We start from the raw sequence: 43,557 nt of genomic DNA, 5'->3' as shown, positions 1-43,557 counted from the left end.
GACTTTACCTGCCGGCGGTTACCTCCCTGACTTACAATTCAGCGATCCGGGCAATGGCCGAGCGACTGCGAGCAAAAGGCAAGACCGGCAAACAGATCGTCTGCGCGGCCATGCGCAAGCTGCTATGCATCGCTTACGGGGTGCTCAAATCCGGCCAACCCTTTAACCCGCAACTCGCTATTGCGAGGTGAAGGTTAAGACGGTATCTACGTCATGAAGCCCACCAAATCGAATGTCCGCCCCTTGCTGCGGTCGCTCATGGAATCCTTCTGGCGAGGCGCAGCAGATCATCGACAAGCGCCAAGCCGCAACCTTGGATGCTATGCTGATTTCGTCATCGCGCCAGTGCAAATCCTTCAAGCCGGGCGGCCCGGCGTCGCGGCACTCTGTAGCCATCCAAACGGCATATAGGCGCAGCCCCATGAAACGCATCGAGGTTATCGACTCCCACACTGGCGGTGAGCCGACCCGACTGGTCGTCAGTGGTTTTCCTGAGCTGGGCAACGGCAGTATGGCCGAGCGCCGACAGCGTCTGGCAAGCGAGCATGATGACTGGCGCAGTGCCTGCATCCTCGAACCGCGTGGCAGCGACGTACTGGTCGGTGCCCTGCTCTGCGAGCCTGTCGACCCCGGCGCCTGTGCCGGTGTGATCTTCTTCAACAACACCGGTTACCTCGGCATGTGCGGGCACGGCACCATCGGCCTGGTGGTGTCATTGGCACACATGGGTCGCATCGGCGCTGGCGTACACAAGATCGAAACGCCGGTGGGCACGGTCGAGGCGACCCTGCACGAGGATCGCTCGGTCAGCGTGCGCAACGTGCCGTCCTACCGTTACCGCCAGGCCGTCGAACTGCAGGTGCCGGGACATGGCTCGGTAGTAGGCGACATCGCCTGGGGCGGTAACTGGTTCTTTCTGATCGCCGAGCACGGCCAGCGCATCGCAGGCAACAATGTCGAAACCCTTACCGCCTATACCTACGCCGTGCAGAAGGCGCTGGAAGATCAGGGCATTCGTGGCGAGGACGGCGGCCTGATCGATCATATCGAGCTGTTTGCAGACGACGATGAAGCGGACAGTCGAAACTTCGTGCTGTGCCCCGGCAAGGCCTACGACCGCTCCCCGTGCGGTACCGGCACCAGCGCCAAGCTGGCCTGCCTGGCTGCCGACGGCAAGCTGCAGCCCGGCGAGATCTGGCGACAGGCCAGCGTGATCGGCAGCGTTTTCGACGGCTCGTTCGAATGGCAGGGTGACAAGGTGATTCCGACCATCCGCGGGCGCGCCAATATCAGCGCCGAAGCCACCTTGCTGCTGGAGCAGGACGACCCGTTCGCCTGGGGCATCCGCCCGTGACCCCAACGCGGGTGGCGGATGTGATCGTTATCGGCGCCGGCATCATCGGCGCCGCCTGCGCCCGCGAACTGGCCGGGCGCGGCCAGCAGGTGCTGGTGATCGACGCCGGCCTGCACGGTGCCACTGCAGCCGGCATGGGTCACCTGCTGGTACTCGACGACAACCAGGCCGAGCTCGATATCAGCCGCTACTCGGTACGCCGCTGGCGTGAGCTTGGCCCACAGTTGCCGGACGACTGCGCCTACCGCAACAACGGCACGCTGTGGCTGGCCGCCAACGAACAGGAGCTGGCAGCGGCGGAAGCCAAGAGCGTCAACCTGCGTGCCGAAGGTATCCGCTGCGAGATGGTGCCCGGCCACGGGCTGCAGCGGATGGAACCGATTCTGCGTGATGGGCTGCACGGCGCTCTGCGCCTGCCGGATGACGGCATCCTCTACGCACCGAACACGGCCCGCTGGCTGCTCGACGACTCGCGTATCACGCAGCGCCGCGCACGGGTCACGGAGCTGGAGGGCAACCGCGTGCGCCTCGACGACGGCCAGTGGCTGAACGCCGATGCGGTGGTGCTCGCCAACGGCATCCAGGCGGTGGAATTGTGCCCGGAACTGCCCATCGCGCCGAAGAAAGGCCACCTGCTGATCACCGACCGCTATCCGCATCCGGTCAGCCACACCATCACCGAGCTGAGTTACCTGACCAGCGTGCACAACACCAGCGGCGCCTCGGTGGCCTGCAACATCCAGCCACGGCCAACCGGCCAGTTGTTCATCGGCACCTCAAGACAGTTCGATACCCTGGATCCCGAGGTCGACGGCTGGTTGCTGGCACGCATGCTCAAGCATGCCATGAGCTATGCCCCGGGTCTGGCGCAACTCAACGGTATCCGCGCCTGGGCCGGTTTTCGTGCCGCCACACCGGACGGCATGCCGCTGATTGGCGAGCATCCCGCGCAACCTGGCCTGTGGCTCGCAGTCGGCCACGAAGGTCTGGGTGTGACCGCCGCACCGGGTACGGCCGACCTGCTCGGCGCGCTGCTGTTCAACGAGGCCGAACCGATCCCCGCGGCAGCTTATTCACCCCGGCGTTACCTCGGAGAAGCCGTGCATGCCTGATCTGCATCTCGACGGTCGCCCGCTCAGCGTGGCACCAGGTACCACGGTCGCCGCCGCGCTGGCTCTGGGCAGTGACGGCAGCGCCCGCACCTCGGTCAGCGGCCAGCGTCGTGCGCCGCTGTGCGGCATGGGCATCTGCCAGGAATGCCGGGTGACCATCGACGGCCTGCGTCGCCTGGCCTGCCAGACCCTGTGCCAAGATGGCATGCAGGTGGAAACTCATCCATGAGCGAACAGACCGAGGTACTGATCATCGGCGCTGGCCCCGCCGGCCTGTCGGCAGCATTGGCTGCTGCCAAGGATGGCGCAAAAGTCGTACTGCTCGACGACAACCCACTGCCCGGCGGGCAGATCTGGCGCGATGGCGTCCAGGCCAAAATCCCTGCACAAGCCCGCCGCCTGCGCGACGCCGTGGAAGCGCACGACAATATTCAGCGCTATGCCGCCACCCGCGTGGTAGCGAGATCCGGCAGCAACGCATTGCTGGTGGAAGATCCCGAGCGCGGCCGGACAATCGCTTACAGCAAGCTGATTCTGTGTACCGGCGCACGCGAGTTGTTGCTGCCGTTTCCCGGCTGGACGTTGCCCGGCGTTACCGGTGCCGGCGGCCTGCAGGCACTGATCAAGGGCGGTTTGCCGGTAACGGGCGAACGCATCGTTATCGCCGGCAGTGGCCCGCTGTTGCTGGCCAGCGCGGACACGGCGAAACACAATGGTGCCCAGGTGTTACGCATTGCTGAACAGGCATCGCTGGGCGCAGTCGTATCCTTCGCCATGCGGCTGCCGCGCTGGCCGCACAAGCTGCTGCAGTCTTTCAGCCTGTTCGACCGCGGTTACCGCACCGCCACCCGGATAGTCGCCGCCTTGGGTCAGGATCGCCTGGAAGGCGTACGTCTGCAGCGAGGTGGCAAGGTCGAAGAGCTGCAATGCGAGCGCCTGGCCTGCGGCTTCGGCCTGATCCCCAATGTGCAGTTGGGGCAAGCCCTGGGCTGCACGTTGAGTAACAACGCCATCAAGGTGGATGCCTGGCAGGCGACCGATGTGGCGGGTATCTACGCCGCTGGAGAATGCACCGGTTTCGGTGGCAGTGAGCTGGCCCTGGTCGAAGGCAGCATCGCCGGGCATGTCGCAGCGGGTAACCGCGAGGCTGCGCAACGCCTGTGGGCCGAGCGCAAGCGCTGGCAGCGCTTTGCCGATGCGCTGAACAGGCAATTCGCCCTCGATCCTTCCCTCAAGCACCTGCCCGAGCCGGACACCCTGCTGTGTCGTTGCGAGGACGTGTCCTACGCCGCCGTGGCCACTCACGCCAACTGGCGCGAAGCGAAGCTGGCGACCCGCTGCGGCATGGGAGCCTGCCAGGGTCGGATATGCGGTGGGGCCACGCAGTATCTGTTCGACTGGCAGCCCGCGGCCCCCCGCCCACCCTTCGTGCCGGCCCGTATCGACACCCTGGTGCAGCTGGAAAGCGCTTCCCAGAGCACTCCATGACGGTAATGCCTCTCATTTATGACAAAGTGTTCCAATCACAATCAAACGGTAACAAAACCGGGTAGTGCGGTAACGCTTTTCACGGTCAAAGCGGACATCACAAAATCATTAAAATACTAAGTCATTGAAAAATATAGATATTCTAAAATTGGCACAGGATATGCTCTATGTTCCGCACAACAAAAATAACAAGACACATCTGATAACAAGAACAAGACAACGGCTCTAGCATAAGAAAGACAAAATCGCAGAGACGCAGCTAACTGATTTCTTTGGAGAGGACCGCCCTCGGACTTGTACCGCAACCGGGTCGAGAACAATAAAACTGCTTTGTAAGGCAGCGACAGACGGGTTGGATCTTAGGATCACGGCAACATCAGCGTCCAAACAAATCCGTTCGCTCTTGGCCTCCTTTGGAGGCCGCGGCTAAAACAAGAACAAAAGGCCGGTAGCACTAATAAGAACGACGATTCAAACAAGATTTGGGGGAGCTTCGGCTCCCCTTTCTGCTTTCTGGCATTCAGCCTCATCTCCCTCCCCTCGCTCCCATGGCAACAGCCAACGCTGCAGCGTGCCCATAGATCCTGGCCTCCCCAGCCAAATATGCGCTGGCTGTGGCTCATCGTGAAACCGCATCGCCCGCTACTACAGGTGCGGATCCCATAGGAGCCGGCTTGCCGGCGATTGGCAGCCATATCGCAAATTTTCAGAACGGCAAACGTCGCATCGCTCGCAAGCGAGCGCCTACAGGTTTCGACGGGGTCACACGCTCCGTAGCGATTGGTGGCCACACAGCGGCTCCCGCTGAATCACCACAACCGAATCGCAGACACGAAAAAGGCCGCATCCCCTTTCGGGCGATGCGGCCTCGGCCACGGCGCAGGTGAATTTACGGCAGCGCGTAGGCAATCACGTAATCACCACGATCCGGCGACTGGCGGGCGCCACCCGCGGTCACCACGATGAACTGCTTGCCGGTCTTCGGCGACACGTAGGTCATCGGCGTGCCCTGGCTGCCCACAGGCAGGCGCTGTTTCCAGACCTCCTTGCCGGTACCGCTGTCGAAGGCACGCAGGTAGTAGTCCTGGGTGCCGGCGAAAAACACCAGGCCGGACTGAGTGGCCAGGGAGCCGCCCAGTGTCGGCATGCCAACTGGCATCGGCAGGCGCATCTTGATGCCCAGCGGGCCGGTATCTTCAACCGTGCCGACTGGCACCTGCCAGGCGATTTTCCGGGTTTTCATATCGATGGCGGTCAGCGTGCCGAACGGCGGCGCCTGGCAGGGAATGCCCGCCAGCGACAGGAAGCGGTTCTTGTTGACCGCGTAAGGGGTGCCCTTGAGCGGTACTGCGCCCATGCCGGTGTTGACGGCTTCGCCACCCGAGGAGGCCGCGCCCTGGTTGGTCGCCGGGATCATCTGCACCCACAGGCCCAGACGCATGTCGTTGACGAAGATATAGTCGTTGACCGGATCGGTGGACAGGCCGCCCCAGTTCATCCCGCCCAGGGAGCCTGGGAAGCTCAGCGACACATCGGTGCCTGGCGCGGTGTACAAGCCTTCGTAGCGCATCTGCTTGAAGGCGATACGGCAGAGCATCTGGTCGAAGGGCGTGGCACCCCACATATCCGACTCGGTCAGCTGCTGAGCACCGATCTGCGGCATGCCCACCGACAGCGGCTGCTTGAGCGAATATTGCTCACTCTTGATGTCAGCGGCCTTGACCGGTACGTCTTTGACCTCGGTCAGCGGCTGGCCGGTGGCGCGGTCGAGCACGAAGATCTGCCCGGCCTTGGTGCCGATCACCACGGCAGGCACCTTGCTGCCGTCCGCCTTGGGGAAGTCGATCAGGCTTGGCTGCATCGGCAGATCGAAATCCCAGAGGTCGTTGTGCACCGTCTGGTAGACCCATTTCTCCGCGCCGGTGGTGGCGTCCAGCGCCAGAATGGAGGCGCCGTACTTGTGGTTCAGCGCGGTACGTTCGGCACCGTAAAGATCAGTGGACGAACTGCCCATGGGCAGGAATACGGTGTTCATCGCCGGGTCGTAAGACATCGGTGCCCACGAATTCGGCGTGCTGCGCACGTAGCTCCGGCCATCGGTCGGGGCCTGGCGCTCTTCGGGGTTACCCGGGTCGAACGCCCAGCGCATGGCACCGGTGGCAACATCGAAGCCACGGATCACACCACCCGGCATGTCGGTCTGCACGTTATCGGCCACGCGTCCACCGACCACCACGGTGGTGCCGGCCAGCAGCGGCGGCGAGGTGAGCTGGTAGAAGGGATCGGGCGCGTCGCCCAGGCCGGCCTTGAGGTCGACCTGGCCGTTGTCACCGAAGCCCTGGCACAGCTCGCCGGTATCGGCGTCGACCGCGATCAGGCGGGCATCGATGGTATTGGTCAACACACGGCGACGACAGTTGGCGCCTTCGGCCAGCGCCACGCTCGGCACCGGGGCGGCGCCCGCCGCACTGGGTTGCTGCAGCGGTGCGTCAGCATCGAAGTAGGCCAGGCCACGGCAACGCTGCCACACCGAAGACTGGGCGTTGATATCGTTGCGCCACAGCTCGCGGCCGGTATCGGCATTGAGGGCGATGATGTTGTTGTGCGGCGTGCACAGGAAAACCTTGTCACCCACCTGCAACGGGGTGAGCTGATCCTCGGCACCGTTACCGTCGCTCTCCGCCACGTCGCCCGTGTGGTACGTCCAGGCGACCTGCAGATCCTTCACGTTGGCGCGGGTGATCTGATCCAGCGCGGCGAAGCGGCTACCGCCCGCGGTATTGCCGTAGTGCTCCCAGTTCTTCTGAGCCTGGGCCGGGTCGATCGGCGTCACAGCCGGGCCATCGCCCGTTGCCGCCACCGTGGGGTGTGCCACGAAAGTGCCGCTGAAGCCGGCGATCAGCGCCACGCCCAGAATGCCCGCCAGCGCGTAGGCGCCCCGCCCACCGTGGCCACCTGCGGCCTTCTTGAGGGTTGGGTAGATCAGCGCGACGACCAGGGCGATTGCGCCAAAGGTGAACAGGCGCGAGAACAGCGGCCAGAACACCAGGCCGACATCGGCCAGTGCCCACGCCAGGGTGCCGAGCAGGGCCACGGCGAACAGCCAGGCGCCCGCGGGCTTGCGTGCGGCGATCAGTGCGCCGCTGACGACTACGGCCAGACCCATGATCAGGAAGTACCAACTGCCACCGAGGCTGGCCAGATAACCACCGCCGCCAAGCAAGGCAAGACCGACCAGGGCGACCAAGACGCCGACGATCAGCAATAGTGCACGTGTGCCGCGTGAGGCACCTTTACCATTCTTCATCGTTCAATCCCATTTTTCAGAAGCACGAAAACGCAGCATCGACGCCGTTATCTGAGGATAGTCGGCGGTGCTGTTTGTAATAATTGGTATGACTTGCAAGTGTGCACCGAAAAGATTCACGTCGCACGCAGAAATTAACCAGACGGTACATTTTCCTGGCGGCGGTCGACACGCTAGGCTCAGCGGTTCCTGACCAGCTCGCAGACATCATGCAAAGCCTGTTGCCCATCGCGCCCCACCACGACCTGCCGACTTTGATCAGCAGCCTCCGGCAGATCGAGCCGCTGCTCGATGCCATGCCCGAGGTGGTGTTTTTCATCAAGGACACGCAGACCCGATACGCCCTGGTCAACCAGACCCTGGCACAGCGACTGGGCTTCAAGAGCAAGGGCAAACTGCTTGGGATGACCGCCGAACAGGTGTTCCCGGCCAGCTTCGGCCCCTCCTATACGGCGCAGGATCGTCGGGTACTCAAGGACGGCAGCCAACTCGCCGACCAACTGGAACTGCACCTCTATTACGGCAACCAGCCCGTCTGGTGCCTGACCCACAAACTGGCGCTGCGCAATCAGGTGGGCGAGATCATCGGTTTGGCCGGCATTTCCCGCGATGTGCAGTTGCCACAATCCAGCCACCCCGCCTATCCGAAACTGGCGGCGGTGGATGCGCATATCCGCGAGCACTTCGCCCGGCCGATCAGCCTGGCCGAACTCACCGAACTGGCAGGCTTGTCGGTGGCTCAACTGGAACGCCACTGCAAACGCATCTTCCAGCTCACCCCGCGGCAGATGATTCACAAGGCGCGCCTTGGCGAAGCCAGCCGCCTGCTGCTGCAAACCCTGCCGATCACCGAGATCGCTCTGCGCTGCGGCTACACCGACCACAGTGCCTTCAGCCGACAGTTTCGTGCGCTTACCGGGCTGACGCCCAGCCAGTTTCGCGACTCGCACAAGGGTTGCTAGGGTCTGTTGACGTTTCAACGCGAGCCGTGCGTGAAACGTCAACAGACCCTAACCAGCGGTGTTCCCAAATGGGGCGCCATGGGAGATGCATCGCTCCCATATGTAACACCGCGCCTCCGGTAACGTCGGCCAGCTTTTCCCCTCTCCCCCGCTCGACCCATGGCTCATGGGGCCTGCAGCGGCAGGTCGTAGAACAGGCACAGCCGTTGCATATGAAATATCGTATACGAAATCTCCTATAACGTTTTTGTCTGCACACTTTCGAGGCCCCTATGAAAAACCCCGCTTTTGCCGTAGCCCTCAGCGCAGTACTCAGCAGCACCCTGATCGGCACCGTCCACGCCGACAAACTCGACTCGATCATCGAGTCCGGCAAGCTGCGCTGCGCCGTGACCCTGGACTTCCCGCCGATGGGCTCGCGTGACGACAAGAACCAGCCGATCGGCTTCGACGTCGACTATTGCAACGACCTGGCGAAAGTCCTCGGCGTCGATGCCGAAGTGGTCGAGACGCCCTTCCCCGATCGTATCCCGGCCCTGGTATCCGGTCGCGCCGACGTGATCGTCGCCTCCACCTCGGACACCCTGGAGCGCGCCAAGACCGTGGGCATGACCGTGCCCTACTTCGCCTTCCAGATGGTCGTGCTGACCCGCGAAGATACCGGCATCAACGGCTACGAAGACCTCAAGGGCAAGCCGGTGGGCAACACCAGCGGTACCTACGAGGCCATCGCCCTGGAGAAGGACGTCAAGGCCTGGGGTGGCGGCAGCTTCCGCGCCTACCAGTCGCAGAACGACACCATCCTCGCCGTCGCCCAGGGTCATATCGCCGCCACCGTGGTGACCAACACGGTCGCCGCCGCCACCCTCCAGTCCGGCAAGTACAAGGGCCTGAAAGTGGTCGGTGACGCACCCTATGTCGTCGACTACGTGTCCCTGGCGGCCAAGCGCGACGAATACGGTCTGATCAATTATCTCAACCTGTTCGTCAACCAGCAGGTACGCAGCGGCCGCTACGAAGAGCTGTGGAAGAAGTGGGTCGGCGACGACATCAAACCGGCCAACCTGACCGTACCGGGCGTGTATTACTGATTTGACCGCCATGTAGGGTGGGTTAGGCGCCTGTTTCAGGCCGCATACCGAGTGCGATTTCCCGCGGCGCCGTAACCCACCATGGTCGCAACGCCGACTATCGCCTGGTGGGTTACGCGACGCGCCGAGGGAACGGCGTCTGAGATTGCGAGGCATAGCGCCGCTAACCCACCCTACGTCGGCAACACCCAACCGGAACAACGCTCGACCTTATTCCTATCTGGAGCTCATCGATGCCAGCAGCCGTGGAACCCACCTCGCTCAGCCCCGACGCCTGCGCCCTCCAGGGCCGCAGCCTGGTCGCCGGCTGCGCCGAGGGTGAGTTGCTGTTCGCCGAGATGGGCCTGAGCTTCTGGGGCGGCGTCGATCCGTTCACTGGCGAGGTGATCGACCGTCATCACCCGCTGAGCGGACAGAACCTCGCCGGCCGCGTGCTGGCGATTCCCAGCGGTCGCGGCTCCTGCACCGGCAGCAGCGTGATGATGGAGCTGCTCAGCGGCGAGCACGCACCGACCGCTCTGGTGCTGGCCGAGGCCGATGAGATTCTGACCCTTGGCGTACTGGTGGCCGAGCTGCTGTTCCAGCGCTCTATCGCCGTATTGAGCATCGGCCACGACGCCTTCTCCCGCCTGCGCGGCCAGGCCTATGCGCGCCTGGAGGGCGAGCGCCTGACACTTTATCCACAACGTCCTGCCGATGCCCGACCGACTACGGTGGCGTCGCTACGCGAACAACGACCGTTCAGTACCGCGTTGCACCTCAATGAAGGTGACCGAGCCCTGCTCGATGGCGCTCATGGCAAGGCCGCGCAGATCGCCATGCAACTGGTGCTGCGCATGGCCGAGCTGCAGGGTGCCCGCGAGTTGCTGGATGTCAGCCAGGCGCATATCGACGGCTGCATCTACACCGGCCCGGCCAGCCTGCGCTTCGCCGAACAGTTGGTGGCCTGGGGCGCCAAGGTACGGGTACCGACCACCCTCAACTCGATTTCCGTGGATCAGCGCCGCTGGCGTGCCCTGGGCATTGATGCCGCATTCGGCGAACCGGCCAGCGCGCTTGGCGATGCCTATATGGCCATGGGTGCGCAGCTCAGTTTCACCTGCGCGCCCTACCTGCTGGACAGCGCGCCAGTCGAGGGCGAGCAGATCGTCTGGGCCGAATCCAATGCGGTGGTCTACGCCAATAGCGTGCTCGGCGCGCGCACCCTGAAATACCCGGACTACCTGGATATCTGCATCGCCCTCACCGGCCGCGCGCCCAGGGTCGGCTGTCACCTCGACGAACAGCGTCTGGCCAGCCTGCAGGTCGAGCTGCCGGCGCTCGCCGGGCTGGACGATGCCTTCTACCCGCTGCTCGGCTACCACGTCGGCCTGCTCTGCGGCAGTCATATTCCACTGGTGCGCGGGCTGGAGCAGGCCGAGCCGAGCCTGGACGATCTCAAGGCCTTTGGCGCCGCATTCGCCACCAGCTCGGCAGCACCGCTGTTCCATATCGCCGGGGTGACCCCGGAAGCCAAGCACCCGGAGAAAGTTATCCACAGCGCCGAATCGGCGCCCACCGAGCGGGTCACCCTCGCCGATCTGCGTCGCAGCTGGGACGAACTCAACAGCGCTGATGAAGCCGAGGTAGGGCTGATCGCGCTTGGCAATCCGCATTTCTCGCTCAGCGAATTCGCTCGCCTGGCCGCGCTTTGCGAGGGCCGCAGCAAGCATGCCGAGGTGAGCCTGGTGATCACCTGCGGCCGGGCGATTCTCGAGCAGGCCCGCGCGGCCGGTTATCTCACCGTGCTGGAAGCCTTCGGTGCGACGCTGGTGACCGATACCTGCTGGTGCATGCTCGGCGAGCCGGTGGTACCAACCGGCTGCCGCACGCTGATGACCAATTCGGGCAAATACGCCCATTACGCGCCGGGGCTGGTCGGCCGTGCGGTGCACTTCGCCAGCCTGGCCGAGTGCGTCGACGCCGCCTGCTCGGGCCACGCCAGCAGCCGCCTGCCGGACTGGCTGCAACCTGCTTCCCTTGTGGAGATCGCCACGCATGTTTGATTACACCTTCCATTGGCGCCAGGCGTTCAGGGCTCTGCCGGACATGCTCGCCGGGGCCTGGGTGACCTTCGAGACAGCCGCCCTGTCGATGATCTTCGGCGTGCTCATCGCCCTGGCCCTGACGGTGCTGCGCGAAGTGAAGAATCCACTGGCCCGCGGCTTCGCCAACGGCTGGGTGTCCATCGCCCGCAACACGCCGTCGCTGTTCCAGATCTACATCCTCTATTTCGGCCTGGGCTCCCTGGGCCTGCACGTCAGCTCCTGGGTCGCCCTGCTGGCCGGCATCACCTTCAACAACGCCGGCTACCTGGCGGAGAACTTCCGCGGCGGCCTCAAGGCGGTGCCCGACACCCAGGTGCGCGCGGCCCGCTCGCTGGGCATGAGCGCCTTCCAGGCCTACCGCCTGATCGTCGTGCCGCAGTTGCTGCGCATCGTCTTCTACCCGCTGACCAACCAGATGGTCTGGGCCGTGCTGATGACCTCCCTGGGGGTGATCGTCGGCCTCAACAACGACCTCACCGGGGTGACCCAGGACTACAACGTCAAGACCTTCCGCACCTTCGAGTTCTTCGCCATCGCGGCGGTGCTGTATTACCTGATCGCCAAGGCGATCGTAGCGGTAGCCCGGCTGCTGGCCTGGCGCCTGTTCCGTTACTGAGGAAGCGCTCACCATGTTCGATACCAGCTTCACCTGGAACGATTTCCTCTTTCTGCTCGAGGGCGCCTGGGTCACCCTGCAGCTGACCTTCTGGGCCATCCTGCTGGGCTCCTTCGCCGGCCTGCTGTTCGGCCTGCTACGCGCCCTGCTGCCACGCACGAGCCTGCCGCTGGCCTGGCTGCTCGACGTGTTCCGCAGCGTGCCGCTGCTGATCCAGTTCGTGCTGTTCAACTCGTTCAAGAGCATCGCCGGCATCGACATCAGCGCCTTCGCCGTGGGCTGCATCGTGCTCGGCATCTACGCCGCCGCCTACTTCACCGAGATCGTGCGCAGCGGCGTGCTCTCGGTGCCGTTCACCCTGCGCCGCGCCAGCCGCTCCCTGGGCCTGAGCTATATGCAGGATCTGCGCTACATCGTCCTGCCGATGGCCACGCGGGTGGCCTTCCCCGGCTGGTTGAACCTGGTGCTGAGCGTGATGAAGGACACCGCGCTGGTGATGTGGATCGGCATCGTCGAGCTGCTGCGCGCCTCGCAGACCATCGTCACGCGCATTCAAGAGCCGCTGCTGGTGCTGTGCATCGCCGGCCTCATCTACTACGTCATGAGCCTGGTGGTCGCTCGCCTGGGCGCCCGTCTGGAAAGAAGGTGGCAGGAAAATGATTGAGATCGACAACGTACACAAATCCTTCGGCGACCTCGAAGTGATCAAGGGCGTCAGCCTGACCGTGAACAAGGGCGAGGTGGTGTCGATCATCGGCGGCTCCGGCTCCGGCAAATCGACCCTGCTGATGTGCATCAACGGCCTGGAGTCGATCAAGAGCGGCAGCATCCGCGTCGACGGTACCGAAGTGCATGCGCCGGGCACCGATATCAACAAGCTGCGGCAGAAGATCGGCATCGTCTTCCAGCAGTGGAACGCCTTTCCGCACCTGACCGTGCTGGAGAACGTCATGCTGGCGCCGCGCAAGGTGCTCGGCCTGAGCAAGCAGGAAGCCGAGGCCATCGCCGTGCAGCAACTGACCCATGTCGGCCTGGCCGACAAGCTCAAGGTATTCCCCGGCAAGCTCTCCGGTGGCCAGCAGCAGCGCATGGCCATCGCCCGCGCCCTGGCCATGAGCCCCGACTACATGCTGTTCGACGAGGCCACCAGCGCCCTCGACCCGCAACTGGTCGGCGAGGTGCTGGACACCATGCGCATGCTCGCCGAAGACGGCATGACCATGGTGCTGGTGACCCACGAGATCCGTTTCGCCCGTGACGTGTCCGACCGCGTGGCGTTCTTCCGCAACGGCCTGGTGCACGAGATCGGCACCCCGGATCAGGTGATCGGCAACCCGCAGAAGCCGGAAACCGCCGACTTTCTCAAATCGGTTCATTAAGCGCTGCGCCGCAAACGAACCGTAGGATGGGTCGGGCCGCGCAGGTGTAACCCATCAACAGCCGATGGGTTACACCCATCCTACGGATTTATAAGATTTTTAGAGAGGGGCCGGGTAATGCGCTCGAGCAAAGTCATCCATGTGGTCAGCTGCCATGCCGAAGGTGAAGTCGGCGACGTCATCGTCGGCGGTGTCGCGCCACCACCCGGGGAGACCCTGTGGCAGCAGTCGCGCTGGATCGCGCAGGATGATTTCCTGCGCCACTTCGTGCTCAACGAACCGCGCGGCGGGGTGTTCCGCCACGTCAACCTGCTGGTGCCGGCGAAGGATCCGAAAGCGCAGATGGGCTGGATCATCATGGAACCCGCCGATGTGCCGCCGATGTCCGGCTCCAACTCGCTGTGCGTGGCCACCGTGCTGCTCGACAGCGGCATCCTGCCGATGACCGAGCCGCAGACCCGGCTGACCCTGGAAGCACCCGGCGGCCTGGTGGAAGTGGTCGCCGATTGTCGTGACGGCAAGGCCGAACGGGTCGAAGTGAAGAACGTCCCCTCCTTCGCCGACCAGCTCGACGCCTGGATCGAGGTGGAAGGCCTGGGTTCGCTGCAGGTCGATACCGCCTACGGTGGCGACAGCTTCGTCATCGTCGATGCACACAAGCTGGGTTTCTCCATCGCCCCGGACGAAGCGGCGGATCTGGTCGCCACTGGCCTGAAGATCACCCAGGCCGCCAACCAGCAGTTGGGTTTCACTCACCCACTGAATCCGGACTGGAGCCATATCTCCTTCTGCCAGATCGCCGCCCCGGTGGTGCACGAGCACGGCATCGCCACAGGCGCCAATGCGGTGGTCATCCGCCCCGGCAAGATCGACCGTTCGCCCTGCGGCACCGGTTGTTCGGCGCGCATGGCGGTGCTGCATGCCAAGGGCCAGTTGGCGGTGGGCGAGCGCTTCATCGGCCGTTCGATCATCGGCTCCGAGTTCCATTGCCGCATCGACTCGCTGACCGAAGTCGCCGGCCGTCAGGCGATCTACCCCTGCCTGTCCGGCCGCGCGTGGATCACCGGCACTCACCAGCACCTGCTCGACCCGAGCGACCCCTGGCCGACGGGCTACCGCCTTTCGGACACCTGGCCGGTGGAACTGAAACTTTGATAGCTCGCATACGTAGGGTGGATCGGGGCGCGTAGCCGACGCTTCACCTACGCGCCCCGATCCACCCTACGGCCTGCAGCACAGGTCTTGACGATTTGAAACCCGCCGGTTCGCCGGCGCAGTGAACCGGGCTCAGGCCCAAATCGCGGAAATGAATGGCGCAATCCGGCCGCTTATTTTCGTATACGAAATACTTTAATTCTGCCCAGGAGGCAACACCATGAGCAGCAACATCTTCACCGGCACCATCCCCGCCCTGATGACTCCCTGCACCGCCGAGCGCCAGCCGGACTTCGACGCCCTGGTGCGCAAGGGCCGCGAGCTGATCCAGGCCGGCATGAGCGCCGTGGTCTACTGCGGTTCCATGGGCGACTGGCCGTTGCTCACCGAGGCCCAACGCCAGGAAGGGGTGGCGCGCCTGGTCGCTGCCGGCATCCCGACCATCGTCGGCACCGGTGCGGTGAACAGTCGCGAAGCGGTGTCCCACGCCGCCCACGCCGCCAAGGTCGGCGCCCATGGCCTGATGGTCATCCCACGCGTCTTGTCCCGTGGCGCTTCGCCAGCCGCCCAGGAAGCGCACTTCGCCGCCATTCTCGAAGCGGCGCCGAAGCTGCCGGCGGTGATCTACAACAGCCCCTACTACGGCTTCGCCACCCGCGCCGAGCTGTTCTTCAAGCTGCGTCGCAAATACGCCAACCTGATCGGCTTCAAGGAATTCGGCGGCGCCGCCGACATGCGCTATGCCGCCGAGCACATCACCTCGCAGGATGACGAGGTGATTCTCATGGCCGGCGTCGATACCCAGGTGGTGCACGGCTTCGTCAATTGCGGTGCCACCGGCGCCATCACCGGTATCGGCAACGCCCTGCCGCGCGAAGTGCTGCAACTGGTCGAACTGAGCAAGCAGGCCGCCAAGGGCGACGCCGTTGCCCGCCGCCGCGCCCTGGAGCTGTCCGAGGCGCTGAACGTGCTGTCGTCCTTCGACGAAGGCACCGACCTGGTTCTCTACTACAAGCACCTGATGGTGCTGGGCGGCGACCAGGAATACACCCTGCACTTCAACGAAACCGATGTGCTCAGCGACGCCCAGCGCAACTACGCCGAGACCCAGTACCAGCTGTTCCGCCAGTGGTACGCCAACTGGTCGGTCGACGCCTGATCGCTGTACTTCGGCCGGGTGCCTCCAGCGCATCCGGCCAAGCTGATGCAGTGCATCAAGCGGTGCGATGCCATCGCCGGTCGCGGCGGCGAAGACCGCACCTGCCGGATGCCTGCCTGTAACAACCGCTACAGCTGCATGGATGCGGGAGGCCACCCTCCCGCTCTTTGGCTTCACCTGCCTTGCCTGACAAATGCGCAAGCCGCGCACCTGGCAAACACATAAAGACCAAGGGGAACAGGATGATCAACAAGACCACTCAGCTTTTCGCCGCCCTCGGCCTGGCGCTTTGCTGCGCCACCACCCAGGCGGCCAGCTACAGCTACTCGGTACCGACTTCAGTGCCGGAAGGCAGCTTCTTCTTCGACAACTTCCTCAAGCGTTTCGCCAGCAATGCCGCCCTGCTCACCGATGGCGAGGTGAAGATTCGTCCGGTCGGCGCCGGCGTGATCGTGCCGCCGTTCCAGGTCTATGAGTCGGTGCAGAACGGCGTGCTCAAGGCCGGCCATTCCACGCCCACCTACCTGGTCAACCAGGATCCGCTGAACAACGTGTTCGCCGGCTACCCGGGCGGCATGTCCGGCGAAGAGACCCTGACCTGGCTGTATGAGGGCAACGGCCTGAAATACCTGCAGGAATTCCGCCGCAAGAACATGGGCCTGCACAGCCTGGTAGTCGGTGTCGGCAGCACCGAGGTGCTGGCCCATGCCAACAAGAAGATCGAGAAACTCGAAGACTTCAAGGGCCTGAAATTCCGCACCGCCGGTGCCTGGGCCGAGGTCATCCAGCAGGTCGGCGCGTCACCGACCGTGGTGCCGCCGGGCGAGATCTACACCCTGCTGCAGCGCAAGGGCGTGGACGCCGTGGAATGGGCCACCCCGGGGGCCAACCTGACCGAGGGCTTCCATGAAGTGGCGCCTTACCTGCTCACCCCCGGGGTGCATCAGCCATCGTTCGTCTGGGAATTCTTCATGACCGAAGAGAACTGGAACGCCATCGACGAGAAGACCCGCGCCAAGCTCGAAGCAGCGGCCAAGCTGACCACCCTGCAGAGCTACTTCCACTTCCTCGATAGCGACATGAAGGCCATGGATACCTACCGCAAGGCGGGTATCGAGATCATCGAGCTGGACAAGAGCATCACCGATGACCTGGCCCAGCGCGGCAATACGCTGATCGCCGACAAGCTGGAAGCGCGCAAGGCCGACGACATCGACGCCAAGGCCATCTTCAAGGACTACAGCGACTACCTGCAGCGCTGGTCGAACAATTCCTCCTATCTCTACAGACACTGATCGGTTGAGCCGACCGCCTGCGTGCGGTCGGCTCCAGGAGGCGTTATGAAAAACAGATGGTACAACTGGCCGGCGCAGGCACTGCTCGCCGTGGCCTCGAGCATGGCGTTGATCATGGTGCTGGTGATGATCTACGAAGTGTTCGCGCGCTATGCCCTCAACAGCCCGACACTCTGGGCCTTCGACATTTCCTACATGCTCAACGGCTGTATCTTCCTGCTCGGCTGCGCCTATGCGCTTAAGGAAGAAACCCATGTGCGTGTCGACTTCCTTTCCTCGCGGCTCAAGCCGGCCGTACAGCGCGGGCTCAACGCCGCCTTCTACCTGCTGGTGCTGGTGCCGACCATCGGCGGCCTGGCCTTCATCGCCAGTCGCCGTGCCTGGCACGCCTTCGTCACTGGCGAGGTCGAGCACGTCAGCCCCTGGGCACCGGTCATGTGGCCGTTCTACCTGGCGTTGGCAGTTGGCCTGGCGGGCCTGACCTACCAGCTCATCGTCGATGCCGTGCTGTTCATCGGCAACCGCAAGCAGCCCGGCACCAAGGAACACTGACCGATGATGGAATACATACCCCTGCTGATGTTCGCCCTGCTGTTCCTGTTCATCTTCCTCGGCATTCCGGTGTCCTTCTCGCTGATCAGCGTGTCGTTCCTGTTCGGCATGCTGCTGTTCGGCGACAACATCCTGCAGCAGATGTACGGCTCGCTGCTGCAGGCCTCGACCAACTTTGCCCTCTCGGCCATTCCGCTGTTCGTGCTGATGGGCGCGATCCTCGAACGCACCGGCCTGGCGCAGCGCCTGTTCAGCGCCTTGCAGCTATGGCTCGGCGGTTTTTCCGGCGGCCTGGCGATTTCCTCGATGCTGATGTGCGGCATCTTCGCCGCCAGCTCCGGCGTGGTCGGCGCAGTGGAAATCGTGGTCGGCATGATGGCCATTCCGGCCATGTCCAAATACAAATACGACCGCGCGCTGATCTCCGGCACCATCTGCGGCGGCGGTTCGCTGGGGGCGATCATTCCTCCGTCGGTGATCGTCGTCGTGTATGCCTCGATGGCCCAGCTGTCGATCGGCCAGCTGTTCGCCGCCACCCTGTTCCCGGGGCTGCTGATGCTGGGCATGTTCCTGCTCTACATCATCATCGTCTGCTGGCTGAAACCCTCGCTGGCGCCGGCCGTGCCGGAAATGAAGGCCACGCCGCTGGGCGAGAAGCTGAAGATCACCATCAGCGCACTGATCCCGCCGCTGCTGCTGATCTTCGCCGTGCTCGGCTCCATGCTGGCCGGCATTGCTTCGCCGACCGAGTCGGCGGCCGTGGGCGCCTTCGGCGCAGGGCTGCTGGCCGTGTGGTTCAGGGAGCTGAGCATCACCCGGCTGATCGAAGCCCTGGTCGCGACCATCAAGATCACCTCGATGATCATGCTGATCGTCGCCGGCGGCATCATGTTCACCGCCATCTTCGCGGCCAGCGGTGGTGGCTGGATGATCGGCGAGTTCATGGAAGAGATGAACTTCAGCCCTTATGTGCTGATCCTCATCCTCATGGTGATGGTGTTCTTCGCCGGCATGGTGCTGGACTGGATTTCCCTGGTGCTGATCTTCGTACCGATCTTCACGCCACTGATAAAGGCCGCCGGCATCGACCCGGTGTGGTTCGCGGTGATGTTCATGGTGGTGGTGCAGACCTGCTACCTGACGCCGCCCCTGGCGCCCTCGGTGTTCTACCTCAAGTCCATCGCGCCGCCCGGTTACGGCTACGGCGTGATGTACCGCGGCGTACTGCCCTTCATCGCCATTCAGCTGCTGCTGTTCCTGCTGATCCTGGCCATGCCCGGCATCGCCACCTGGCTGCCCAGGCAGCTGTTCTAGGAACCTGGCCTGCAGATGCTTCATGCACGACCGAAAAAGGCACAAGCGGCCTTCGATCAAAAACGCTTGAGGCTGGAAAGCTGGACGAAAGAGCCTATGCGGTTTGCTTGTCGTTCAGCCTCCAGCCTTTAGCGCTCCTATCGGCCGTCCGGCAAGGGCTGGCTGACTGCAGACTTGCGCAACTTATCAGACATCGTACAATCAAAACCTTTCCGTACGTATTCATACGTCCCAACAGGAGCTAACAATGCCCGCTACCATCGGCCACAACATCATCGGCGGCGCGTTCAGCGCAGCCGGCTCCGTCGTTCACCAGAGCCATGACGCCAGCACCGGCGAAGCCCTGCCCTACGACTTCGTCCAGGCCACCCCTGAAGAAGTCGATGCCGCCGCCAAAGCCGCTGCCGCCGCTTACCCCGCTTACCGCAGCCTGCCGGCAGCCAAGCGCGCCGATTTCCTCGACGCCATCGCCGACCAGCTCGATGCCCTGGGTGACGAGTTCGTCGCCACCGTCTGCCGCGAAACCGCCCTGCCCAGCGCCCGTATCCAGGGCGAACGGGGCCGCACCAGCGGGCAGATGCGCCTGTTCGCCAAGGTGTTGCGCCGCGGCGACTTCTTCGGCGCGCGCATCGACCGCGCCCTGCCGGATCGCCAGCCACTGCCGCGCCCGGATCTGCGTCAGTACCGCATCGGCCTCGGCCCGGTCGCGGTGTTCGGCGCCAGCAACTTCCCCCTGGCCTTCTCCACCGCCGGTGGCGACACCGCCGCGGCCCTGGCCGCTGGCTGCCCGGTGGTGTTCAAGGCCCACAGCGGCCACATGGCCACCGCCGCCTTCGTTGCCGAAGCCCTGCTGCGCGCCGCCGACAAGACCGGCATGCCCAAGGGTGTGTTCAACATGATCTACGGCAGTGGCGTCGGTGAGGCGTTGGTCAAGCACCCGGCCATCCAGGCCGTCGGCTTCACCGGTTCGCTGAAAGGTGGTCGCGCCCTGTGCGACATGGCCGCGGCGCGCCCGCAGCCGATTCCGGTATTCGCCGAGATGAGCAGCATCAACCCGGTCATCCTGCTGCCCGAAGCCATCAAGGCCCGTGGCGAGAAAATCGCCGGCGAACTGGCTGGTTCGGTGGTCATGGGTTGTGGCCAGTTCTGCACCAACCCGGGCCTGGTGATCGGTATCCGTTCGCCGGAGTTCAGCGCCTTCCTCGAGGCCTTCACCGCCAAGATGGCCGAGCAGCCGCCGCAGACCATGCTCAACACCGGCACCCTGAAGAGCTACGTCAAAGGCCTGGAAGCGCTCGACGCCCATGCCGGTATCACCCACCTGACCGGCGCCAGGCAGGAAGGCAACCAGGCCCGCCCGCAACTGTTCAAGGCCGACGTCAGCCTGTTGCTGAACGGCGACGAGCTGCTGCAGGAAGAAGTCTTCGGCCCGACCACCATCGTCGTCGAAGTGGCCGACCAGGCCGAACTGCTGGCCGCCATCGATGGCCTGCACGGCCAGTTGACCGCCACCCTGATCAGCGAACCGGGCGACCTGGCCGGCGCCGGCGAGCTGTTCGCCCTGCTCGAGCAGAAGGTCGGCCGCGTGCTGTTCAACGGCTACCCGACCGGCGTGGAAGTCTGCGACGCCATGGTGCATGGTGGCCCGTACCCGGCGACGTCCGATGCCCGTGGCACCTCGGTGGGTACCCTGGCCATCGACCGCTTCCTGCGCCCGGTGTGCTACCAGAACTGCCCGGACGCGCTGCTGCCCGACGCGCTGAAGAACGCCAACCCGCTGGGCATCGCCCGTCTGGTTGATGGTGCCAGCAGCCGCGACGCGCTGTAAGAGACGGCTCGGCGCTACGGCGCCAGCCAACTCTGCGCTGTATAGAGAAAGCCGACCTCCGGGTCGGCTTTTTCATGTGCCCGGATTGGTAACGTTGTAGAGCAACGCCTTTCCCGGGTATCGCTTCGCTCGACCCAGGCTACGGTTTACGCTTCGGGTGCAAACCGTAGGGTGGATAACGCGAAGCTTATCCACCATTGATCGCGTCTCAAGACGCTTACGCAAAACCCCTGTCGCTCATGACTACCCCCAGGTCGCACTCGAATCCCGCCACAGCTGGAGAGCCACGTAAGTTATCCACAGATGGACGCAAAGGCCCGGGCCAGGCGCGTCCGCACGTTGGAACAACTGCGCGGAGGCAGCCATGAGCGTCACCACTTATCCACTACAGGCTACACACGTCGATCTCGGCACCTTGCGCAAGGTCATCGCCGCGTCGGCTATCGGCAACTTCGTCGAGTGGTTCGATTTCGCCGTCTACGGCTTTCTCGCCGTGACCATCGCCGCGCTGTTCTTTCCACAAGGCGATCCGGCCCTGGCGTTACTGCAGACCTTCGCGGTATTCGCCGTGTCCTTCGCACTCCGCCCGCTGGGCGGCATCGTATTCGGCATCCTGGGTGACCGCATTGGTCGCAAGCGCGTGCTGTCGATCACCGTGCTGCTGATGGCCGGCGCCACCACCCTGATAGGCCTGCTACCGACCTACGCCAGCATCGGCCTGATCGCGCCGCTGTTGCTGGCCCTGGCGCGCTGTCTGCAAGGCTTCTCGGCAGGCGGTGAATACGCCGGCGCATGCGCCTTCGTCATGGAGCACGCGCCAACCGAACAGAAAGCCCGTTATGGCAGCTTCGTACCCGTCTCCACCTTCGCTGCCTTCGCCTGTGCGGCAGGCCTCGTCTTTGGCCTGGGCCTGTGGCTGGATGAAACGCAGATGCAGGCCTGGGGCTGGCGCGTGCCCTTTTTGATCGCCGCACCGCTGGGCCTGATCGGTTTGTACATGCGCCTGCGACTGGACGAATCCCCGGCCTTTCAGGCCCTGGCCGCGCAAGCTCACCCGGAACACTCGCCGCTGCGCGAAACCCTGCGTGAGCATGGCGCGACCGTGCTTTGCCTGTCGGCCTTCATCTCCGCCACGGCGCTGTCGTTCTACATGTTCACCACCTACCTGACCACTTACATGCAGGTGGTCGGTGGCGCAACACGACCCACAGCGCTGCTCGCCAGCCTGATGGCGCTGCTGTTCGCCGCTCTGCTGTGCCCCTTTGTAGGCCGCTATTCGGATCACGTTGGCCGCCGTCGCACCATTCTCACCGCTGGTGTGGCGCTGATCGTCGCGGTGTATCCGGCCTTCACCCTGGCCGCCTCGGGTACGCTGCTGGCATCGGCCATCGGCGCCATGCTGCTCGCCATCGGTGCGGTGATCTGCGGCGTGGTGACCGCCGTGCTGCTCTCGGAGCAATTCCCCACCCGCGTGCGTTACACCGCGTCGGCCTTCACCTACAACCTGGCCTATACGCTGTTCGGCGGCACCGCGCCGCTGGTCGCCACCTGGCTGATCGAAGCGACCGGCAACCGCATGTCGCCGGCCTTCTACCTGATCGCCATCGCCCTGCTGGCTCTGGCCGGCGGTCTGGCGCTGCCCGAGTCGTCGAAACGTTCGCTGGAGGATCCGATAACCTGAGCATCGCCTTGGCAGCATCGAAAACCGGCCACTACTGACGCGGCGCTACACCGAGTGACGAAGTGACTGAGTCAACGCCTCGAGTTCTTCGATATGCCGATACTCGGCACCCAGCTCGCCGGCCAGCTGAACGGCACGGCCGAGGCGGATCGGCGCGCACTCGATATCCACCAATGTGGCGGGGCAGGGGCTGGGCGGCAGCGCTGGCCATTCGCGCAATCGCCCGTCGGTAATGACCAGCAAGCGCTGCTCCTCACCCGGCTTGAGGCGCTGGCGGCGCTGCAGCCAGCCGTGGGCCTGCTGCAACGCCGGAATCAGCGGGCTGCCACCACCGGCACCGAGCTCCGCCAACCACTGCTGCAGGGCAGCAGACGCTTTCTGGCCCTGCCAGTGCCACTGCGGTTGTGCTCCGTGGGCGTCGAGTACGGCGATGCGCGCACGCTCCCGGTAAGCCCGCTCGAACAGCTCGGCGAGCAGCCCTTTGGCCTTGCCCAGAGCGCCATGGCGGCGGGTCGAAGCCGAGGCATCGACGACGATCAGCCATAGCTGCGTCGGTGCGTTGCTACGTGGGCTGCGCTGCAGATCTTCGCGCCGCCGTGGCCGACCTTGCAGCAGGGTGGCGAGCCAGTCGATAGCACCATTCTCGCCCCGGCGTTTGGCGCCACCGCGGCCGCCTGCCTGTTTGCCCGGAGTGGGCTTCGCATCCGTCCCCGCTCTGGCACGCGGGGGGATGCTCAGGGCTTTTTTGCCCAGCGTGGCGGTTCACGGCGCTCGCCGGTGGCCTGCACGTGCGGCGGCAGTTCGCCCCACTGACCTTCGCCTGCCGCAGGCTGCTCGCTTGATGCCTGAGCAGGAGGGCTGGCCGGCGGCTGAGCCTGCTGCCGGGGTGGCGTATGCCGACGACGATGGCGCAGCACGAAGTCGGCCACTGCTTCGATATCGTCCTCGCTGATGCCTTCAGCACCACGCCAGGCCGCATGGGCACGGGCGGCTCGCAGCCACACCAGGTCGGCACGCAAACCATCGACGCCCGCCTCGAAACAGCGTTGGGTGATCGCCTCCAGCGCCTGGTCATCGAGAGGAATGCGCATCACCTGATCCCGCGCCTGCTGGCAGCGCTCGGCCAGTGCCGCCTGCTGCTCGGCCCACTGGGCAATGAACGCCTGCGAGTCGGCATCGAAAGCCAAGCGACGGCGGACGATTTCGGCGCGCGCGCCCGGCTGCGGCTGACCGTCCAGTACCAGGTTGAGGCCGAAGCGGTCGAGCAACTGCGGGCGCAGCTCACCCTCTTCGGCGTTCATGGTGCCGATCAGAATGAAACGCGCACTGTGGCGGTGAGAGATGCCGTCGCGCTCGACATGGTTGACGCCGCTGGCCGCCGCATCGAGCAGCAGGTCGACCAGATGGTCGGGCAGCAGGTTGACCTCGTCGACGTAGAGCACGCCGCCATCGGCCTTGCTCAGCAACCCCGGGGAAAAGCTCGCCCGGCCTTGGCCCAGGGCGGCATCCAGATCCAGGGTGCCGACGATACGTTCCTCGCTGGCGCCCAGCGGCAGGGTGACGAACTGGCCAGTGTGCAACAGCTCGGCCAGGCCACGGGCCAGGGTCGACTTGGCCATGCCTCGCGGCCCCTCGATCAGCACACCGCCAATCGCCGGATCGACCGCCACCAGGCACAGTGCCAACTTCAGCGAGTCGGCACCGACCACGGCGGCGAGAGGGAAATGGACGGTATCGGTCATGGCGCAATCCGGCTGAGCAAAGCCGGCATTGTAGCAGCGGGCGGTCGAATCCCACTGCGCTGTTCTGTTATGGTCGGCGGCTTCGCAACGCTGACGTGTGCGTCATCAACCAGGGAGAGTCTCCGTGCGTCTGTGCATTTTCTGTGGTTCCAACGCGGGCCGTGACCCGATCTACATCGAAGCCGCTACCCGCCTCGGCCAGACACTCGCCAAAGCCGGCATCGGCCTGGTGTACGGCGGCGCGTCCGTCGGCCTGATGGGCGCCGTGGCCAATGCGGCGCTCGAAGCAGGAGGCGAAGTGATCGGCGTGATCCCGCGTTCGCTGTGGGAAAAGGAAGTGGCCCACACCGGCCTCGAAGACCTGCGCATCGTCGACTCCATGCATCAGCGCAAGGCGCTGATGGCCGAGCTGTCCGACGGTTTCATCGCCCTGCCCGGCGGCGTCGGCACCCTGGAAGAACTGTTCGAGGTATGGACCTGGGCGCAACTGGGCCACCACCAGAAGCCCTGCGCGCTGCTCAATATCAATGGCTACTACGACCGCCTCGCCGCCTTCCTCGATCACATGGTCGACGAAGCCTTCGTCAAGGCGCCGCACCGCGAGATGCTGATCGTCGAGCAGGATATCAATGCGTTGTTGGCGGCCATCGACCGCTACGAGGCGCCTCAGGTGGGCAAGTGGATCGGCAGGCAGGAAACCTGAGCACCTGGCGGGCCAGAGCCAAGCCTTGGCCGATGCAAGGCGGAAGCGGCCATTCGTAGGGTGGACGACGCTGTACACGACGCTTCACCCGTCCACCGCTCTGCGATCGCAATGGTGGATGAAAAGAGCGTCATCCACCCTACGTCCGCTTCCGCCTTTTTTGCAGCCGTACATGAAACGGCTACAAGCGACACGCAGCAGATCGTGAATCGGTTCCAAGGCTTGCAATCGACCACCGCGATGAATTAACGTCGAGCCCATTCAACGGAGCCTTGCATGTCGCCATCCCTGATCCTGAACAGCACCCGCCTCGATGCAGCCTGCATCGTGATCGTGCGTGCCCAGGCATCCGTGGTTGCGGCGGCCTCGTATTTTTATGGGTATTGGTTTAGCCACAGGCGCGCCTGATACCCCACAGGCGCCCTAGCAACTCAGGGTCGCCACCAGACAGTTTCTCGAAACCCCCGGTCGGCAACCCGATCGGGGGTTTCTTTTTTTCCGGCACAGCCATCTGTACAGAGGATTTCACCATGAACGCATACGCCACCTATCAAACCCGTTACCGCTACGACTGGCGATTTACCGGCAGCCGCTCTGCTCATCCACTCAATCGAACATCCCATCGAGCCAGATAGTGCGCCGCGCGCGGTAACATCCGCGCCGGCCGAGGAAACCACCATGTCCGTAGCCGTCAATTCCCGCTCCACCGCCAAATCCGCTGATCTGCACCTGGTCGCCGCACCGACCCGCCGACAGACTTCGCCACTGCCCAGCGCCAGCCAGTTGCGCGAAGAACTGCCCCTCTCTGCCGCCCTCGCCCGCCAGGTGCAGCAACAGCGCCACTCGATCCGCGCCATTCTCGATGGTCACGACCCGCGATTGCTGGTGGTGGTCGGCCCCTGCTCCCTGCACGACGACGCTGCCGTACTCGAATACGCCGCGCGCCTGGCAGCCCTCAGCCAACGGGTGGGTGATCGCCTGCTGCTGGTGATGCGCGCCTACGTCGAAAAACCGCGTACCACGGTGGGCTGGAAAGGCCTGGTCTACGACCCGGCGCTGGATGGCAGTGGCGATATGGCCGAAGGCCTGCGCCGCTCGCGGCAACTGATGCTGCGCATGCTGGAGCTCGGCCTGCCGCTGTCCAGCGAGATCCTGCAGCCATTGGTGGCAGGCTACTTCGACGACCTGCTCGGCTGGGCGGCGATCGGCGCACGAACCAGCGAATCCCAGGTGCACCGCGAACTGGTCAGCGGTCTGGAGATGCCGGTGGGCTTCAAGAACGGCACCGATGGCAGCCTCGGCATCGCCTGCGACGCCATGCGCTCGGCGACTCATGCCCACCAGCACTTCGGTGTCGATGGCCACGGTCGCCCGGCCCTGGTACAGACCCACGGCAACCCGGACACCCACCTGGTGCTGCGCGGCGGCCATGGCGCCCCGAACTACGACGCCGCCAGCGTCGCCACTGCGCGCGCCGAGCTGGAGCGCCAGGGCATCGCCCCGCGGATCATGGTCGACTGCAGCCACGCCAACAGCGGCAAGAACCCGCTGCGCCAGCCCGAGGTGCTGCGCAGCGTGCTCGACCAGCGCCTGGCCGGCGACGGTGCCCTGCGCGCAGTGATGATCGAAAGCCACCTGTTCGATGGCGCCCAGAGCCTCGGTGGCGAGCTGCGCTACGGCGTATCGATCACCGACGGCTGCCTCGGCTGGACGGGCACCGAGCGCATGCTGATCGACGCGGCCGTGCGGATGCGGCATCTGGTCTGACGCCACCCGTAACCTGACGTTGAGCGCAGCGATACCCAGTGTCGCTGCGCTCAAGCCGTTGGATGCACCCTCGCAAACGTGCGGATCACACCCGCTCGTACTGCCAACCCTGCGTCGTCCACTGCAGGCGGTCGGTGATCGCCAATGCCTCGATGAACGCGGTGTCGTGAGACACCACGACCAGCGCCCCACGGTACTGACGCAGCATGCCTTCGACGGCCAGCAGCGAGTCGAGATCGATATGGTTATCGGGCTCGTCGAGCAGCAGCAAGGGTGCTGCCGGTTCGCCATCGATCACCCCGGAAAGCGCCAGTTTCAGGCGCTCGCCGCCACTGAGCCGTGCGCAGGGGAGCAGTGCCCGATCGGCATCCAGCCCCAGGTGCATCAGGCGGGTACGGGCAAGCGCCTCGGGCAACCCGGGATTGCAGTGTCGCAGATGATCCAGGGCCGTTTGCGCCGCCTGCAGGCAGGACAATCGCTGATCAAGATAAGCCAGCGGGACATCGACTCGACACTCGCCAGCGGCGACTGAAAGCCGGCCCGCGAGCACCGCCAGCAAGGTCGACTTGCCACAACCATTGGGCCCGGTAATCGCTAGCCGGCGGGGGCCGAACAGTTCGATATCCGGCAGGCAGGCGCCCGAAAATGGTGCGCACACGCCGCGTAGACTCAATACCCGCTTACCCTCGGGCAGGCTTGTAGCACTGCCATGCAGCTCGATCGCCAGGTTTTCGTCCACCTGGGCGGCGGCCTCGCGTACCGCGCTATCGAGCCCGCTACGCGCCTCCTGCAGCCGCTGTTGCAGGCGGCCGGCGCTCGTTTCGCTGCGGTTCTTCTGACGATCCAGGAGGATCTGCGCCTGATTGCTGTCCCGCGCCCCACGCGCTCCGCTGGCGGTACGGCGCTGCTGGCGTTGCTGCTGCGTCTGCAACTCCCGCTCGCCACGTTTGCGCTCGGTGCGAGCATGCTCCAGCGTATGCTGCGCGGCCTGTCGCTCGCGCAATCGACACTCCCGATAAACGCTGTAATTGCCGCCGTAGGCGCGCAGCCCGGCCGGCGATAGCTCGACGATGCGCTGCATGCCCTCCAGCAGTTCACGATCATGGCTGATCACCACCAGCCCGCCCGGCCACTGCTGCAAGCGTCGATAGAGCCGCTGGCGGCTGACCCGATCCAGGTGATTGCTTGGCTCATCGAGAATCAGCAGATCGGCACCGCAGAGAAAAACACCGAGCAAAGCCACCCTTGTACGCTCACCACCGCTGAGTATGGCGGCAGGGGTTTGCAGTGACAGATGGCCAAGACCTTCGTCGCGCAGGGCGAGGTTCAGGCGCTCGGCGATATTCCAGTGGCCTTCGAGCAACTCGATATCGTCCTCGTCCATGCAGCCGTCAGTCACCCGACACAGCGCATCGTAAGGCGCAGCGAAACCGGTCAGATCGATAACTCGAACGCCGTCAGACACCACGACCTCTTGAGGCAGGTAAGCGACCTGAGCCTGCCGAGCGATACGCCCGCCAGTGGGCTGCAACAACCCTGCGAGCAGGCGGCCGAGCACGCTCTTGCCGGCACCGTTGCGCCCCACCAGGCCGGTATGGCGGGCATCGAAGGTTTCGCTCAGCTCATCGAACAGCGGCTGACCATTGGAAAAATGAAAGGACACGCGCTCGAGCGCGATAACAGGCGAGTTCGTCATGAATGACTCCAGGCAATGCCGTGAAAACGCGAGGCACGAGGCCGCGGCGGAAAATCACAGGTCGTGCGGACACGACGGCATTACTGGCGCATTGGACGAAACTCCTCTGGAAATGAACAGGTAGGCTAAACCCAAGGTCAGGCCAGGGCAACCGAGGGGACTTGTAAAAACCGAAAACGCGTTGAAGGCAGCTTCAAGGCGGAAGCGGACGTTCGATTTGGTGGGCTTCATGACGTAGGGTGGACGGCGCTTCATCCGTCCACCAACCTAGCGATCGCAATGGTGGATGAAAAGAGCGTCATCCACCCTACGGGGTGAGCGTCTGCTCCCGCCTTCCTCCGGCCAACGCCCTAACAGACCTCAGCTTTCCTCGCCCTCGATCAGCAGGTTCTCCAGGGCCTCGCGGTACTCGCCCGGCTCCTGCCAGAGGCCGCGCTGCTGGGCTTCGAGCAGACGCTCGACGATGTCCTGCAGGGCGCCGGGGTTGTGCTGCTGGATAAAGTCGCGGGTGTCCCTGTCCAGCAGGTAGGCGTCGGTGAGCAGGGCGTACTGGTGGTCGTCGACCAGTTCGCTGGTGGCATCGAAGGCGAACAGGTAGTCGATTGTCGCGGCCAGCTCGAAGGCGCCTTTGTAGCCGTGACGCTTCATGCCCTCGATCCACTTCGGGTTGGCCGCACGGGCGCGTACCACACGGGCCAGCTCCTGCTTGAGGGTACGGATGCGCGGGGTATCGGGCTGGCTGTTGTCACCGTGGTAGCTGGCCACCCTGGTGCCCCGCAGGGTTTCCACCGCCGCCAACATGCCACCCTGGAACTGGTAGTAGTCGTTCGAGTCGAGGATGTCGTGCTCGCGGTTGTCCTGGTTGTGCAGCACCGCCTGCAGACGCTCCAGGCGCTCGGCGAACTGGCCGCGCGCCGGCGTACCTTCGCTGCCTTTGCCGTAGGCGTAGCCGCCCCAGTTCAGGTACACCTCGGCGAGATCCGCGCGGCTTTCCCAGAGGCGTTCCTCGATGGCGTTCTGCACGCCGGCGCCATAGGCGCCGGGCTTGGAACCGAAGATCCGCCAGCCAGCCTGACGCCGCGCCTCGAGTTCGTCCAGCCCGCCATCCTGCAGCGCCAGGGCTTCCTGCCAGACCCGTGCCGACAGCGGGTTCATGTCCGGCGATTCGTCCAGATCGGCGACCGCCTGCACGGCGTCGTCGAACAGACGGATCAGGTTGGCGAAGGCATCACGGAAGAACCCGGACACCCTTAGGGTCACGTCGACACGCGGGCGACCGAGTTGCTCCAGCGGCAGTACCTCGAAACGCTCGACCCGCTGGCTGCCGGCCTGCCACACCGGGCGTACGCCCATCAGGGCCATGGCCTGGGCGATATCGTCACCACCGGTGCGCATGGTCGCGGTGCCCCACACCGACAGGCCGAGCTGGCGAAGGTGGTCACCTTCATCCTGCAGATGGCGTTCAAGCAGGCGGTCGGCGGCCTGTACGCCAAGGCGCCAGGCAGTGGGTGTGGGCAGGTTGCGCACGTCCACGGAATAGAAATTGCGCCCGGTGGGCAGCACGTCGAGCCGCCCACGACTCGGCGCGCCGCTGGGGCCGGATGGCACGAAGCGACCATCGAGCGCATCGAGCAGGCCATGCATCTCGGCATCGCCACAGGCATCCAGCAGCGGCGCGATGCGCTCAGCCAGACTGCGCAGCACGGCAGCGCTGGCCGATCCGGCGAATGGCAAATCCGCTCCTTCGATCAGCCGTAATCCGAGCAACTCAAGACGCTCGCGGGCATCGCCGAAACTGCGCCAGGGCTCATCGCTTAGGCCAGTCAGAATGTCAGGGCGTGGGCCCGTCCACGGCGCGGCCATGTCGCAATCGAGGGGGTCGAAGTCGAGCTGCAGGTCATGGGCCAGGGCACGCAGCAGGCTGGCGTTGCCGCCCTGGCCGTCGCCGCGGGGAATGCGCAGCAGCGCCAGCAGGGTGTCGCGACGCAGCGTACCGGCCGGTGATTCGCCGAACACATGCAGGCCGTCGCGGATCTGCGATTCCTTGAGATCACAGAGGTAGGCGTCGAGTTGCGGCAACCAGCTGGCGGGGTCGTCGTTGAGCTGCAGGCCCAGTTCGCGATCCAGGCTGGCTTCGTGCACCTTGACCAGTATCTCGCCGCGCAACTCGGCGGCGCGACGCAGGTCGAGCTGGCTGGCGTCGTAGTACTCGTCGGCCAGCCGCTCCAGATCACGCAGGGGGCCATAGCTCTCGGCGCGGGTCAGCGGCGGCATCAGGTGGTCGATGATCACCGCCTGGGTACGGCGTTTGGCCTGGGCGCCCTCGCCGGGATCGTTGACGATGAAAGGGTAGATATTCGGCAGTGCACCGAGGATCGCCGTCGGCCAGCAGCTTTCGGAAAGGCCGACGCTCTTGCCCGGCAGCCATTCCAGGTTGCCGTGCTTGCCAACGTGGATCACCGCCTGGGCAGCGAACACCTGGCGCATCCAGAAATAGAACGCCAGGTAACCGTGAGGCGGCACCAGATCCGGGTCGTGGTAGACCGCTGCCGCATCGACCTGATAACCCCGTGCCGGCTGGATGCCGACGAAGGTCAGGCCGAAGCGCAGGCCGGCGATCATCAGGCGGCCATTGCGGAACATCGGATCGTTTTCCGGTACGCCCCAGCGCTCCAGCACCGCCTGGCGATTGGCCTCGGGCAAGGCTGCGAAGAACCTCTGGTAGTCGTCCAGCGCCAGGCTCTGGGCGCAGGGCCGCAGGTCGAGGTTGTCCAGGTCGTTGGTCACGCCACCGAGCAGTTGGTGAATCAGCGCGGTGCCGCTGTCCGGCAACGCATCGACCGGATAACCCTGCTGTTGCAGAGCCTGGAGGATATTCAGCGCGGCCGCCGGGGTGTCCAGGCCGACGCCGTTGCCGATGCGACCGTCGCGGGTCGGGTAGTTGGCCAGCACCAGGGCGACACGTTTGTCCGCTGCGGGCGTGCGTTGCAGCTCGCACCAGCGCCGCGCCAGTTCGGCGACGAAATCCATGCCGGGCAGGTGCGCACGGTAGCAGACCACGTCGCTCTGGCTACGCTCGCTGCGCCAGGCCAGGCCCTTGAAGCTGATCGGCCGGGTGATCAGGCGGCCGTCCAGCTCCGGCAGGGCGATATGCATGGCCAGGTCACGCGGGCCGAGGCCCTGGGCGTTGCCTTGCCACTGCTCCTCGCTGTCCAAGGCGCAGAGCGCCTGCAACACCGGCACATCGCGGCGGAACGGCCGCGCCTGCGGTGCTTCCGGGTTGGACTGGGCGAAGCCGGTGGTGTTGAGGATAACGGCGGCGCCGGCCTCGTCCAGCCAGTCCTCCACCTGTGCCAGGCAGGCGGCTTCCTTGAGGCTGGCCACGGCGATGGGCAGCGGGTTGAGGCCCTGGGCCCGCAGGCGCTGGCAAAAGCTGTCGACGAAGGCGGTGTTGGCCGCCTGCACATGGGTGCGGTAGAACAGCAGCGCCGCCACCGGCGCATCGGGCTGCCACTCGGAACGCCAATCATCCAGGCGCACATCACTCTTGTGCGGGTGATAGAGGCCGACCCGGGGCAGTGCGCGCGGCGCCTCCCAGGGGTAGTCGCACCCCAGGTAGCGACTGGCGATGCAGTGGAAAAATTGCCGCGCATTGTCCACGCCGCCCTGGCGCAAATACTGCCAGAGCCGCTCGGCATCCTCGGCGGCGACGTTACCCAGGCCGCTCAGCTCGGGATCGGGGCTGTCGTCGCCCGGCACCAGGATCAGCGTCTTGCCGCGCCCGGCCAACTCCACCAGACGCTCGATGCCGTAGCGCCAGTAGCTGACACCGCCATGCACGGAGATCAGGATCACCTTGGCGTGCTGCAGCACCTGCTCGACGTAGAAATCCACCGAGGCGTTGTTGCCCAGTTGCGCCGGGCTGGCCAGGCGCAGACTGGGGTAGTCCTCGGGCAGATGGCAGGCGACCTCGGCCAGCAGCGACAAGTGCGAATCACCGGTGCACAACACCACCAGCTCGGAAGGCGTCTGGCCGAGGTCGGCGATGCTGTCGGCCGGTAACGACTGTCCGGGCTGAGTACGCAGAAGATGCATCTAAGCGAGCTACAAGCTACAAGCTACAAGCTACAAGCTGCAAGCTGCAAGCAGGAACAGCCCGCAGCCAAGCTTCTGGCTTTCACTTGTGGCTTGAGGCTTGCAGCTTGAAGCTTCATTTGAGCGCCGCTTTCAGCTCGGCAGCGATGGCTGTGTGATCGAGCGCCTGGCCAATCACGATAAGGCGGGTAACCCGCGCCTCATCGGCCTGCCAGGCACGGTCGAAGTGTTTGTCGAAACGCAGGCCGACACCTTGCAGCAGCAGGCGCATTGGCTTGTTCGGAACGGCGACGAAGCCTTTGATACGCAGGATGCCGTGTTTTGCCACGACGTCCTTCAGCGCGGCAAGCAGGCGGGCTTCATCGATTTGCGGTAGTTCCACGTGGAACGAGTCGAACTCGTCGTGATCGTGGTCTTCCTCCTCATTGTCGTGATGGGTCTTGCGGCCTTCGATATGCAGTTCGGTCTCGCTGTTCAGGCCCAGCAGCACATTGAGCGGCAGGGAACCGCCATGGGCTTCGACCACCTTGACCGCCGGCGGCAGCTCTTCGCCAACTTCGGCGCGCACCGCCGCCAGGGCGTCGGCATCAAGCAGGTCGGCCTTGTTGAGGATCACCAGATCAGCGCTCGCCAGTTGGTCGGCGAAAAGCTCGTGCAGGGGCGATTCGTGATCGAGGTTAGGGTCGAGCTTGCGCTGGGCATCGACCTGATCGGGGAACGCAGCGAACGTGCCAGCGGCCACCGCCGGGCTGTCGACCACGGTAATCACCGCATCGACGGTGCAGGCGGTGCGGATTTCCGGCCAGTTGAAGGCCTGTACCAGCGGCTTGGGCAGGGCCAGGCCGCTGGTTTCGATGAGGATATGGTCGAGGTCGCCGCGGCGCTGCACCAGCTCGCGCATCACCGGGAAGAACTCTTCCTGTACGGTGCAGCACAGGCAGCCGTTGGCCAGTTCGAAAACGCGGCCATTAGCCTCTTCCTCGGTGCAGCCGATGGAACACTGCTTGAGGATTTCACCATCGATACCCAGTTCGCCGAACTCGTTGACGATCACCGCGATACGGCGGCCCTCGGCGTTTTCCAGCATGTGCCGCAGCAAGGTGGTCTTACCGGCACCGAGGAAACCGGTGACGATGGTGACGGGAAGTTTGGCGAGCGTTTTCATGGAGGCCCCTGGCGTCTGGAGAAACGGCGAGCGGGCAATAGATGGCAGGCACAAGCCGAAGCTGGCACGAAGGCATCACCGGATCACCCCGCCCGGTTGTCGAAAGCGTTATCGAGGCAGGTCTCCTGGCTCACAGGTCATGGCGCGTAGCCGGCCTTCCCGGTTTCCCAGTGGCGGTTGGCGATGCGCTCGCTGCTACAGTTGCGGGGGCAGCCACGGCTTGCCGTGTTCCCTCTTAGAACCTGTTCAAAGGCTCGCGAGCTAGAGTCCTGCAAGGCAAAAACAGGCGAGGAAGCGGAGTGTACTTTTGTACATGAGCATTCCGAGCCTGTTTTTAACGCAGCAGGGCCGACGCGCAGCAGACTTTTAACAGGTTCTAGCTCCATGGCGATACATGAAGAACCTCGAAGAACGCAAGGCTACGCAGTGCCTGGCGGGCGGTCAATCTCGACAGGGGTCACCAGGCCTTGCAACATATTGACGCAAACACCGCTTCATGGTGTTCTTGTGCGGCTGTTTCAGGTGTCTCGCGCCGCCGAGCGCGAGGTGAAACGGGAAGCCGGTGCAAGTCCGGCGCTGCCCCCGCAACGGTATGTGTACGAAGGGTTATCGAAGCCACTGTGCCTCAGGCATGGGAAGGCTGACCCACCACTGTCCCATGACAGTCGTCACGAGCCCGGAGACCGGCCTGAAGTAATCGTTTGGCAACCCGCGGTGGGCGGGCACACGCCGGATATCAGGCCGCCTTGCCTGCTCTCTCGCTGTGTCTTTCTGCCTCGACTTCCTCGTCCTGCAGAAGGCCACGCCCATGTCCACCAGCACTCTGTCCACCTCCGTTTCACTTCCCCTGTCACAGCGTCTGATCCTGGCCGTGGGCAGTTGCCTGCTCGGCGCCGCGCTGATCTTTTTCGCCGGGTTCTCCCACGTCGAAGCCCTGCACAATGCCGCCCACGATACCCGGCATAGCGCCGCGTTTCCGTGCCACTGAGGACGCCAGAATGATCAAGCGTATCGCCCAGACCGCGGGCTTCGCCGGCCTGCTCGCCGCCATCGTACTGACCCTGCTGCAAAGCCTGTGGGTCACCCCACTGATCCTGCATGCGGAGACGTTCGAAGTCGCAGAGCCCGCCATTATCGAGCACAGCCACGATGCCGCCAGCGTCGCCCATGAGCATGACGCCGCCGGCGGCCACAGCCACGACGGTGAAGCCTGGGCACCGGAAGATGGCTGGCAGCGCCTGTTGTCCACCGGCCTGAGCAACCTGGTGGTCGCCGTCGGCTTCGCATTGATGCTCGCCGGCCTGTTCACCCTGCGCGCGCCGCAGAAAACCTGGCAGGGCCTGCTCTGGGGCCTAGCCGGTTTCGCCACCTTCGTGCTCGCACCCTCAGCCGGTCTGCCGCCGGAACTGCCGGGTACCGCCGCCGCAGAGCTGGTGCTGCGCCAGTACTGGTGGATCGGCACGGCCGCCTCGACCGCCGCTGGTCTGGCGCTGCTGGCGTTTGGCAGCAACTGGATCCTGCGCATCCTCGGCGTGGTCATCCTCGCCCTGCCCCACCTGATCGGCGCCCCTCACCCGGAGGTTCACGAGAGCCTGGCGCCCGAAGCCCTGGAGCACGAATTCATCCTCGCCTCGCTGCTGACCAATGCCGCGTTCTGGGCGGTACTGGGCTTGGTCGCCGCCTGGTTCCATGGCCGCGAGCAGAAGCAGGCGTGAGCGAACGCGCTACCCTCGTCGCCGGCCTGGGTTGCCGGCACGATTGCCCGCTGAGCGAGCTGCTGGCCTTGCTCGACAACATGCTGGCCGAGCATGGTTCGAGCACTGCCGAGCTGACGGCCCTGGCTAGCAGCGAACACAAGGCCGACGAGCCTGGGCTGCTGCAGCTGGCCGAGTACCTGTGCCTGCCCATCACCTTCCTGCCCGCCGAAGTGCTGACGGGTTACCATGACCGCCTGAGCCAGACCTCCGATATTGCCCTGCGTGTCACCGGCAGCCCAAGCGTTGCAGAGGCCAGCGCTTTGGCCCTGGCCGAGCGGTTGAGCAGTCGAACCGCTCGCCTGTGGATAACCAAGCGCAAAAGCGCCAACGCCACGCTGGCCGTTGCCCGCAGCGATTCGTAGGGTGGATCACGCTTTATCGATCCACCGGGTGGCGATCCATCGGCTGGTGCTCCCCCGCCGAGCGATCGGACAAGCCGAACAACACGCAGGAAGAGCAAAGCGCCTTCTCCCCTACATTCAGGACTCCCATGACCGTCTACTTCATCGGCGCCGGCCCCGGCGACCCCGAGCTGATTACCGTGAAGGGTCAGCGCCTGATCCGTTCGTGCCCGGTGATCCTCTATGCCGGTTCCCTGGTGCCCGAAGCACTGCTCGAAGGCCATCAAGCCAGTCTGGTGGTGAATACCGCCGAGCTGCATCTGGATGAAATCGTCGCCCTGCTGCGCGCCGCCCACACTCGCGGCGAGAACGTAGCGCGGGTGCATTCGGGTGACCCGTCGCTGTACGGCGCCATCGGTGAGCAGATTCGTCACCTGCGCGCGCTTGGCATCCCTTTCGAGATCATTCCTGGCGTTACCGCTACGGCGGCCTGTGCCGCGCTGCTGGAAAGCGAGCTGACGCTGCCCGATGTCTCGCAAACGGTGATTCTCACCCGCTATGGCAGCCAATCACCGATGCCCGAGGGCGAGCAGTTGCATGACCTGGCTCGTCACGGCGCGACGATGGCCATCCACCTGGGCGTGCAGCATCTGGCACAGATCGTCACCGACCTGCTGCCGCACTATGGCGCCAGTTGCCCGATCGCGGTGGTGCACCGCGCCAGTTGGCCGGATCAGGATTGGGTACTCGGCACCCTGGCCGATATCGAGGAAAAGGTCAGCGCCAAGGGCTTCCGCCGCACCGCGCTGATCCTGGTCGGCCGCGTGCTCGGCGCCGAACACTTCGCCGATTCGGCGCTGTACCACACGAGCCATCACCACCTGTTCAGAGCAGGCGCTGCAGACGATACAGACTCTCGCTGACCTTGCCGCGATTGTCGGCGATGGCAATCTGCGCGCCCTGTTGCGCCAGCCGCTGGTTGATATCGCTGGCGTAGAGCTGCTTGAGAAAGCTCGAATAACCAGGATCGGCCGGCACCACGAGCTGAGTCGACAGCAAGGCATGCAGCGCTGGCAGGGAGAACTCCCAGTAACCCTCGGCGCAGCTGAAGCCGTTATCACGCAGTTGCCCCAGTACCTCTGGATCGCCACGCAGTACGCCTTCGCAGTAAGCCAGCACGGCCGTTACCATTGCCGTCATGTTATTTCCCGAACGTCATGGACAAGGCGGCCATGATGCCACGTCCACGGCAGGGCTCAGGAATCAGCCCTAGGCAGCAGGTAGCTCGATACGGAAGCAGGCGCCATGCTCCCGATTGCTCACACCCAGCTTGCCACCCATCTGACTGACCAGCCCGTAACTGACCGAAAGCCCCAACCCCGTTCCCTTGCCCACCGGCTTGGTGGTGAAGAAAGGGTCGAACACGCGGTCGAGCAGCAGCGGATCGATGCCACCGGCATTATCCTGTATCTGCACGATCACCAGGCTCGCGTCCCGTTCACTCTGCACCAGGATATGCGGCTCCAGTCCCGGATTCTTCTCCCGGGCACTGAGCAACGCATCCCTGGCATTGACCAGCAGGTTGATGATGACCTGCTCGAGCTGATCGGCATGGCCCTTCACCTGCGGCGAGCCGCACAGCTTGACGGTCAGTTCGATGTCCTTGCTCAGTTCACCCTCGCGAATCAGGGTCAGCGCGCCCTCGATGGCCGCGTCAGGGCTGAACAGGTCTCCCTCGACCTCCGAGCGGCGACCGAAGATGCGCATGTGATTGACTATCTTCGCCGCCCGGGCGACCTGCTGCTCGATGCGTTCCAGCTTGTTCTTCAGATAATCAGGCGTCGCCGAACCGTTCTCCACGCCATTGAGGGTATTGGTCAAGGCAATGCGCATGACATTGAGCGGCTGATTGATCTCATGGGCCAGGCCGGTGGCCATCTCTCCCAACACCGCCATCTTGGCGCTCTGGTTGAGCATCTGCCGAGCTTTCTGCAACTCGGTATCGTCGCGCCCCACAGCCTGTACCTCGAGCAATTTTCCACTATCGCTGAAGACACCGCGCTCGGACAGCTCCCACCAGACATGCTCGCGCCCCGGCAGATCCATACGCACCAACGCAGTACCCACCGGTTGCTGAGGCGTCAATTGGCGATGGCGCTCCTGGAATTGCGCAAGCTCCTGCTGCGACAAATAGGCAGCCAGGCTGATGCCCTGCAACTTCTCCTGGCTGATGCCCAGATACTGGGCGAGCGGCCGGTTGGCGAACGTCAGGCTCAGATCCGGCTGGTAACGACAGATGATTGCCGGGGAGTCTTCGACCAGAATCCGGTAACGCTCCTCACTCTCCCGCACCCGCTCGGCAGCCAACGCAGCGTCGGTAACGTCCAGGCATAACCCTACCGCTTCGACCGGAATGCCACGCTCGTCACGCAGCAGTTTCACTTCATCCTGCAACCAGTGGTACTCACCATCGCTGTCGATGAATCGATAGCTGCAGCTGGCAGCGCCCTGAGCGAGCAGGGTACGGGTACGCGTGAAGTAGGTGTCGCGGTCGTCGGGGTGAATGAAGTCGGCGAGAGGCCGGCGAATGAGGTCGTCCAGCGTATAACCCAGGAGTGCGCGGGTACTGTCGCTGCAGAAGGTCAGGGCGAAGGCCCCCTCCTCATAGCGCTGCACATAGATCAGGGCCGGAGCGCTGGCGACCAGATTCTTCAATCTGGCCGTCGCCGCGTCGGCCTCCAACTCCTTGCCCTTCATGTCATCAATATCCAACACCGCTCCGACGATACGGTGCTGGCCATTGACGGTGAGAATGCGGGTATGGATGCGGAACCAGCAAAGCCCCTTTTCGTCGTCACGCAGGCGGACGATCTGCTCGAAGGGTTTGCCCGCGGTTTCGGCATCGGCCAGGCGCACCTGAAACTCATCACGATCAGCCGGACTGAGCAGCTCCAGCCAATCGGCGAGGGTCACCGATGCTTGCGGGTCGAGAGCGAAGCGTTGCACCAGATTGGGCGCCAGCAGGAAAGCGCCGCTACGTGGCAGGTATTCCCACCAGCCGGTTCCCAGCAGATCCTGAAGGATATCGAGGCGTTCGCCATGGGCCTTGCGAGCCTGCTCATCGAGCCGCTGCAGCAGAGGTGCCGCGACGTGAGCGAACAGATCCAGCCAATCGCGGGTATTGAGCTCCGGCATGTGCTGGTGGGCAATATACGGTGAACACAGCAACCAGGCGCGCGCGCCCTGATAATCACTGTAAGGCACCAGCCAGACGGAGTCTCCGGCATGCCATTCGGGGCCATCCCGCTCGCCGCGTAGCCACTGCACGGGCTGCTGCGCATCGTAATGGCACAGATCCAGGGGCAGCTGCTGGCCATCCTCCCAGAAAGCCGGCGCCATCGCGTCACTATGCTGGCCAGCGATCTGCCAGCCACCGCGTAGCGTATCCGGCACTGCCAGCGCCACACAGGTTACCTGTAGCGTCTGGGCCAGTGTCGCCAGCCAGCCTGGCAACTGCCGGGAAAGCTCCACCCGCTCGGTACTGCGTATGACCTGCGCCAGTGAACTGACCTGCGCGAACACCTGCAGCCGCTGTTCACAGGCCTGCAACCGAGCCACGAAGTCGCCAACCTCGAAGGCCTGCAGCGACCAGCCATCCGGCACCGCCTGCATCCAGCCGCGGGTGTGCAGGATGCCGCCGTCCCGAGTGGTGAAGGACAAATCGAGCATTTGCTGGGCGAAAGCGCCCAGATCCGACACCAGGTATCGACTCTGCCCGTAGAGCAGATCTTCCAGTGCGGTCGTCTGCTGCGCTGAAACGCGCAATCGGCTGGACAGGTTGCCGGAAACCTCGAGCACCTGACCCTGCAGATCGATGCTCAGGTTCAGGCAGGGGCTGCTATTGGCGGAAATGCCCGGTGCTTCCCGCACCACGGGCGAGTCGGACTCGCGCTTGAACCAATCCTTGAAGACATGCATCGTCCGGCTCACCTAACATGATCCAACAGCGCTCTCGGCCACCCAGGTGGCAGCTGTTTGATTCGGATGGCGTACCGCCCTCAACCAGAAAACAACCCATGAATTACATCGTCTTACTGTGCTGGCTAGCAGCCTGTGCGTTTCAGGATGCGCAACAACGCCGGATCGCCAACCAGCTGACCCTAGGTGGGCTGGCCATCGCAATCCTGTATCTGCTCTGGTCGGGTAACACCCTCACCGGAGCCACTCCAACTGCTGCCGTTCTCGCTGCCGTAGTAGCCTGCGCGCTTTCCCTGCCCGGCTACCTGACCCGCCAGATAGGCGCAGCTGACGTCAAGTTGCTGGTTGCATTGGGTGTCGCCAGTGATGCCATGCACGTGCTGCTTAGCGTCATCGGCGCAGCGCTCGCACTGTGCTGCTGGACACTCCTGACCCGCTTTCAACCTGAGCTACTGCTTTTAATTCCGAAAAAATTTAAGTACCTGGCAATGCCAAAGCTGAAAAATCATCCTTACGCGCCCTTCCTCTTTCTCGGATTCGCAATTAGCAGCCTTTGGTTAATAGCCAGGCAGTAACCTTTCAATTTTTTCGGGGCGCCACCCAACATAATGGAAATAAGCCTTCGTCACCATACATGACTAAAGCGATATAACTTTATATTAATATTCTTTTGGCGTAGTCCCTTTGACTATAACTTAGGTCATAGCTATCCTTTCGCCACATGGTCAACCCTCTCCAGACTCTAGGAAGTAGTACCGCATGGACAGCCCCCATCCCGTACGGATATTAGTCGTCGACGACGAGCCGCTCATCGCTGAGGAGCTTAAAGAGTTTCTTGAGCATGCCGGTTATAGTGTAACGAGTTGTCACACTGCACAGGATGCCCTGCAAGTATTCCAACAGGATCGCCGCATTGGCATCATACTCAGCGATATTCATATGCCCGGCCTCACCGGCCTGCAACTGGTCGGCGAACTGGCGAACCTGGCAGCTCCAGGGCGCCTTTACGAAATAGCCCTGTTCACCGGTAGCGCAGACAAACAGGATGTCATTCAGGCCCTGCGCGCCGGGGTATCCGACTACTATCAGAAACCGGTCGACCTGGACGAACTTAGGGTTGGCGTGAGTCGTCTGTACGAGCGGCTGGAGCAACAGACCAAGGATCAGCAGATCAAACTGCGCATTCAGGATCTGGCCGTGTCCTTGCACGACATGCGCACAGATGCAGCCCCCACGCCACCTTCCACTACGGCGAGAAGCGTTGCTTACCTGCCCTCCCCTGCTGGTTTCGATATCCCCGAACCCTTCGACAAACTATCGAAAAGGCAGCTGGCCGTCACACAACTGATCGCCAAAGGCATGACCAACTACCAAATATCCTGTGAACTGGGGATCACAGAGAATACTGTAAAACTTTATGTTTCACAGATACTCAGGCTAACGCGCGTTCACAACCGCACTCAGCTGGCACTTTCCTATCCGACTCATGCGAGCTATATGAACTAAAGCACAGCACGCTATTCATGGGCATTCTGCTTTTCGTACAAGTTTATCTATACGCTCAATCATTCTGTACAATTTTACCGAATGGTCTACACCCTTACCTGCCATGAACATTGAGCAACTACTCAACGCTCACGACATACATTGCTGAATGTATTTACTTGCTCAGCTCTCCACCCGCTTCCTGATCAAAGAACTCTGGTATGGGGTGTTTATGGCTTTCCAGCCAGCGCTGCATGGCGAGTTCACGTTCAGCAGGTGTCGATACCTGAGCGTGACGGGATGCTTGCAGCCCGTCACGCTGAACGCGTAACCAATACTCTGTCTGGGTTTCAGCATTACTGCCGATCAAGCCATGCCTTCTGTCTTCACTTGCGGCCAGCGTCACCAGCGGCAGGCACGCCAACAGCAGACAACCTAGGGTCTGTTGACGTTTCAGCGCAAGCCGCGTTGCAGCGAGAAATCTCGCCAGGCGAGGCGGAGGACGCCGGTAATGGTTGTTCCCTTGCCAAGTCCTCCAACAACGCATGGCGAGATTTCCCGCGCAACCCGCAGGGCCGGGCCCGTTTTTGCGCGATGCGGCGCTACTCGATGGCTCATTTGGCCCACTAAACTTCGCGGCTCGTGCCTTGCCTCGCGGCAAAACGAGCTCCGGCGCGGCCGTGCGTGAAACGTCAACAGACCCTGGCATTTTCCTGTTCATAACGCTCTCCTGATCGCTGTTGCGCAGTGTTTTGCTCAATGGGTGGTGGCTTCTACCCTGACGTCGCCACCGTCGGCAGGAACGATCAACCGACCCTCCCGCATCTCGATTGCAACGGGTGCCGAGGAAACGGTCGGGGCTCTGGTAACGCCAGGCACCACTGGTGCTACAGGTGCAGCAGGCGTAACAGGTGTTGCGGGAACCGACGATGCCCTGGTCACTGCACCTGTCGCAGTTGGCTGTGCTACGGCGGCAGACGCTGGGCGCACCTGCGCGGGCAGCGCCAAGGGCGCAGAAACTTGCGGCACCTGGATCACCCCTGCCGGGGCGACGAGAGCGGGCGCCGAGGCGGCAGGCCTGGCGGGTACCGGCCTCTCGCCAGCGGAAGTCGCAACGGCAGCTGTTTGACCGAGCTGACGACGCAATGCCTGAGCGCGCTCACCGGCAGCACGGTACTGGCTGGGGCTGAAAGACATGCGTTTCACCAAGGCACTGGCCTGGGTGAGGTTCTGCTGGTAAATCAACAGGGTCAGCAGGTTCAATCCCGACTGCCTTTCTGCTTCATTCAGCTCTATGGCGGTCAGCAGCTCGAAGCGAGCCTCTTCCATACGCCCCAGGTTCATATACACCACACCCAGGTCATTACGAATGGCGGCGCTGGTCGGATCCAGGCTGGCGGCCCGCCGCATGCGCACAAGCGCTTCGTCATAATGTTTGTCAGTGCTGGCGAGCTGGCCCAGGCCGTGCTCGCCCTGGGCCCTCAGGCAGGTATCGACCAGGCTGGCATACAGTCCCTTGGCCTCCGGTCGATTCAGCGTGCGCAGGATACGAGCCTTGTGCAAACGCGCTTCGGGCAAGCTGCTGGGCAAACGCTCCAGGTTGGCCAGGGCGGCGTGCAGGCGCCCCTCTTCAGTGGTTTGCTGTGCCAGGTTGAGCGCCAACTCCTGATCCTGGGAAAGCGGTGCACAGGCCTTCGGCGCCGTCTTGGCACGATCGACCAGCCAGGATGAATCGGGAACGTTTCCGGCGCAGCCCCCCAACAACCCAATCAACCCTACCGCAATCACTACACGCTTCATCTCATATCCCCTAGTGCCCCGATGATTGCGATGAACCCAGGGCCTGCCAATACGATCAACAAGGCCGGGAACAGAAACACCATCATCACGACGGACATCTTCCCGGACAGTTTGGAAACTCTTTCTTCAAGAGCCGTGTGACGCCGATCATCGATCAGCTCCTTGAGCGCCAGAAGTGACGCCATGGCGCCGCCTCCCTGGACGATCAGTTGTTCGAGGATCACGACACAACCAGTGACCTCATCCACGTCCAACAGGAGCGCCATGTCATGCAGTTCCCGGCTCAATTCCAGCCCTGCATCCACACGCACCAGAACCAGGCGCAGCTCTTCACTCACGTGCGGCAGAATCTTCTGCGACTCCTTGCTGAGCACCCGCAGGGACTGTTCCACGGTCATACCGACATCGAACAGCATGCGCAGCAACGGAATGAAGGTCGTCACCTCAATGGCCAGGGCCTCCTGTCGATTCCTGGCGGCCCAGGCCAGTACGCGCTTGGGAATCAGGTAGCCAATACCGAGAGCGAATACCGGTGCCAGCCAGACGGGCTTGGGCGCCTCGTCCAGCAACAACTGAATGATCACCACCAATACGAACAAGGCGAGCGGAGTTGCCAACTGAATGGCCGAGAATAACGATTGCTGGCTG

At 63.7% G+C, this 43,557-nt stretch carries 37 protein-coding genes, 1 pseudogene and 2 riboswitches (1 of these 40 only partly in view); of the genes and pseudogenes, 27 read left to right on the top strand and 11 right to left on the bottom strand.

The genetic code is table 11. The features are described from left to right. The 5 genes and pseudogenes from DNK06_RS07820 to DNK06_RS07800 all read left to right on the top strand — a co-directional run. Positions 1-191: pseudogene (locus tag DNK06_RS07820) on the top strand (IS110 family transposase); the annotation flags it as partial. A 230-nt stretch (positions 192-421) separates the two neighbouring features. Continuing rightward, positions 422-1,354, top strand: coding sequence for a 4-hydroxyproline epimerase (locus tag DNK06_RS07815; protein WP_131179462.1), 933 nt, complete (start codon positions 422-424; stop codon positions 1,352-1,354). Next, on the top strand, positions 1,351-2,466 hold the full coding sequence (locus DNK06_RS07810) for an NAD(P)/FAD-dependent oxidoreductase (RefSeq protein ID WP_131179461.1): 1,116 nt from the start codon (positions 1,351-1,353) through the stop codon (positions 2,464-2,466). Before DNK06_RS07815 ends, DNK06_RS07810 begins: the two co-directional genes overlap by 4 nt. Then, entirely contained in the window at positions 2,459-2,695 is a 237-nt protein-coding gene (locus DNK06_RS07805) for a (2Fe-2S)-binding protein (RefSeq protein ID WP_131179460.1), read from the top strand. Before DNK06_RS07810 ends, DNK06_RS07805 begins: the two co-directional genes overlap by 8 nt. After that, positions 2,692-3,954 (top strand): NAD(P)/FAD-dependent oxidoreductase, encoded by a 1,263-nt coding sequence (locus tag DNK06_RS07800; protein ID WP_131179459.1) that lies wholly within the window; start codon positions 2,692-2,694, stop codon positions 3,952-3,954. Before DNK06_RS07805 ends, DNK06_RS07800 begins: the two co-directional genes overlap by 4 nt. A gap of 889 nt (positions 3,955-4,843) precedes the next feature. Here DNK06_RS07800 and DNK06_RS07795 read toward each other — a convergent pair. Then, positions 4,844-7,261, bottom strand: a complete 2,418-nt coding sequence (locus DNK06_RS07795) for a glucose/quinate/shikimate family membrane-bound PQQ-dependent dehydrogenase (protein WP_131179458.1) — start codon at positions 7,259-7,261, stop codon at positions 4,844-4,846. A gap of 209 nt (positions 7,262-7,470) precedes the next feature. On the opposite strand from DNK06_RS07795, the gene DNK06_RS07790 reads away from it, so the two are divergent. The 13 genes from DNK06_RS07790 to DNK06_RS07730 all read left to right on the top strand — a co-directional run bounded on the left by DNK06_RS07790 (position 7,471) and on the right by DNK06_RS07730 (position 22,380). Beyond that, positions 7,471-8,223, top strand: coding sequence for an AraC family transcriptional regulator (locus DNK06_RS07790; RefSeq protein WP_131179457.1), 753 nt, complete (start codon positions 7,471-7,473; stop codon positions 8,221-8,223). A 272-nt stretch (positions 8,224-8,495) separates the two neighbouring features. Beyond that, on the top strand, positions 8,496-9,314 hold the full coding sequence (locus tag DNK06_RS07785; RefSeq protein WP_131179456.1) for an ABC transporter substrate-binding protein: 819 nt from the start codon (positions 8,496-8,498) through the stop codon (positions 9,312-9,314). A gap of 233 nt (positions 9,315-9,547) precedes the next feature. Next, on the top strand, positions 9,548-11,359 hold the full coding sequence (gene lhpI / locus DNK06_RS07780; protein WP_131179455.1) for a cis-3-hydroxy-L-proline dehydratase: 1,812 nt from the start codon (positions 9,548-9,550) through the stop codon (positions 11,357-11,359). Next, a complete protein-coding gene (locus DNK06_RS07775; protein ID WP_131177030.1) occupies positions 11,352-12,017 on the top strand; it encodes an amino acid ABC transporter permease in 666 nt (221 codons plus the stop codon). The genes lhpI and DNK06_RS07775 overlap by 8 nt, the downstream gene beginning before the upstream one ends. Positions 12,018-12,030: 13 nt before the next feature. After that, the gene (locus DNK06_RS07770; RefSeq protein WP_131177029.1) at positions 12,031-12,681 is read left to right on the top strand and encodes an amino acid ABC transporter permease; all 651 of its coding nucleotides are present in this window, start codon (positions 12,031-12,033) and stop codon (positions 12,679-12,681) included. Then, entirely contained in the window at positions 12,674-13,396 is a 723-nt protein-coding gene (locus tag DNK06_RS07765; RefSeq protein WP_131177028.1) for an amino acid ABC transporter ATP-binding protein, read from the top strand. The genes DNK06_RS07770 and DNK06_RS07765 overlap by 8 nt, the downstream gene beginning before the upstream one ends. 117 nt (positions 13,397-13,513) lie before the next feature. Then, positions 13,514-14,551 carry a trans-3-hydroxy-L-proline dehydratase gene (locus DNK06_RS07760; RefSeq protein WP_131179454.1) on the top strand — a complete coding sequence of 346 codons (1,038 nt, stop codon included), beginning with the start codon at positions 13,514-13,516 and terminating at the stop codon, positions 14,549-14,551. Between the two features lie 220 nt (positions 14,552-14,771). Continuing rightward, positions 14,772-15,710 carry a dihydrodipicolinate synthase family protein gene (locus DNK06_RS07755; RefSeq protein ID WP_131177026.1) on the top strand — a complete coding sequence of 313 codons (939 nt, stop codon included), beginning with the start codon at positions 14,772-14,774 and terminating at the stop codon, positions 15,708-15,710. Positions 15,711-15,952: 242 nt separating this feature from the next. After that, entirely contained in the window at positions 15,953-17,005 is a 1,053-nt protein-coding gene (gene dctP, locus DNK06_RS07750) for a TRAP transporter substrate-binding protein DctP (protein ID WP_131179453.1), read from the top strand. Between the two features lie 45 nt (positions 17,006-17,050). Continuing rightward, positions 17,051-17,557 (top strand): TRAP transporter small permease subunit, encoded by a 507-nt coding sequence (locus DNK06_RS07745; RefSeq protein WP_131179452.1) that lies wholly within the window; start codon positions 17,051-17,053, stop codon positions 17,555-17,557. 6 nt (positions 17,558-17,563) lie between these two features. Next, a complete protein-coding gene (locus DNK06_RS07740) occupies positions 17,564-18,871 on the top strand; it encodes a TRAP transporter large permease (protein WP_207390074.1) in 1,308 nt (435 codons plus the stop codon). Positions 18,872-19,118: 247 nt separating this feature from the next. After that, entirely contained in the window at positions 19,119-20,699 is a 1,581-nt protein-coding gene (locus DNK06_RS07735) for an aldehyde dehydrogenase (NADP(+)) (RefSeq protein WP_131179450.1), read from the top strand. 364 nt (positions 20,700-21,063) lie between these two features. Further along, positions 21,064-22,380, top strand: a complete 1,317-nt coding sequence (locus DNK06_RS07730; RefSeq protein WP_131179449.1) for an MFS transporter — start codon at positions 21,064-21,066, stop codon at positions 22,378-22,380. A gap of 45 nt (positions 22,381-22,425) precedes the next feature. Here DNK06_RS07730 and DNK06_RS07725 read toward each other — a convergent pair whose 3' ends face one another. Both DNK06_RS07725 and DNK06_RS07720 read right to left on the bottom strand, forming a co-directional pair. Further along, positions 22,426-23,133 (bottom strand): vWA domain-containing protein, encoded by a 708-nt coding sequence (locus DNK06_RS07725; RefSeq protein WP_242674735.1) that lies wholly within the window; start codon positions 23,131-23,133, stop codon positions 22,426-22,428. Further along, entirely contained in the window at positions 23,115-24,122 is a 1,008-nt protein-coding gene (locus DNK06_RS07720) for a magnesium chelatase ATPase subunit I (RefSeq protein WP_131179447.1), read from the bottom strand. Before DNK06_RS07720 ends, DNK06_RS07725 begins: the two co-directional genes overlap by 19 nt. A gap of 124 nt (positions 24,123-24,246) precedes the next feature. Between DNK06_RS07720 and DNK06_RS07715 the strand changes: the two genes are divergently transcribed. The 3 genes from DNK06_RS07715 (at position 24,247) to DNK06_RS07710 (ending at position 26,592) form a co-directional block, all read left to right on the top strand. Next, positions 24,247-24,825: an LOG family protein gene (locus DNK06_RS07715; RefSeq protein WP_131179446.1), complete on the top strand. Its 579-nt coding sequence runs from the start codon at positions 24,247-24,249 to the stop codon at positions 24,823-24,825. Positions 24,826-25,101: 276 nt separating this feature from the next. Continuing rightward, positions 25,102-25,233, top strand: a complete 132-nt coding sequence (locus DNK06_RS25425; RefSeq protein ID WP_278248839.1) for a hypothetical protein — start codon at positions 25,102-25,104, stop codon at positions 25,231-25,233. Positions 25,234-25,503: 270 nt separating this feature from the next. Continuing rightward, the gene (locus DNK06_RS07710; RefSeq protein ID WP_131179445.1) at positions 25,504-26,592 is read left to right on the top strand and encodes a 3-deoxy-7-phosphoheptulonate synthase; all 1,089 of its coding nucleotides are present in this window, start codon (positions 25,504-25,506) and stop codon (positions 26,590-26,592) included. 85 nt (positions 26,593-26,677) lie between these two features. Here DNK06_RS07710 and DNK06_RS07705 read toward each other — a convergent pair whose 3' ends face one another. The 3 genes from DNK06_RS07705 to cobW all read right to left on the bottom strand — a co-directional run bounded on the left by DNK06_RS07705 (position 26,678) and on the right by cobW (position 33,548). After that, positions 26,678-28,288, bottom strand: coding sequence for an ABC-F family ATP-binding cassette domain-containing protein (locus DNK06_RS07705; protein WP_131179444.1), 1,611 nt, complete (start codon positions 28,286-28,288; stop codon positions 26,678-26,680). Positions 28,289-28,648: 360 nt separating this feature from the next. After that, positions 28,649-32,383 carry a cobaltochelatase subunit CobN gene (cobN, locus tag DNK06_RS07700; RefSeq protein WP_131179443.1) on the bottom strand — a complete coding sequence of 1,245 codons (3,735 nt, stop codon included), beginning with the start codon at positions 32,381-32,383 and terminating at the stop codon, positions 28,649-28,651. A gap of 115 nt (positions 32,384-32,498) precedes the next feature. Then, on the bottom strand, positions 32,499-33,548 hold the full coding sequence (gene cobW / locus DNK06_RS07695) for a cobalamin biosynthesis protein CobW (protein WP_131179442.1): 1,050 nt from the start codon (positions 33,546-33,548) through the stop codon (positions 32,499-32,501). A gap of 98 nt (positions 33,549-33,646) precedes the next feature. Further along, positions 33,647-33,828: riboswitch (cobalamin riboswitch) on the bottom strand. A 223-nt stretch (positions 33,829-34,051) separates the two neighbouring features. After that, a riboswitch (cobalamin riboswitch) is annotated at positions 34,052-34,254 on the top strand. A gap of 102 nt (positions 34,255-34,356) precedes the next feature. Between cobW and DNK06_RS07690 the strand changes: the two genes are divergently transcribed. The 4 genes from DNK06_RS07690 to cobM all read left to right on the top strand — a co-directional run bounded on the left by DNK06_RS07690 (position 34,357) and on the right by cobM (position 36,569). Next, the gene (locus DNK06_RS07690; protein ID WP_131179441.1) at positions 34,357-34,536 is read left to right on the top strand and encodes a CbtB domain-containing protein; all 180 of its coding nucleotides are present in this window, start codon (positions 34,357-34,359) and stop codon (positions 34,534-34,536) included. 10 nt (positions 34,537-34,546) lie between these two features. Next, positions 34,547-35,263, top strand: coding sequence for a CbtA family protein (locus tag DNK06_RS07685; protein ID WP_131179440.1), 717 nt, complete (start codon positions 34,547-34,549; stop codon positions 35,261-35,263). Further along, positions 35,260-35,667 (top strand): cobalamin biosynthesis protein, encoded by a 408-nt coding sequence (locus DNK06_RS07680; RefSeq protein WP_131179439.1) that lies wholly within the window; start codon positions 35,260-35,262, stop codon positions 35,665-35,667. Before DNK06_RS07685 ends, DNK06_RS07680 begins: the two co-directional genes overlap by 4 nt. Positions 35,668-35,795: 128 nt before the next feature. Continuing rightward, positions 35,796-36,569 (top strand): precorrin-4 C(11)-methyltransferase, encoded by a 774-nt coding sequence (cobM, locus tag DNK06_RS07675; protein ID WP_131179438.1) that lies wholly within the window; start codon positions 35,796-35,798, stop codon positions 36,567-36,569. Here the strand turns inward: cobM and DNK06_RS07670 are convergent. Beyond that, positions 36,532-36,846 carry a hypothetical protein gene (locus tag DNK06_RS07670; RefSeq protein WP_131179437.1) on the bottom strand — a complete coding sequence of 105 codons (315 nt, stop codon included), beginning with the start codon at positions 36,844-36,846 and terminating at the stop codon, positions 36,532-36,534. The two genes, cobM and DNK06_RS07670, sit on opposite strands and share 38 nt — an antisense overlap. Positions 36,847-36,915: 69 nt before the next feature. Then, positions 36,916-39,624: a PAS domain-containing sensor histidine kinase gene (locus DNK06_RS07665; RefSeq protein ID WP_131179436.1), complete on the bottom strand. Its 2,709-nt coding sequence runs from the start codon at positions 39,622-39,624 to the stop codon at positions 36,916-36,918. Positions 39,625-39,722: 98 nt separating this feature from the next. Between DNK06_RS07665 and DNK06_RS07660 the strand changes: the two genes are divergently transcribed. Further along, entirely contained in the window at positions 39,723-40,199 is a 477-nt protein-coding gene (locus DNK06_RS07660) for a prepilin peptidase (protein ID WP_131179435.1), read from the top strand. 184 nt (positions 40,200-40,383) lie between these two features. Beyond that, positions 40,384-41,130, top strand: a complete 747-nt coding sequence (locus DNK06_RS07655) for a response regulator transcription factor (RefSeq protein ID WP_131179434.1) — start codon at positions 40,384-40,386, stop codon at positions 41,128-41,130. A gap of 154 nt (positions 41,131-41,284) precedes the next feature. Here DNK06_RS07655 and DNK06_RS07650 read toward each other — a convergent pair whose 3' ends face one another. From DNK06_RS07650 to DNK06_RS07635, 3 genes are all read right to left on the bottom strand, one after another. Further along, a complete protein-coding gene (locus DNK06_RS07650; RefSeq protein WP_242674732.1) occupies positions 41,285-41,533 on the bottom strand; it encodes a DUF3613 domain-containing protein in 249 nt (82 codons plus the stop codon). A 332-nt stretch (positions 41,534-41,865) separates the two neighbouring features. Beyond that, complete coding sequence (locus DNK06_RS07640) at positions 41,866-42,909, bottom strand: tetratricopeptide repeat protein (RefSeq protein ID WP_207389961.1); 1,044 nt, start codon at positions 42,907-42,909, stop codon at positions 41,866-41,868. Continuing rightward, positions 42,906-43,557 carry the 3' portion of a type II secretion system F family protein gene (locus tag DNK06_RS07635; protein WP_131179431.1) on the bottom strand. 239 nt of this gene lie beyond the right edge of the window, so the window shows 652 of its 891 coding nt (coding positions 240-891); its start codon lies off the right edge, out of view; the stop codon is at positions 42,906-42,908. Before DNK06_RS07635 ends, DNK06_RS07640 begins: the two co-directional genes overlap by 4 nt.

The organism is Phytopseudomonas daroniae (assembly GCF_004327285.1).
GTDB lineage: Bacteria > Pseudomonadota > Gammaproteobacteria > Pseudomonadales > Pseudomonadaceae > Aquipseudomonas > Aquipseudomonas daroniae.
This window is presented reverse-complemented; position numbering and strand designations above follow the sequence as displayed.

Excerpts from the sequence above, each read along its gene's own strand:
- DNK06_RS07815 (WP_131179462.1), top strand. The coding sequence starts at position 422 with ATGAAACGCATCGAGGTTATCGACTCCCACACTGGCGGTGAGCCGACC.
- DNK06_RS07805 (WP_131179460.1), top strand. The coding sequence starts at position 2,459 with ATGCCTGATCTGCATCTCGACGGTCGCCCGCTCAGCGTGGCACCAGGT.
- DNK06_RS07800 (WP_131179459.1), top strand. The coding sequence starts at position 2,692 with ATGAGCGAACAGACCGAGGTACTGATCATCGGCGCTGGCCCCGCCGGC.
- DNK06_RS07795 (WP_131179458.1), bottom strand. The coding sequence starts at position 7,261 with ATGAAGAATGGTAAAGGTGCCTCACGCGGCACACGTGCACTATTGCTG.
- DNK06_RS07790 (WP_131179457.1), top strand. The coding sequence starts at position 7,471 with ATGCAAAGCCTGTTGCCCATCGCGCCCCACCACGACCTGCCGACTTTG.
- DNK06_RS07785 (WP_131179456.1), top strand. The coding sequence starts at position 8,496 with ATGAAAAACCCCGCTTTTGCCGTAGCCCTCAGCGCAGTACTCAGCAGC.
- lhpI (WP_131179455.1), top strand. The coding sequence starts at position 9,548 with ATGCCAGCAGCCGTGGAACCCACCTCGCTCAGCCCCGACGCCTGCGCC.
- DNK06_RS07775 (WP_131177030.1), top strand. The coding sequence starts at position 11,352 with ATGTTTGATTACACCTTCCATTGGCGCCAGGCGTTCAGGGCTCTGCCG.
- DNK06_RS07770 (WP_131177029.1), top strand. The coding sequence starts at position 12,031 with ATGTTCGATACCAGCTTCACCTGGAACGATTTCCTCTTTCTGCTCGAG.
- DNK06_RS07765 (WP_131177028.1), top strand. The coding sequence starts at position 12,674 with ATGATTGAGATCGACAACGTACACAAATCCTTCGGCGACCTCGAAGTG.
- DNK06_RS07760 (WP_131179454.1), top strand. The coding sequence starts at position 13,514 with ATGCGCTCGAGCAAAGTCATCCATGTGGTCAGCTGCCATGCCGAAGGT.
- DNK06_RS07755 (WP_131177026.1), top strand. The coding sequence starts at position 14,772 with ATGAGCAGCAACATCTTCACCGGCACCATCCCCGCCCTGATGACTCCC.
- dctP (WP_131179453.1), top strand. The coding sequence starts at position 15,953 with ATGATCAACAAGACCACTCAGCTTTTCGCCGCCCTCGGCCTGGCGCTT.
- DNK06_RS07745 (WP_131179452.1), top strand. The coding sequence starts at position 17,051 with ATGAAAAACAGATGGTACAACTGGCCGGCGCAGGCACTGCTCGCCGTG.
- DNK06_RS07740 (WP_207390074.1), top strand. The coding sequence starts at position 17,564 with ATGGAATACATACCCCTGCTGATGTTCGCCCTGCTGTTCCTGTTCATC.
- DNK06_RS07735 (WP_131179450.1), top strand. The coding sequence starts at position 19,119 with ATGCCCGCTACCATCGGCCACAACATCATCGGCGGCGCGTTCAGCGCA.
- DNK06_RS07730 (WP_131179449.1), top strand. The coding sequence starts at position 21,064 with ATGAGCGTCACCACTTATCCACTACAGGCTACACACGTCGATCTCGGC.
- DNK06_RS07720 (WP_131179447.1), bottom strand. The coding sequence starts at position 24,122 with ATGACCGATACCGTCCATTTCCCTCTCGCCGCCGTGGTCGGTGCCGAC.
- DNK06_RS25425 (WP_278248839.1), top strand. The coding sequence starts at position 25,102 with ATGTCGCCATCCCTGATCCTGAACAGCACCCGCCTCGATGCAGCCTGC.
- DNK06_RS07710 (WP_131179445.1), top strand. The coding sequence starts at position 25,504 with ATGTCCGTAGCCGTCAATTCCCGCTCCACCGCCAAATCCGCTGATCTG.
- DNK06_RS07705 (WP_131179444.1), bottom strand. The coding sequence starts at position 28,288 with ATGACGAACTCGCCTGTTATCGCGCTCGAGCGCGTGTCCTTTCATTTT.
- cobN (WP_131179443.1), bottom strand. The coding sequence starts at position 32,383 with ATGCATCTTCTGCGTACTCAGCCCGGACAGTCGTTACCGGCCGACAGC.
- cobW (WP_131179442.1), bottom strand. The coding sequence starts at position 33,548 with ATGAAAACGCTCGCCAAACTTCCCGTCACCATCGTCACCGGTTTCCTC.
- DNK06_RS07690 (WP_131179441.1), top strand. The coding sequence starts at position 34,357 with ATGTCCACCAGCACTCTGTCCACCTCCGTTTCACTTCCCCTGTCACAG.
- DNK06_RS07685 (WP_131179440.1), top strand. The coding sequence starts at position 34,547 with ATGATCAAGCGTATCGCCCAGACCGCGGGCTTCGCCGGCCTGCTCGCC.
- cobM (WP_131179438.1), top strand. The coding sequence starts at position 35,796 with ATGACCGTCTACTTCATCGGCGCCGGCCCCGGCGACCCCGAGCTGATT.
- DNK06_RS07670 (WP_131179437.1), bottom strand. The coding sequence starts at position 36,846 with ATGACGGCAATGGTAACGGCCGTGCTGGCTTACTGCGAAGGCGTACTG.
- DNK06_RS07665 (WP_131179436.1), bottom strand. The coding sequence starts at position 39,624 with ATGCATGTCTTCAAGGATTGGTTCAAGCGCGAGTCCGACTCGCCCGTG.
- DNK06_RS07660 (WP_131179435.1), top strand. The coding sequence starts at position 39,723 with ATGAATTACATCGTCTTACTGTGCTGGCTAGCAGCCTGTGCGTTTCAG.
- DNK06_RS07655 (WP_131179434.1), top strand. The coding sequence starts at position 40,384 with ATGGACAGCCCCCATCCCGTACGGATATTAGTCGTCGACGACGAGCCG.
- DNK06_RS07640 (WP_207389961.1), bottom strand. The coding sequence starts at position 42,909 with ATGAAGCGTGTAGTGATTGCGGTAGGGTTGATTGGGTTGTTGGGGGGC.